The sequence below is a fragment of the Pseudomonas sp. LPB4.O genome, assembly GCF_038383825.1.
GTDB classification, from domain to species: domain Bacteria; phylum Pseudomonadota; class Gammaproteobacteria; order Pseudomonadales; family Pseudomonadaceae; genus Aquipseudomonas; species Aquipseudomonas putida.
On sequence record NZ_CP151298.1, the window covers coordinates 2973006 to 3030676 of the forward strand.

Genomic DNA, 57671 nt, shown 5'->3' on the forward strand with positions numbered 1-57671 from the left:
CAGCCGCTAATGCACTTGATAGTTGTTCTTTAAAAACTGGCTATTCACGGCTGAAGCGTATGTTTCAGTCGATGCGAGAGGGGCAAATTTTTGCGAGTTATCTTCACAATTCTCCACCTGCCAGATCTGTATTCACTCGACATGCCCCGATTGCTGTTACAGGAAACACAACCTGCCCTACTCTTTCCTCGATGCGACCTACAAGTCCAAGTACCTGTGGTGGAACACCCTGGCCCAGGTCGAGCGTTATCAGGACTGCTCGGGCAAGAGCACGTACTACCGCTATGACGAACGCCAGCACCTGGTCGCGGTAACGGACGCGCTGAACCAGACCACCACGCTGGAACGCAAGCCCGATGGCGAAGTGCAGCGCATCAGCCACCCGGACGGCACCACCGAAACCTTCACCTACAACGTCTACGGCCAGGTACTCAGCCACACCGACGGCAAGGGCCAGACCACTCGCCTGATGCGCACGGCCCGCGGCCTGCCGAGCAGCCGCCAGGATGCCAAGGGCCAGCGGGTTCGCTACGAGTACGACAAGGCCATTCACCTGACCGCACTGGTCAACGAAAACAATGCCACGTACAGCTTTGCCTACGACGTGTCGGACCGGCTGAGTGAAGAAGTGCGGGTGGATAACCTGACCCGGCGTTTCAGCTACAACGTCGGTGGCCATCTCACGCGACTGGATGAGATTGGCTATGGCGAAAATGCCGAGCGGCCAGAGCGCCATACGCTGTTCGAGCGTGATGCCATTGGCCGTTTGGTTGCCAAGATCAACCGTGATGCGAGCCAGACATTCGCCTACGACGACGGCGACCGGCTGCTGAGCATCGCGCGGCAACCGACCGGGATCGGCAAGCAGCTTGGGATCACGGAAGAAAAGCTTGAATACACCTACGATCTGCTCGGCCGGCTGACGAAGGAAATCACCCCCGCCGGAACGCTTGGCTATGAGTACGACCCACTCAGCAACCTGACCACGCTGACCCTCCCGGACGGGCGCAAGGTCAATCACCTGTACTACGGCAGCGGCCACCTGCACCAGCTGAACCTGCACCGCGAGGTGTACCGCACGCAGGGCAAGCTCACCAGCTGCTTCGGTTATGACGCCATGGGGCGCAAGGCATGGCAGTTTGCGTCGACCTTGCCGGCCGACAAGCTCTCGCAAGTGCACAACGCCGGTGTGAATACGTCGCTGCTGGTCGAGCACGCCTACAACCCGATTCATCGGCGTTACCAGTACGACCCGGCCGGTGAACTGGTGCGCACCCTCGACAAGCTGCGTGGCGAGATCAAGTACGAATATGAAGCCAACGGCCAGTTGCGCAGTCGCGATACCGGCTCGCTGATCGGCAGCGAGGAGTTCCGCTACGACGCGGCGGCGAACCGCCTGGACTTCAATGCGCGGCAATTCGACAAGGTCAAGGACAACCGGATCAAACAGTGGCGGGACCAGGAGTACCGCTACGACCCGTGGGGCAACCTGATCGAGAAGCGCTCGGGGCACAGCAAGCTGCAGAGCTTTAGGTATGACTGCGAGAACCGGCTGGTGCGGGCGGAGACGTTGGTCAATGGCAAGCTGGAAAGCCGAGGCGAGTACCGGTACGACAGCCTTGGGCGGCGGGTGGCCAAGCGGGCTGAGATCAACGGTGAGGTCGAACAGAAGCGCTTCCTCTGGCAGGGGCTGAGGATGCTGCGTGAGGAGACGCCCGGGCAGAACATCTTGTACCTGTATGAGCCGGGTAGCTATGCGCCATTGGCGCGGGTTGATCAGGTTGAAGGAGAAGGGCAGAAGGTTTACTACTTCCATACGGATCAGATTGGGACGCCGTTGGAGTTGACCGATAGCGATGGCAAGATCGTCTGGCAGGCGACATATCGTTCCTGGGGAGCGTTAGAGCAACTGGTTATCGATGAGGTCGAGCAGAACCTTCGGTTCCAGGGCCAGTATTTGGATGAAGAATCGACTTTGCACTACAATACGTTCCGTTATTATGATTCTACAGGTGGTAGGTATATTTCTCAGGATCCAATTGGAATCGACGGAGGATTCAATCTCTACTTCTATGCTCCCAATCCTTTTGCTTGGGTCGACCCTTTAGGATGGGTGGCAGAAACTGCACCTGGCTATTTTGTTTACGCACTGTATGATAAAGGGGCTAAAGATCCTTACTACATTGGAATCACCGATAACGTAACCAGGCGCCGTGGTGAGCATGTTGCTAGTGGCAGACTGAACGGTGGAAAAATGAAGGTCCTTGATCGTAATGTCACCTACGGGCAGGCGCGAGGTTACGAACAAGCCTACATCGAGCATCATGGCACCAAAACTGGTGTTGTAGGTGAGGCTATCTCTGACACCAATAGAGGTAATAAGATTAATTCGTACGACCATGAGAGTAGAACGAGATCCGCAGCTCGCCAGCAGTATTTTGAAAATAGCTTCAATGAAAAAACATCAAATCTCGGCGGAAAAAAATCAATGTCGAGCTCCATAGCCTGCTGAGGAGTTTTAACGATGGGGTGGTGGAATGCACCGAACCAAACCGAATTGATTATTGGCGATATGCCCTTGGATTGGATTGGGAATATGTTGGAGGAGCTGCAGGAAATATATCTCGAATCTTTGGGGCGGCGGCCGACGATTGATGAGGTGCGGTATATGATTGAGTTATCTCTCAAAGTTAATGGTCCCGGCTTGTTTCATGAGCTGCAAACCCGTTCAGCTAATCATGAGGATGTTCTAGTGCGCAAAAATAAAACTACTAAGTACTCTGCAGGTGATGTTGTTGCTTTCAAGATTGATGAGAAATTATATGGATTTGCGAGACTGATAAAGAAGGTTGAATTAGGTTATGTGTCTGAAATTTATTCTGAAACTGCTGCTTCGCCCAGTGAGGGTCTATCTGTCATAAATAAAATAAAAAAATTCCCGGTTATATTAGATACTTTTTCGTTATTGGAAATGGGGGAAGGGGAGTGGTGTGTGGTTGGTAATGCGAAAGGGGAAAATGATGAGAAGGTGGACGGGCTGATATTTGTTTTCGGCACTGCTCCATACGACTTGAAAAGCATAAATGTTCATGAGAATGAGCAAAAAATATCGGAAAACGATTCTATAGGGTTGCCTCCATACGAGCAGATGGGAGATGAAGACGTCAAGGATCTCTTTGAAGACGATTGATATTTGAAAAGGGGTTTTGAAGCGTGCGTAGTGGTTTTAGTGTTTTTTGCTTGCTTGGCATATTCGGGTGAGTATAGGGCGCATGAATTTTAAGTTATAGTTTCTGTTGTGTTGATGCATCTGGCCCCTATTTTTAGCTGCGGGAATAGTGATTTATTGGCAGGGGGCTTTGGTTTCGAGCGAACGATCTTTAACATCATTGAAGCAGAAGCGGGTGCCGACATTGTTTCATTCGCTTTTTAAAGGGATGCTTCGCATCTCGGGTGAAATCAACAGCCGCTAGTGTTTCCACAACGTCTACGGCCAGGTACTCAGCCACACCGACGGCAAGGGCCAGACCACCCGCCTGATGCGCACGGCCCGCGGCCTGCCGAGCAGCCGCCACGATGCCAAGGGCCAGCGGGTTCGCTACGAGTACGACAAGGCCATTCGCCTGACCGCACTGGTCAACGAAAACAACGCCACGTACAGCTTTGCCTACGACGTGTCGGACCGGCTTAGCGAAGAAGTACGGGTGGATAACCTGACCCGGCGTTTCAGCTACAACGTCGGTGGCCATCTCACGCGACTGGAGGAGATTGGCTATGGCGAGAATGCCGAGCGGCCAGAGCGTCATACGCTGTTCGAGCGTGATGCCATTGGTCGCCTGATCGCCAAACTGAATAGCGACGCACAACAGCGATTCACCTATGACGACGGTGACCGGTTGCTGAGCATCGAGCGGCAACCGACCGGGATCGGCAAGCAGCTTGGGATCACGGAAGAAAAGCTTGAGTACGCCTACGATCTGCTCGGTCGGCTGACCAAAGAAATCAGCCCTGACGGCACGCTCGGCTACGAGTACGACCCACTCAGCAACCTGACCACGCTGACCCTGCCGGATGGGCGCAAGGTCAATCACCTGTATTACGGCAGCGGCCACCTGCACCAGTTGAACCTGGACGGGCTGGTGATCAGTGACATGGAGCGCGATGACCTGCACCGCGAGGTGTACCGCACCCAAGGCAAGCTCACCAGTTGCTTCGGTTATGACGCCATGGGGCGCAAGGCCTGGCAGTTTGCGTCAACCTTGTCGGCCGACAAGCTTTCGCAGGTGCACAACACTGGCGTGAATACGTCGCTGCTGGTGGAGCACGCCTACAACCCGATCCACCGGCGTTACCAGTACGACCCAGCCGGTGAACTGGTGCGCACCCTCGACAAGCTGCGTGGCGAGATCAAGTACGAATATGAAGCCAACGGCCAGTTGCGCAGTCGCGATACCGGCTCGCTGATCGGCAGCGAGGAGTTCCGCTACGACGCGGCGGCGAACCGTCTGGACTTCAATGCGCGGCAATTCGACAAGGTCAAGGACAACCGGATCAAACAGTGGCGGGACCAGGAGTACCGCTACGACCCGTGGGGCAACCTGATCGAGAAGCGCTCGGGGCACAGCAAGCTGCAGAGCTTTAGCTATGACTGCGAGAACCGGCTGGTGCGGGCGGAGACGTTGGTCAATGGCAAGCTGGAAAGCCGAGGCGAGTACCGGTACGACAGCCTTGGGCGGCGGGTGGCCAAGCGGGCTGAGATCAACGGTGAGGTCGAACAGAAGCGCTTCCTCTGGCAGGGGCTGAGGATGCTGCGTGAGGAGACGCCTGGGCAGAGCATCTTGTACCTGTACGAGCCGGGTAGCTATGCGCCGTTAGCGCGGGTCGATCAGGTGGAAGGGGAGGAGCAGAAGGTTTACTACTTCCATACGGATCAGATTGGGACGCCGTTGGAGCTGACGGACAGCGAGGGCAAGATTGTTTGGCAGGCGACGTATCGCTCGTGGGGGGCGGTAGAGCAACTGCTTGTTAGTAAGGTTGAGCAGAATCTACGCTTCCAAGGGCAATACTTTGATCGCGAAACAGGGCTGCATTATAGTCTATTCAGATATTATGATCCTGAGACAGGGCGATTTATTACGCAGGATCCGATAAGCCTTCAAGGCGGGTATAATCTTTATGAGTATGCACCAAATGCGTTGACCTGGATTGATCCATTAGGCTTGTGCAAAAGCGCCGCAAGTGGTGAGAAGGGACGATCAAAGGCGATGCACGACTTAGAGCGTAACGGCTTTAAGATCGTTGCCGAAGAAGTTACCATGAAGGTTAATGGAAGTAGGGTTAGAGCGGATTTCGTTGCTAGAGATGCTCAGGGGAATTTGCATGTGTTCGAAGTAAAGCATGGCGCAGGTTCGCTTACTAAAAACCAAAAAGCCGCAGGTGTATTTGACATGAACAATCCTGCAAATACTACGCAACACCTTGGGGGTGGGACTATTAAGCCATCCAACGGTACTGCGGCTAAGCTGAAAGTTGATACTAAAAGTGCGCGCGGCAAATTGCTTGGTGGTAAAGGAGCCGTGCATGATGCGATATTTAACGTCCTTAAATATGGGTGAATTATGGGTTCAGAGAATCGGTTGTATTTTGAAGCTGCTTTGCTTAAAGAGCTAAAGGTCGTTGCCTCAAGGTTTGATGGCGTGATGGCCGTAAAGAATAAATTAAAATTTAAGTATAATAAAAGAAATGTGGCTGAACTTTTCTTGGACCACCTCGCGCGCGTAGATTCTTATGTGCTTGCCGGGATAGTTTCTGGGGGGGAGCTTTTTGAGTGTGCGTCAAAATTCAGCCCTCCTTACAAAAGTAATTTATTTAATGATGGCTGTTTTTCTTTCATTTCGTCAGGTGAGCACAGTAAGCGGTTTAGTGGCGGGGGGGATGGGGCTATAAAAACACCCCCTCCTGCTCTGGCGGATGAGGTTTGTAGTCATATTCGGATTGTTCTGGAGGAGTTTTATGTTCCCAAAATGCTAGCTGCTATCGTGCCAACTGATAGGACTATAAGTGATGTTGTTATGTCTCCAGATGAATATTCTTATCCTGCTGTATTGATACATTGTGCTGCTAAGTTGGGGGGCGTGGCTGGGAATGATGTTAAAATAAAAGAAGCGATGACCTCAAAGAAAATTGTAAAGGACAAGGCCTACGATATTCCGCTGCTCGACGGACTCCTGTAATGCTTTTGTAGCGGATGTTTTGAAGTGTGCTGGTTACGTATTCAGCCGCTAATGCACTTGATAGTTGTTCTTTAAAAACTGGCTATTCACGGCTGAAGCGTATGTTTCAGTCGATGCGAGAGGGGCAAATTTTTGCGAGTTATCTTCACAATTCTCCACCTGCCAGATCTGTATTCACTCGACATGCCCCGATTGCTGTTACAGGAAACACAACCTGCCCTACTCTTTCCTCGATGCGACCTACAAGTCCAAGTACCTGTGGTGGAACACCCTGGCCCAGGTCGAGCGTTATCAGGACTGCTCGGGCAAGAGCACGTACTACCGCTATGACGAACGCCAGCACCTGGTCGCGGTAACGGACGCGCTGAACCAGACCACCACGCTGGAACGCAAGCCCGATGGCGAAGTGCAGCGCATCAGCCACCCGGACGGCACCACCGAAACCTTCACCTACAACGTCTACGGCCAGGTACTCAGCCACACCGACGGCAAGGGCCAGACCACTCGCCTGATGCGCACGGCCCGCGGCCTGCCGAGCAGCCGCCAGGATGCCAAGGGCCAGCGGGTTCGCTACGAGTACGACAAGGCCATTCACCTGACCGCACTGGTCAACGAAAACAATGCCACGTACAGCTTTGCCTACGACGTGTCGGACCGGCTGAGTGAAGAAGTGCGGGTGGATAACCTGACCCGGCGTTTCAGCTACAACGTCGGTGGCCATCTCACGCGACTGGATGAGATTGGCTATGGCGAAAATGCCGAGCGGCCAGAGCGCCATACGCTGTTCGAGCGTGATGCCATTGGCCGTTTGGTTGCCAAGATCAACCGTGATGCGAGCCAGACATTCGCCTACGACGACGGCGACCGGCTGCTGAGCATCGCGCGGCAACCGACCGGGATCGGCAAGCAGCTTGGGATCACGGAAGAAAAGCTTGAATACACCTACGATCTGCTCGGCCGGCTGACGAAGGAAATCACCCCCGCCGGAACGCTTGGCTATGAGTACGACCCACTCAGCAACCTGACCACGCTGACCCTCCCGGACGGGCGCAAGGTCAATCACCTGTACTACGGCAGCGGCCACCTGCACCAGCTGAACCTGCACCGCGAGGTGTACCGCACGCAGGGCAAGCTCACCAGCTGCTTCGGTTATGACGCCATGGGGCGCAAGGCATGGCAGTTTGCGTCGACCTTGCCGGCCGACAAGCTCTCGCAAGTGCACAACGCCGGTGTGAATACGTCGCTGCTGGTCGAGCACGCCTACAACCCGATTCATCGGCGTTACCAGTACGACCCGGCCGGTGAACTGGTGCGCACCCTCGACAAGCTGCGTGGCGAGATCAAGTACGAATATGAAGCCAACGGCCAGTTGCGCAGTCGCGATACCGGCTCGCTGATCGGCAGCGAGGAGTTCCGCTACGACGCGGCGGCGAACCGCCTGGACTTCAATGCGCGGCAATTCGACAAGGTCAAGGACAACCGGATCAAACAGTGGCGGGACCAGGAGTACCGCTACGACCCGTGGGGCAACCTGATCGAGAAGCGCTCGGGGCACAGCAAGCTGCAGAGCTTTAGGTATGACTGCGAGAACCGGCTGGTGCGGGCGGAGACGTTGGTCAATGGCAAGCTGGAAAGCCGAGGCGAGTACCGGTACGACAGCCTTGGGCGGCGGGTGGCCAAGCGGGCTGAGATCAACGGTGAGGTCGAACAGAAGCGCTTCCTCTGGCAGGGGCTGAGGATGCTGCGTGAGGAGACGCCCGGGCAGAACATCTTGTACCTGTATGAGCCGGGTAGCTATGCGCCATTGGCGCGGGTTGATCAGGTTGAAGGAGAAGGGCAGAAGGTTTACTACTTCCATACGGATCAGATTGGGACGCCGTTGGAGTTGACCGATAGCGATGGCAAGATCGTCTGGCAGGCGACATATCGTTCCTGGGGAGCGTTAGAGCAACTGGTTATCGATGAGGTCGAGCAGAACCTTCGGTTCCAGGGCCAGTATTTGGATGAAGAATCGACTTTGCACTACAATACGTTCCGTTATTATGATTCTACAGGTGGTAGGTATATTTCTCAGGATCCAATTGGAATCGACGGAGGATTCAATCTCTACTTCTATGCTCCCAATCCTTTTGCTTGGGTCGACCCTTTAGGATGGGTGGCAGAAACTGCACCTGGCTATTTTGTTTACGCACTGTATGATAAAGGGGCTAAAGATCCTTACTACATTGGAATCACCGATAACGTAACCAGGCGCCGTGGTGAGCATGTTGCTAGTGGCAGACTGAACGGTGGAAAAATGAAGGTCCTTGATCGTAATGTCACCTACGGGCAGGCGCGAGGTTACGAACAAGCCTACATCGAGCATCATGGCACCAAAACTGGTGTTGTAGGTGAGGCTATCTCTGACACCAATAGAGGTAATAAGATTAATTCGTACGACCATGAGAGTAGAACGAGATCCGCAGCTCGCCAGCAGTATTTTGAAAATAGCTTCAATGAAAAAACATCAAATCTCGGCGGAAAAAAATCAATGTCGAGCTCCATAGCCTGCTGAGGAGTTTTAACGATGGGGTGGTGGAATGCACCGAACCAAACCGAATTGATTATTGGCGATATGCCCTTGGATTGGATTGGGAATATGTTGGAGGAGCTGCAGGAAATATATCTCGAATCTTTGGGGCGGCGGCCGACGATTGATGAGGTGCGGTATATGATTGAGTTATCTCTCAAAGTTAATGGTCCCGGCTTGTTTCATGAGCTGCAAACCCGTTCAGCTAATCATGAGGATGTTCTAGTGCGCAAAAATAAAACTACTAAGTACTCTGCAGGTGATGTTGTTGCTTTCAAGATTGATGAGAAATTATATGGATTTGCGAGACTGATAAAGAAGGTTGAATTAGGTTATGTGTCTGAAATTTATTCTGAAACTGCTGCTTCGCCCAGTGAGGGTCTATCTGTCATAAATAAAATAAAAAAATTCCCGGTTATATTAGATACTTTTTCGTTATTGGAAATGGGGGAAGGGGAGTGGTGTGTGGTTGGTAATGCGAAAGGGGAAAATGATGAGAAGGTGGACGGGCTGATATTTGTTTTCGGCACTGCTCCATACGACTTGAAAAGCATAAATGTTCATGAGAATGAGCAAAAAATATCGGAAAACGATTCTATAGGGTTGCCTCCATACGAGCAGATGGGAGATGAAGACGTCAAGGATCTCTTTGAAGACGATTGATATTTGAAAAGGGGTTTTGAAGCGTGCGTAGTGGTTTTAGTGTTTTTTGCTTGCTTGGCATATTCGGGTGAGTATAGGGCGCATGAATTTTAAGTTATAGTTTCTGTTGTGTTGATGCATCTGGCCCCTATTTTTAGCTGCGGGAATAGTGATTTATTGGCAGGGGGCTTTGGTTTCGAGCGAACGATCTTTAACATCATTGAAGCAGAAGCGGGTGCCGACATTGTTTCATTCGCTTTTTAAAGGGATGCTTCGCATCTCGGGTGAAATCAACAGCCGCTAGTGTTTCCACAACGTCTACGGCCAGGTACTCAGCCACACCGACGGCAAGGGCCAGACCACCCGCCTGATGCGCACGGCCCGCGGCCTGCCGAGCAGCCGCCACGATGCCAAGGGCCAGCGGGTTCGCTACGAGTACGACAAGGCCATTCGCCTGACCGCACTGGTCAACGAAAACAACGCCACGTACAGCTTTGCCTACGACGTGTCGGACCGGCTTAGCGAAGAAGTACGGGTGGATAACCTGACCCGGCGTTTCAGCTACAACGTCGGTGGCCATCTCACGCGACTGGAGGAGATTGGCTATGGCGAGAATGCCGAGCGGCCAGAGCGTCATACGCTGTTCGAGCGTGATGCCATTGGTCGCCTGATCGCCAAACTGAATAGCGACGCACAACAGCGATTCACCTATGACGACGGTGACCGGTTGCTGAGCATCGAGCGGCAACCGACCGGGATCGGCAAGCAGCTTGGGATCACGGAAGAAAAGCTTGAGTACGCCTACGATCTGCTCGGTCGGCTGACCAAAGAAATCAGCCCTGACGGCACGCTCGGCTACGAGTACGACCCACTCAGCAACCTGACCACGCTGACCCTGCCGGATGGGCGCAAGGTCAATCACCTGTATTACGGCAGCGGCCACCTGCACCAGTTGAACCTGGACGGGCTGGTGATCAGTGACATGGAGCGCGATGACCTGCACCGCGAGGTGTACCGCACCCAAGGCAAGCTCACCAGTTGCTTCGGTTATGACGCCATGGGGCGCAAGGCCTGGCAGTTTGCGTCAACCTTGTCGGCCGACAAGCTTTCGCAGGTGCACAACACTGGCGTGAATACGTCGCTGCTGGTGGAGCACGCCTACAACCCGATCCACCGGCGTTACCAGTACGACCCAGCCGGTGAACTGGTGCGCACCCTCGACAAGCTGCGTGGCGAGATCAAGTACGAATATGAAGCCAACGGCCAGTTGCGCAGTCGCGATACCGGCTCGCTGATCGGCAGCGAGGAGTTCCGCTACGACGCGGCGGCGAACCGTCTGGACTTCAATGCGCGGCAATTCGACAAGGTCAAGGACAACCGGATCAAACAGTGGCGGGACCAGGAGTACCGCTACGACCCGTGGGGCAACCTGATCGAGAAGCGCTCGGGGCACAGCAAGCTGCAGAGCTTTAGCTATGACTGCGAGAACCGGCTGGTGCGGGCGGAGACGTTGGTCAATGGCAAGCTGGAAAGCCGAGGCGAGTACCGGTACGACAGCCTTGGGCGGCGGGTGGCCAAGCGGGCTGAGATCAACGGTGAGGTCGAACAGAAGCGCTTCCTCTGGCAGGGGCTGAGGATGCTGCGTGAGGAGACGCCTGGGCAGAGCATCTTGTACCTGTACGAGCCGGGTAGCTATGCGCCGTTAGCGCGGGTCGATCAGGTGGAAGGGGAGGAGCAGAAGGTTTACTACTTCCATACGGATCAGATTGGGACGCCGTTGGAGCTGACGGACAGTGACGGGCAGATCGTTTGGCAGGCGACGTATCGTTCTTGGGGGGAGATAGAGCAGCTAACGGTCAATGGAATAGAGCAAAATCTAAGATTCCAGGGGCAGTACTTCGACCGCGAGACTGCGCTGCATTACAACACTTTTCGTTATTATGATCCGGAATTGGGGAGATTTGTAACACAAGATCCTGTTGGTTTGTTTGGTGGTGATAATCTTTATCAGTATGCGAAAAACACTCAGTCCTGGATAGACTCATTAGGGCTAGCGTGTGATAAGTGGGATGTTAGTACCCATCAGGCAAACAAAAATGCAGTTAAAGGGAAGAATCTAGGCCTAGACTCACATAATGTTGGGCAGAAAAATTTGATGAAAGACTTGTTGAGGGCTACGATCATGCTACAGGGCCTGCTATGCTGGTACCCCGAGTAGGACATACAGTTTCTAAAGAAGGTGTAGGAATTGTGTCTAGAAGTAGTATAAATCCCAGGACAGGACTCCCTTTTACTAGCGCTCGTGATGTGGTTGCGCGCGACATTAGAGAACTTAGGCGTGTTTACCCCGAAGTGCCGAATGAAAAGCTACAGGAGCTAATCGCTCTGAATAAATCTATGTATCCAGAAATGCGGAAGTAAAGGGAGAGATTTATGGGTGATAATAAATTTGTTGATGCTATTTATTCCGAATTGTTTGAGAAAAACTTCCCTCAATATAAAAATTCTCTTACTAAACCCGTCAACGGAGATAAGGACTCATATGCTCGTGCGCGTAATGCTCTAGCATCGCTAGATGATACTCAAAAACATGATATCATTAACTTTTTTAAAATTGTTATCGCAGACAGCGCTTCTGTAGTGCTTGGGACGTTGGATGGTGTCCATTTTCCGGATGATCTTGAGGGCGATTTTGTTGTACAATTAGATGGTGCAGATATTCAGGGTGACTTGCAGGATATATTTATCGAAAAATCTCAGCAAGATGGTATTTACGGTTGATTTTTTGAGGCATTTTTAGTCTGGCTTCGGTTTTTGTTTTTATGTGACATTGTTGAAGAGTAAATATTAAAAAGCTATTGAAAATAGTTGGGGTGCCAGCTTCAACTATTTTTCCGTTAGCCGATACTGTCGAGCGACTGGAATGAAGCTGCCTTAGTTAATATAATTATTTTTGTCATTGTTAAAAGTCACGTTCGTTAAACGTGTATAGGTGATTGTGCGGGCCTGTATCCAAGGTGGCTCATTACCTCCTGCAAACCCTCGACAATCTAGAGAAGTGCCGGACACCAACACCGAAGTGCCGCTACAACGCATCGAAAACGCCCTCGGCCACTTCCTGCACTTCACCCGCACGCCCGACGGCACGCTGACCGACATCAGCGCCACCGGCGGCACTCGCGTGCACCTTGGTACTTCCGCTGTTTAGGAGGTGTATGCTTGATATCAATGCGTTGGCACTGCCAATTGAAACAGCCGAAAGAGACTCCTTGTTGGACGTTCTATATAAGGCTTGGAGAGCTTGTAGGGATCAGGAGTACCGCTACGATCCGTGGGGCAACCTGATCGAGAAGCGCTCGGAGCACAGCAAGCTGCAGAGCTTTAGCTATGACTGCGAGAACCGGCTGGTGCGGGCGGAGACGGTGGTCGATGGCAAGCTGGAAAGCCGAGGCGAGTACCGGTACGACGGCCTTGGGCGGCGGGTGGCCAAGCAGGCTGAGATCAACGGTGCCCATATTGACTCGGCCGGGTACAGCAGCCGTGGCGTAGGCAAAGTACTTACGGGGCCAAATTAGGCGGCGCATTGGCGTTCGGCCCCCAGGCTTACCTAGATGCGACGGAGGCAAAATGCATCTCGGAGTTCTTCCAGAAGTCAGCTTACACCCAGCCGACCAATGCATTGGCCTTTGGTGTCGGTGTATTGGTCGGCGGGCTGACAGGGCCGGCTGTAGTCGTGATTGCCTTGTCTTTGGGTGCGGGTTTGGCAGTTCAGTTTGTCATGAGTGACGATTTTTCGGGGATGGGCACTACCCTGGGTAATTTCTTGAAGGGGAAGGATTAAATGTTTACCACAGAACGTTTTTTTAAAAAAATCTGGTCGGTGTGGCTGCTGGTAGTGATATTGGCCCTGATGATGACCGGAGTGGCGCCGCCATTCATGGCGGTGCCGGCGATCCTGATCATTATCGTTATGACGCTGTGGTGCATCAACTGTGCTTACCGCAGTGAGCACTTTGTAAGTTTCGCGAATTTGCGCATGTTCTTCAATATGTCAGTTGCACCAATGTTCGCATCGCTGCTGACACTGGGTGTTACCTACAAAAAAATGAAGTTGGGAGCGGCGACTTCTTTGATGTTAGGGCTCGCGCCCGTCGTGCTGGTGTTGTTGGCCTATGCAATGGCTTATTACTGGCGCAGTAAAAGTGATATTCTCCATTTTAAAGGGCAGCGCGTGGAATCCATCGAGCCGCCTCAGAAAGTTCAGTGGTGGCAGGCGGGTTTGGCGGCGGGCTTGAGCAGCGTGATCTATCCGCTGATGAAAAGCCATGACGTGCCGGCCACCGGGTTGATCTACTTCTTTGCGCTAATGTCCGTGTTCATGGTATTTTACAATCGTGACAAGATCAGTGCACTCAGAGACCTGAAAGTGCGCGAAGCGAAGGAAAACCGTCAATACACATTCATGGATATAGAAACTATTCAGAGCATGCGTGCTGCCTCGTGGTTGGGCAGGCTTTTCGCCGTACGGGCGCGCTGATGTTCACCGTTACAAGGAGTAAATTATGCTAACTGACGTTCTTTCCATGCTCGCGCCGCAAAACAGGCGATTGTTCAAGCTGAATATCCTGACACAAACAGCCAACGATGAGTTTTTGCTTGAGCACTTTTCCGGCACTGAAGAGCTTTCCAAACTCTATGAATGCGATCTGGCCTTGCTCAGCCAACAGAGCGATATAAAGCTCAAGTCACTGATTGGCAGCCAGGCCACGGTAGAAATCGAGTTATCCAACGGCTCTTTCCGCCACATTAACGGCTATGTTCAGCGGTTTAGCACCCAAGGCAGCGACGGCGGCTATGTGCGCTATGCAGCCGTGCTAGCCTGAACAGCGATGACGGCCTGCCGCTCACCATCATCGATGCGACCTACAAGTCCAAGTACATGTGGTGGAATAATCCTGTGCCGGACGGTCCGTACCATGGTAGTAGAGCTAGAAGGCTGTTCCATTATAGTTTAATTAAAGATTTGCATAGCAATCAAAGCAAAGCTAGAGCGCTTAGCGCGATCGATTCATATTGCAGCAAATACATGAAGCCAGGAGTATGCTAAATGGATTATTATGATGTTGAGCGGTATGAAAAAATTCATGTTTGGGTAGGTACAAATTTCTCTTCGGAGGATGACTATCTAAAGTATTTTGAGTTGGACTATTCTGTGGATTTGGATGATCCCGCATACAAGGTTTGTGGGTTTTGCAGAGATATTGGTGTGAGATGGTATGACGAGGACTTCATAGGAATTATACCAAGAAAAGCGGAGGAGGTGAGTTTAGATGAAATCTTGATTGAGTCTGCGGTTGACGCCCGTTATATTGAGGATTTAAAGGCAGAGTGCTTGAGGCTTGGTATCTCTAAGGCTAATGCAATTTTTTGGTACTCCGATGGTGGTACGGTTGTTTCCAAATCTTTAAAGTCAAATTATAATGGCTTGAAATATGCTGGTTTATATGAGGGTGAATGATAAGCTCGGCGTAGACCTGAGGAGCCTGGATTGGTTATGTGTCAGAATTTTAGTGTCCGGATCTGATTTTTGATGCGCGGTTATGTATCGTTTATGATTTAAAACTCCTGTTTAGGTGTTAGGATGCTAAGGGTTTGATCTTTACTAGCTCATGGGCTAGTTGCTCTGTCGCGACATAAGTAGAGCCAATATTTTTCTTGTGGTGCATGTTGTCGGTCGCATCTAATACGCGCACGAGCAGTTGTACCTGGTCTGCCCCGAGAGTGGCCATTACATCCTGCTAACCTTCGATACGTTGGCCTGGATTGATCTATTAGGCTTGTGCAAAAGCGCGGAACTTGATGGAAATCGTCATCCAACAGCCGAATACATAGGGAAGTATCGATCGTCCGTGGGTAATGTTTCCGGCCATCATGTCTGAGAGTTATTTGTGGCATGTTGATGGGGTTAGTGTGAATGGCCGATCACCACTAACAGGAAATTGAAGCCATGCAAACTCACCAACAAGCCCCAGTACACACAGGCAATGATGCCCTGCTGCGGGCATACACGCCCATGGTTACCACGCGGTTCGGGGCAGGCCTCTGTTGGCCTTTGCCGGCGAGGCTGTTGCGCAAGCGCCGCACTGTTATCTGCTGGGTAATGGCAAACGTGGCTATCGCACCGTGCAAATGCGCTTTCTCAGCCCCGATGCATTCAGCCCGTTTGGTCGGGGAGGCCTCAATGCATACGCCTATTGCACGGGTGATCCCATCAACCATGTCGACCGCGATGGCCATTCGCCCACACGTGCAGTCGGGCAGGCCACCGGACTCGTAAGGGGAACGGTGGGGATGCTCTCGTCGCTGAACAAGGCATCCAAAGCAATAGTCAAACGTTCGATTGCCAAGGCTGAAGGGCGGCCAATACCGAAGGAGTTTGATGACGCGAGCCGAACCAACAATGCGATGATATTTATTGGTGGGTTGGCCGGTACCGTGATCAAGGCACCCGGGGCAGCGCTCGCTCTTTCAGCGTCCTTTGAGTCAATAGGGGCTGAACTGGTCGCTGGGGCCGGGATAGGGGCTGCGTCCTTTGCGGGTGTGGGTAAAATCAGGCAGCTGTTGACCGACATGAGGTCGACCTATCTTCAAGCCAGGTTGAATAGACTGCCCTTCGGTAAGTTGGCAATTGAGTCCATCAAGGAAGCTACGGGGTGGAACCGAATACGCGGCCAGGAGTCGGCCATCCTCGAGCCGTTGCCAGAAAAAGTATTATTGGTTCGCCTGCCTGCCGGCAGGGGATGAACAGTCTGGCAAACGGTGCCAGTTCTCCTCGATGCTTTCGGTTCCACGGTGTGAAACCAGATTCGATTGTGCTTCATCTCTCCTCGCGCTTATCTGTCAGCCAAGCACGACCTGCCTTACCCGTCGTGACCTCAAGGCGAACAACAAGAACGGGAAACCACCCGCGCGAGGAGACTCTACATGTCCCGACATCAGCACATCCTGGCCTGGCTGAACGATGTGGCCAGCGACCTGCAGGCGATCCGTCACGATATCCACGCCCACCCGGAACTGGGTTTTGAAGAGAGCCGCACCTCGGCGCTTGTCGCCCGGCTGCTCGAGGCGTGGGGCTATGAAGTGCACACCGGCATCGGCAAAACCGGTGTGGTCGGTGTGCTGCGCAATGGCAGTAGCCCACGCCGCCTGGGCCTGCGCGCCGACATGGACGCGCTGCCCATCCACGAAGCAACGGGCGCTGTATACAGCAGCCAGCACCAGGGCTGCATGCACGCCTGCGGCCATGACGGGCACACCACCATGCTGCTGGGCGCTGCGCGCTACCTGGCGGCAACCCGGCAGTTCGACGGCACGCTGATGCTGATCTTCCAGCCGGCCGAGGAGGGCCAGGGCGGTGCCGAGGCGATGCTGGCCGACGGCCTGCTGGAACGTTTCCCCTGCGATGCGCTGTTCGGCATGCACAACATGCCCGGGCTGCCGGCCGGGCATCTTGGTTTTCGCGAGGGGCCGATGATGGCCTCGCAAGACCTGCTCACGGTGACCCTCGACGGGGTGGGCGGCCATGGCTCGATGCCGCACCTGACCGTAGACCCGCTGGTGGCGGCGGCCAGTGTGGTGATGGCGCTGCAAACCGTGGTGGCGCGCAACATCGATGCGCAGGAGGCTGCGGTGGTCACCGTCGGCGCGTTGCAGGCCGGCGAAGCGGCCAACGTGATTCCGCAACAGGCGCTGCTACGGCTTAGCCTGCGCGCATTGAACGCCGAGGTGCGGGCGCAGACCCTGGAGCGGGTGCGCGCGATCATCGTCAGCCAGGCCGAAAGCTTTGGTTGCCGTGCCAGCATCGAGCACCGCCCGGCCTACCCGGTGCTGGTCAACCATGCCGCAGAAAACGCCTTCGCCACGCAGGTGGGGGTGGAGTTGCTGGGTGCCGAGGCGGTGGATGGCAACACCCGCAAGCTGATGGGCAGCGAGGACTTTGCCTGGATGCTGCAGCGCTGCCCAGGCGCCTACCTGTTCATCGGCAATGGTGTATCGCGGCCGATGGTGCATAACCCGGCCTATGACTTCAACGACGACATCCTGCTGACCGGTGCCGCCTACTGGGGCGCGCTGGCAGAGCGCTGGCTCGCGCCCGCCTGACCTTTCCTTTTTGACGACTGCCGCTGGAACCCGGGCGCGACCGCGCCTGGGCGATCACCCAATCCTTGTGTGGAGTGTTCCCTATGCAGACTTCGAGCACCGGCGTGTCGCGTACCCGGCAGGTGGTCGCCGCCGTTATCGGCAACGCCCTGGAGTGGTACGACTTTATCGTGTACGGCTTTCTGGCCAGCATCATCGCCCGGCAGTTTTTCCCGTCCGACGACGAGTACGCTTCGCTGCTGATGGCCCTGGCCACCTTTGGCGTCGGCTTTTTCATGCGCCCGGTGGGTGGCGTGTTGCTGGGCATGTACTCCGATCGCAAGGGCCGCAAGGCGGCGATGCAGATGATCATCCGCCTGATGACCGTGTCGATCGCCATGATCGCCTTTGCCCCCGACTACCTGGCCATCGGCATGGCCGCGCCGCTGCTGATCGTGGTGGCGCGCATGCTGCAAGGGTTTGCCACCGGTGGCGAGTACGCCAGCGCCACGGCGTTTCTGGTGGAGAGCGCGCCTGCACACCGCAAGGGCCTGTATGGCTCGTGGCAATTGGTAGGGCAGTGCCTGGCGGTGTTTTCCGGGGCGGCGATGGTGGCACTGGTTACCCACCTGTGCTCGCCTGAGGCACTGGACAGCTGGGGCTGGCGCATCCCGTTTGTGCTGGGGCTGCTGATCGGCCCGGTGGGGCTGTGGATTCGCAAGCATATGGAAGAGCCCGAGGAGTTCGTCGAGGCGCGCCGCCAGGCCAAGGGCCAGTCGCCCACCCTGTGGCAGGTATTGCGTGAACATCGGCGCAGCCTGCTGGTGTCGATGGGGCTGGCCTGTGGCGCGACGGTGTCGTTCTACGTGGTGCTGGTGAACATGCCGACCTTCGCCCACAAGAGCCTCGGGCTGCCGCTGGACCAGGTGCTGCTGGTGCAGATGCTGGCCGTGGGGCTGATGACCGTGGTCATTCCTCTGGCAGGGGCGCTGTCTGACCGGGTGGGGCGGCGCCCGGTGCTGATGGCTTTCACCCTGGCCTTTTTCGTGATGGTGTACCCACTGTATGTGTGGGTGGCCGCTGCGCCTTCGCTGGAGCGCCTGCTGGTGATGCAACTACTGCTGTGCACGGCCATCGGCGGCTTCTTTGGCCCGGCCCCGACCGCCCTGGCCGAGCAGTTCCCGGTCGAGGTGCGCTCCACGGGTGTCTCGGTGGCCTATAACGTAGCGGTGATGGTGTTTGGCGGCTTTGCCCCGTTGATCGTCACCTGGCTTACCAAGGTGCTCGCTACCCCGGTGGCACCGTCGTTCTACGTGCTGTTCGCCTGCCTGCTGACGCTGCTGGGTACCTATTGCCTGAAAGAAGCACCCCTGGCGGGCAAGCCTGCCACTTTCAACCTTGGAGTAAAACCGTGAAGCCGTTAGCCATCGACCCCATCGTTGCCCTCGATGCCCAAGCTTTGTCCCAGGCCATCCATGCCCGGCAGGTATCGTGCCGGGAAGTGATGCAGGCCTACCTGGCGCATATCGAACGCTGCAACCCGCAGGTCAACGCACTGGTGTCGCTGCGCCCGGCCGAGGCGGTGCTGGCCGAGGCCGATGAGCGTGACCGTGAGCTGAAGCGGGGCCATTCCCGCGGCTGGATGCACGGCATGCCACAGGCGATCAAGGACCTGGCTGCCACTGCCGGGTTGCGCACCACCCTGGGCTCGCCGTTGTTCGCCGAACAGGTACCCGAGCATGACGCCATCAGCGTGGCGCGGGTGCGGGCGAGCGGGGCGTTGATCGTTGGCAAAAGCAACGTGCCGGAGTTCGGCCTCGGTTCGCAAACCTACAACACCCTGTTCGGTACCACCACCAATGCCTACGACCCGCATCGGGTGGCCGGCGGCAGCAGTGGCGGGGCTGCAGCGGCGCTGGCCATGCGCCTGCTGCCGGTGGCCGACGGCAGCGACATGATGGGCTCGCTGCGCAACCCGGCGGCGTTCAACAATGTGTTCGGCCTGCGCCCGTCGCAGGGCCGTGTGCCACATGGTCCTGCGCCCGAACTGTTCGTGCAGCAGCTGGCTACCGAAGGGCCGATGGGGCGCAGCGTGGTGGATGTGGCGCGGCTGTTGTCGACCCAGGCAGGCGTTGACGCGCGGGCGCCGCTATCGCTGAGCGAGGGCCGCCGCGATTTCGCCGCAGGGCTGCAGCGCGATTTTCGGGGTGTGCGGGTTGGCTGGCTGGGTGACTACAACGGCTACCTGCCGATGGATGACGGGGTGTTGGGCCTGTGTGAAGCAGCGTTGGCCGATTTCGCCGAACTGGGCTGCCGGGTCGAGGCTTGCCAACCGGCATTCGACCCGGCGCGTTTGTGGCAATGCTGGCTCACCCACCGCCACTTCCTGGTGCACGGCAACCTTGGCGCGGCCTATGCCGACCCAGCCAGGCGCGCCTTGCTCAAGCCCGAAGCACAGTGGGAGGTAGAGGGCGCCTTGCAACTGAGCGCGGCTTCGCTGTACCAGGCCTCGCTGGACCGCAGCGACTGGTACCGCGCCTTGGCCAACCTGTTCGAACGTTACGACTACCTGCTGTTGCCGTCTGCCCAGGTGTTCCCTTTCGATGCAAAACTGGCGTGGCCGACGGCCGTCGGGGGCCGGGCGATGGACACCTACCATCGCTGGATGGAGGTGGTGATCGGGCCGACCCTGGCCGGCTTGCCGAGCATCAGCGTGCCGGTCGGCTTCAACAGCGACGGTTTGCCCATGGGCCTGCAAATCATAGGCCCGGCCCAGGCCGATCAGGCGGTGTTGCAACTGGCATACGCCCATGAGCAGCTGACCCGGTGGGTTGAGCGGCGCCCGCCACCGTGCCTGCAGGCCTGATGAAAGCACTGGGCAGGCGCGGTTCTTGCTGGCTATGCTGACCATCCAGCTACAGGGAGGTCATACCCATGGGCATTACGGCAGACAGTGGCGGCGTGCGTTCGGTGGAGCGCGCACTGGCCATTGTCGACCTGCTGGGCGAGCACCAGGCGCTGGGCCTGGAAGAACTGCATTACCTTACCGGCCTGCCCAAGGCCACGGCCTCGCGCATGCTGGCCACCTTGCAGGAGCAGGGCTGGGTCTACCGTGGCCTCAGCGACCGGCGTTATCGCCTGTGCGCGCGGCGGCTGTTCGGTGACCGGCAGATGCGCTTCAAGCGGCGCCTGGTGGAAAGTGCTGCACCGATGCTGCTGGACCTGAGCGAGCGCACCGGGCTGGTGGTGGACCTGTCGTGTTTCGACGGCGAGCGGCTGGAGGTGATGGAAAGCGCCATCCCTCAGGTATTGCGCAAGCGGTACCCGCATACCTGCCAGATCGTCGGGCACCATGCCAGCCTGTTTCACTCGGCAATGGGGCGGGCGTGCCTGGGTGAACTGGCGGTGGATGAAGTGCAGCGCCTGGCGGCCCATGAGCGGCTGCGCGATGACACGGTGCTGCGCAACATCGAAGAAGACGCGCACAAGGGCTTTGGCCAGCGGACCGAAGGGTACTGGGAGTACCCGGTGCGTTTGCCGTTCCTGATCCGCGCCATTGCGCTGCCGGTACATGCCGAAGGGCGCCTGGCCGGGAGCATTGCCTTGCACTGGCCGCTGGATCAGGCACCGGTGGAGCGAGTAATGAATTTGCACCTGAGCAGCCTGGCGACCACGGTAGACGATGTGCAGCGGGCCTTGGCGGTCTAGTGCTGACCTGTGCCGGCCTCTTCGCAGCACAAGGCTGCTCCTACATGAGCACGCGATACGTGTAGGAGCAGCCTTGTGCTGCGAAGAGGCCAGTGCAGGCCACAGTAAAAGCCGGCAGATGTTACTGGCCCTCGCGAAACCCGCTAGGGCTCATCCCCGCATGCTTGCGAAAGAACCGGCTGAAATACCCCACATCGGCAAACCCCAGCTCATGGGCGATCTCTTTCACACTCAGGCTCGAATGCCCAAGCATGCGCTTGGCCTCCAGCACCAGCCGGGCATTGATCACGTTCATGGGCGTCATGCCCAGGTGCTCCTGGCACAACCGCCCAAGCGTAGCCAGGGTCATGCCCAGCTCGGCGGCGTAGTCCGCCAGTGGCCAGTGCGCGCGGTAATGCATGTCCACCAATTCACGCAATGCGGTCAGCTGCTGACTGCGCCTTGACACTGGGCGCTGCCCACCGTGGGGCAGGTGCGGTTCATGGCGCAGCACCTGGATCAGCAGCGTCAGCAACAGCGCCATGCTGCTGGCCACATGCTCACGGGCGCGGTTGTGGTACTCCTCGCGCAAGGCCATGCACAGCGGCAGCAACGGGTCTTCGTCGGCTGCCCACGACGGCAGGGCGATCACCTGTGGTTTGCGCACCTGCACCAGCAGGTTGGGTGCCAGCACCTGGGCGATACTTTCCAGCGGGTGCTGGGCGGCGGTGATCACGTGGCCCTCGACCTGGCCGGCCCAATGGAATCCATGCACCACTTGCGCCGGCACATACACCACGCAGGGGGCCTGCACCTGAAGCCGGTCACTGTCGAACAGCACTTCACCGCCGCCGCTTTGCAGGTACAGCAGCTGCAGCAAGCCTTCATGACGGTGCGCGGCAATTTCCCAGTTGTGTGCGCCAGACCGCTGGGAGATCTGCTCCACATGCAGGGCTTCGTGCCACACCGGTTGTGCGGTTTCACCGTACAGGGCGTAGTTGGGGATCTTGTTCATGTTGTTGTAATTGTTCTGTTCGGTACCTGGCTACTGTGCCACAGCTGCCTGCAGGCTTCAGGCGGCAGGGCGAAAATTGTCGGGAATGTGGGGCTGGTTGCAGGTTTTGTCCATTCTGCCGGTGTGCCTGCCGGCCCTAGGCTGTGGCCCAGATGAAGCGACACTCTGGAGAGCAGCATGCACAACAACAAGATCCCCTCTCAATGGCTGGGCCTGGATTCGGCCGTCTGCGTGGTCACCGGTGCCGCCGGTGGTATTGGCGCGGCGCTGGCCGGCGCCCTGGTCGGGCAGCACGCCCATGTGGTCCTGCTGGACCGTGACCTGGACAAATGCCGTGAACTCGCTGCCACCTTGGGCGAACACAGTGTCGGTGAGGTCAGCGCCCTGGGCTGCGACATCGCCGACCCGGCCAGCGTAGAGCAGGCCGCCGCCCAGGTTCAGGCGCTGCATGGGCGCTGCGATGTACTGGTCAACAATGCCAGCGTGCTGCGCCCCGGTGCGCTGGATGGGCTAGGCCTGGAGCAATGGAACCAGGTGCTGGCAGTCAACCTCACGGGCTACCTGTTGTGTGCCCAGGCCTTCGGCCGTTCGATGCTGGCCCGCGGCCAGGGCCGTATCGTGCACGTGGCCTCGATCGCCGCCCATTACCCGCAACCCAACAGCGGTGCCTACAGTGCGGCCAAGGCCGGGGTCAGCATGCTGTCGCGCCAGATTGCCGTGGAATGGGGGCCGCGCGGTGTGCGCAGCAATGCCGTTTGCCCGGGGTTGATCCGCACACCCTTGTCCGCAGCGTTTTATGCCGACCCGCAGATCGAACGCCAGCGCTGCGCCATGACGGCCAACCAGCGCATTGGTGAACCGCAGGATATCGCCGAAGCCGTGCTGTTCCTGGCCAGCCAGCGCGCCGACTACATCAACGGTGCAGAGCTGACCGTGGATGGCGGCCTCGAAAGCATGCCCATGGCACTGATCCCGCGCCCAGGCTTTGAGGGGGCACGCGCATGACCACACGTAACTGCGATGTGCTGGTTGTCGGGGCGGGTGCTGGTGGCCTGGCGACCGCCATTACTGCAAAGAAACATGGCCTTGACGTGATCGTCATCGAAAAAGACGACTGCTTTGGCGGTACCACGGCGTTTTCCGGCGGTGTGTTGTGGGTGCCCGGCAACAGTCACAGCGCCAACGACAGCCCCGAGGCGGCCATTACTTACCTGCGCAACGAAACCGGTGCCTGCTTTGACGCGGCCGGGGTCGAGGCGTTCTTGCGCTACGGGCCGCAGATGGTGGACTTTTTCGAGCGGGAAACCGCCGTGAAGTTCGTGCCCACGCTGTACCCCGACTATCACCCACAAGTCGAAGGGGGCGTCGATGTGGGCCGCTCGATACTGGCCGCACCTTACGACATCCGCGGCTTGGGGCCGGACATGGCACGCCTGCGCCCGCCGCTGAAAACCATCACCTTCATCGGCATGATGTTCAATTCATCGAATGCCGACCTCAAGCACTTCTTCAACGTTACCCGATCGTTGACTTCGTTCGTGTATGTGGCCAGGCGCCTGCTCACCCACCTGAAGGAGCTTGCCCTGTATCGCCGCGGTACCCAGGTTACCAGCGGCAATGCCTTGGCAGCGCGGCTGGTACGCTCGGCATTGGACCTGGGCATCCCGATCCTCACCGGCACCCCGGCGCGGCAGCTGCTGCGCGACGGTGGGCGGGTGGTGGGGGCACTGGCCGGGCAAGGCAACAGCGAACTGCGCATTCAGGCACGGCGCGGGGTGGTGCTGGCCTGTGGCGGGTTCTCCCATGACCTGCAACGGTTGCGCCAGGCCTACCCGCATGTGCGCCGTGGTGGTGAGCATTTTTCACCGGTGCCAGCGGGTAATACCGGCGATGGCGCTCGCATGGCCGAGGCGTTGGGGGCAAAGGTTGATATCCGCCTGCAAGCGCCGGCGGCCTGGATGCCCGTGTCGAAGGTGCCGGTAGGTGCCGGGCTATACATCGCCTTTCCGCATCTGCTGGACCGCTACAAGCCGGGTGTGATCGGGGTGTTGCGTTCGGGCCAGCGTTTCACCAACGAGTCCAACTCCTACCACGACGTGGGTGCAGCACTGATCGAAGCCTGTGCCGGCCAGGCAGAAACCGCCATGTGGCTGGTGTGCGACCGCCGCACCCTGGCCAAGTACGGCCTGGGTTTCGCTAAGCCTGCCCCGATGCCGACTGGGCCCCTGTTGCGTAACGGCTACCTGCTCAAGGGCAAGACCCTGGCTGAGCTGGCAGACAACGCCGGTATCGATGCGCAAGGGCTGGAGCGGACAGTGCGCGATTACAACCTTGGCGCAGTGCAGGGTGAGGACCGCCAGTACGGCCGCGGCAGCACCAGCTTCAACCGCTACCTGGCCGACCCACAGCAACAGCCCAACCCCTGCGTGGCGCCAGTGGGCGAGGGGCCGTACTTTGCCGTGAAGGTCATCATGGGCGATCTGGGCACCTTCGACGGGCTGCGCACCAGCGTGGTCGGTGAAGTGCAGGCCGCCGACGGGCAGGCCATCGAAGGGCTGTATGCGGTGGGTAACGACCGTGCCAGCATCATGGGCGGCAACTACCCCGGTGCCGGCATTACCCTCGGGCCGATCATGACCTTTGGCTACATCACCGGGCGCCACCTGGCTGGTGTGGAGCAGGGGCTGGCGGCGGCGGGCAATGCGCGGGAGGTGGCGTGATGGACAAGGCAGTGGTCGATCACCGCATCTATACCATCCGGCCGCGCTGCATGGCGGCCTTTCTCGAAGCCTTCGACCAGTTGGCGATGCCGATCCTGCTGCGCCACCTCGGCGCACCACTGGCGTTCTACACCAGCAGCATCGGGCCGCTGAACCAGGTGGTGCACCTGTGGGGTTATGACAGCCTGGATGACTTTGAAAAGCGCAGCGCGGCGCGGGATGCCGACCCGGATTTTGCTGCTTATCTGCATGCCACCCGTGACCTGGTGGTGACGCAGGAAACACGGATCATAAGGCCTGTGTATCTGCGCAGCCTCGACAGGCAGTGATGTTGCCTGTGCCGGCGATTGGGCCGCAACGCGGCCCCGAAACACCGTCATAAAAACAACAACAGGTGATACCCATGAACAACACACTCGACGTGCGCCAACTGATCGACCAGCAACCCATCGGCCGCTACCAGAAATGGGTAGTGTTCCTCGGCTTCCTGATCATCGCCCTGGACGGCCTGGACGTGGCCATCATCGGCTTCATTGCCCCGCAGCTGAAAAGCGACTGGGGCCTGAGCGCGCAAAGCCTGGGCCCGGTATTGAGCGCTGCGCTGATCGGCCTGGCCCTTGGCGCCCTGATTGCCGGCCCCCTGGCTGACCGCTACGGGCGCAAGGCGGTATTGCTGTGCAGCGTGCTGCTGTTCGGCATCTGGACCCTGGCCTCGGCCTTTTCCCCAAACCTGGAAACCTTGGTCGCGCTGCGTTTTCTTACCGGCCTGGGCCTGGGTGCTGCAATGCCCAATGCCAGCACCCTGGTCAGCGAATACGCCCCGGCGCGCAGCCGCTCGCTGCTGATCACCCTGGCGTTCTGCGGGTTCTCCCTAGGTGCGGCGATGGGTGGTTTCGTCAGCGCCTGGATGATACCCAACCTGGGCTGGCGCAGCGTGCTGGTGCTGGGCGGGGTGTTGCCGCTGCTTGTCCTGCCGCTGCTGTATTGGCGGCTGCCGGAATCGGTCACCTTTTTGGTCAGCAAAGGTGCAGACCGCCAGCGCATTCTGGCCATTGTCCGCCGCCTGGCCCCTGAACATGTCAATGCCGACAGTACCTTCGTCACGCCCGCCAAACCCCAGGGCACTGGCGGCGCGATTGGCACCATCCTCTCGCCGCGCTACCGCTTTGGTACCTGCATGCTCTGGGCTGGCTACGTGCTGGCGCTGTTCCTGGTTTACCTGTTCAGCGGCTGGCTGCCGACACTGGTGAAGGAGGGCGGTGGTTTTTCGGTGTCTGAAGCCGCCATTGTCACGGCCTGTTTCCAGATTGGCGGCCCGGTAGGGGCGATTTCAGTGGGCTGGGCCATGGACCGCTGTAACCCGCAGCGCGTACTGATGCTGACGTTTCTGTTGAGCGGCGCGGTTATCTTCACGATTGGCCAGGTGGCGGGGGATTTCGCCTGGCTGTGCGCCATTGCCTGCGCCGTGGGCTTTGGGCTGAATGGCGCGAGCGTTGGCATGAATGCACTGGCGGCGGCCTTTTACCCGACGCAAGCGCGGGCGACCGGGGCCAGCTGGATGAGCGGCATCGGGCGCATTGGCGCCGTGCTCAGCGCCTTTGCCGGGGCCCAGATGCTGGCGCTGGGCTGGAGTTTTGAACAAGTGTTCGCTTCGCTGCTGTTGCCTGCTGCGCTGGCGGCATTGGCAGTATGGCTGCAGGGGCGAAATGCTGCGTTACGGGTTAGCGCTCAAGGCTGTACATCCGGCACTCCGCCAGCAACGCCAGCAGGTTCGGCTCCCGCTCCCTAGCCTTCAGAAACACCACGCCAATGTGCTGCTGCAAGCGGTATTGCGGCTTCAAGGCAATCAGCCTGACGCGGTTTTCGTACACCGCCGCAATGCGCCCGGGCAGCAGGGCAAAGCCCACACCCGAGCTGACCATGCTCAGCAGGGTGAAGATGTCATTCACCTGCATGGCTACCTTGGGCTCAAAGCCGGCCTGCTGGAACACCCGCGCGCCATCGCGGTGGGTGGCGAAGCCCTGGGTCAGGGTGATGAAGGTGGAGTCGGCGAGGTCGGCCAGGTCCACCTCGGCCTGTTCGGCGAAGGGCGAGTCGGTGGGGACAGCAAGGAAGATATCGTCGGAGAACAGCGGCAGCTGCTCGCAGGCCGGGTCGCTGACGCTTTCGTCGAGTGACACCAGGACAGCTTCCAGCTCGTGGTTTTTCAGGCGCTGCAGCAAGTCGACGTTGGAGCCCAGGGTTAGGTCGATGTTCAGCTCGCTGCGGCGCAGTTTCAGGCCCATGACCAGTTTGGGCACGGTTTTTACCGTCAGCGAGTAGAGCGCGCCCAGGCGGAAGCGCTCGGCGTAGAACCCTGCGGCTTCGCGGGTTTGGCGCACCATCTGTTCGGCGTCCTGGATCAGCTGCCGGGCTTTCTTTTCCAGCACGTAGGCGCTTTCCAGAGGGATCAGCTGGCGGCCTTCGTGCTTGAACAACGGGCAGCGCAGGGCGCTTTCCAGCGAGTGGATGGCGCGGTGCACGCTGACGGCACTGGTAGACAACTCGACCGCCGCGCGGCCGAGGTTGCAGGTGCGCATGAAGGCAAGAAAGGTTTCCAGCTTTTTGAGGGTCAGTTCTTCGTCGATCAGCATGGGGGCCTGGGTGGGTATGGCTATAGGGTTATGGGGTGTTTGAGATCGAGCGCCGCCCGCGCGGCGCTTCGCAGCACAAGGCTGCTCCTACATCTGTTTCGGGCCAATGATTCCTGTGGTCAAGGCGCGCGGCCCTTTGGTGTTCACCTCGATACCGTGTCGAATAAACAAGGCGGTCGCGCACGTTGGCGCAGGCGTCACTGGCCCGAAACAGATGTAGGAGCAGCCTTGTGCTGCGAAGCGCCGCGCGGGCGGCGCTCGGTCTCAATCACACCCCACACCTCAAGCCATACCCTCGATCAATGCCCACAACGCCGGGTCATTGAAATCATTCACTACCAGCTTGGCGCCCGCCTCCAGCAACCGCTCCGGCGTCTGTGTCGTGGCCACGCCCACGGTATATATCCCCGCCCCACTGGCGGCCGCCACCCCCGGCAATGAATCCTCGAAGGCCAGCGCCTGGGTGGCCTCGGCGCCCAGCCGCTGCAGGCCGGTGAGGTAGGGCAGCGGGTCTGGCTTGGGCCGCGCGAGTTCTTCGGCCACCAGCACATGCTCGAACTGCTGGCCAAGGCCCATGGCGTTCAGCATGTGTTCGGCGTTCAGCCGCGGTGCGTTGGTCACCACGCACATGCCGATGTCATGGGCCTTGGCATGCTCCAGCAGGCGCAACAGGCCTGGCATCGGGTCAAGAGACGGTGACAGGTCGCGAAACAGCGCCTCCTTGCGGTCGGCCAGCGCCCGGCACTGTTCGACGCTCGCACCGCTGAACAGCTCGGCGAACAGCTCGCCGTTGGCGCGGCCGCTGACCTGGGCATCGAACTGCGCCTGGCTCAGTTCGCGGCCGTCATGTTCGCGCAGCAGTTGGCGAAAGGCCTGCAGGTGCAGGGTGTCGGTGTCGGTGAGGGTTCCGTCGAGGTCGAACAGCAGGGCGGTCAGCATGGGATATCCAGATCAAGAAAACACAAGCCAGGGGATCATAACCAAAGCTGACGACGAAGGGGGCTGTTCAGCGTGCTCCGAAAAGAGTACAAATGTGCTCCATGGACAATCTTACCCCCAAACGCCGCGCCATTTTCGAATTCATCCGCGAGCGCATTGCCGATCAAGGGCAGCCACCGAGCCTGGCCGATATCGCCACGCGCTTCGGTTTTGCTTCGCGCAGCGTTGCGCGCAAGCACATCACCGCCTTGTGCCAGGCCGGTTATATCGATGTCACGCCGAACCAGGCGCGGGGCATTCGCCTGGCCGAACCGCTGCGTCGGCCAGAAATCCTCGAAGTGCCGGTGCTGGGCCAGGTGGCGGCGGGTGCACCCATCGGCCCGGACCTCGATATCCACGAACAGCTGCTGATCGACCCCAGCCTGTTCCGCCGCACCCCTGACTACCTGCTTAAAGTGCGTGGCAATTCGATGGTCGACGACGGCATCTTCGATGGTGATCTGGTCGGCATCCTGCAACAGGCCGACGCCCGCGATGGCCAGATCGTGGTTGCGCGCCTGGACGGCGAAGTGACCATCAAACGCCTGCAACGCCAGGGCAGCGGTTACCGGCTGTTGCCACGCAACCCGGCCTATGCACCCATCGATGTGCAGCCTGAACAGGAATTTTTCATCGAAGGCGTGTTCTGCGGCCTGCTGAGGCGTGACTGATGGGCGCAGTGGTCGACCTCGACAGGCTGCTCGATCAGCGCCGTGTCTGGCGCGGGCGGCAGGCCCAGGCGCGGCCACTCGGCTTGCAGCCCACCGGCCATGCGGCCCTTGACGAGCGCCTGCCTGAAGGCGGCTGGCCGGCGGCGGCACTCAGCGAGTTGCTACTGGCCAGCCCCGGTTGCGGCGAACTGCAACTGCTGTGGCCCACACTGGCGCGGCTAAGTACTGAAGGCAGCCGGGTAGTACTGGTGGCACCGCCGTTCATCCCTTACGCACCGGCCTGGCAGGCAGCCGGGGTAGACCTGCGCTGGCTGGTGCAGGTAGATGCCGCCCCTGCCGATGCCTTGTGGGCGGCCGAGCAGTGCCTGCGCTCGGGCAGTTGCGCGGCGGTGCTGTGCTGGCCTGAACGTGCCGATGACCGGGCCCTGCGGCGTTTGCAGGTGGCCGCAGAAACCGGACAGGCGCTCGCATTCGCCTGCCGGCCGTACCAGGCAGCACACAACCCGTCGCCAGCAGCGCTGCGGGTTGCCCTCGACACGCGTCCGGCGCAGTGGCGTGTGCTTAAAAGCCGGGGCGGCATGCCACCGGCGCTGCCCATCGCCTGCCCAGGGCGGGGCTGATGCACCATGCTCTGGGCCTGCATCCTGCTCCCGCAGCTGGCGCTGGACACGGTCCTGCGTGAGCGTGACGACCCCGATACTCCCTTGGTGCTGCTTGGCGGGCCTACCCAGCGCAGGGTATTGCAAGCGGTCAGCCCGGCAGCGGCCGCACTTGGGTTGAGGGCAGGGCAGACCCTGACGGCGGCACGTGCCCTGGCGGAGGGTTTCACCTGCGTCGAAGCCGACCCCAGGCGTATCGAGCATGTGCAGCAATTGCTGGCGGCCTGGGCCTATCGCTTCAGTGCCCAGGTCAGCCTGCATTACCCGCGGGCGTTGCTCCTGGAAGTAGGCTCCAGCCTTCAACTGTTCGGCCCCTGGCCCTTGTTCGAGGCACGTCTGCGCCAGGAGCTGGCAGATTTGGGCCTGCGCCAACGCATCGTCCTGGCCAGCAACCCGGTAGCGGCGCGCATGCTTGCCAATGCTCATGATGGCTTGGCCGTGGGCGATGCCGACGCCACCCGTGCGGCTCTGCTAGGCATGCCCATCACCCGCATCGGCTTGCCGACAGACGCCGCCGAAGCCTTTGCCCGCATGGGCCTGCGCCAGCTGGGCCAGGTACTGTCCTTGCCGCGCGATACATTGGCCAGGCGCTTTCCAGCCCAGGTGCAGTTGCACCTCGACCAGTTGCTTGGCCTGCGTAAACCGGGGCTGGACTTCTACCAGCCACCGGACCGCTTCGAAACCCGACTGGAGCTGAACTTCGACGTCGAGTCGCACCAGGCGTTGCTGTTCCCGCTGCGGCGGATGCTTAACGACCTTGCCGCATTCCTTGGCGGGCGCGACTGTGGCGTGCAGCGCTTTTGCCTGCACCTGGAACATGCCGTAGGGCCGGACACCCTGCTCAAGGTGGGCCTGCTGGCGGCCGAACGCGATGCCGCCATGCTGTTCGAACTGGCCCGTGGGCGCCTGGAGCCGTTGCGCATCCCCGCCCCCGTGCGCAACCTGCGGCTGGTTGCCGAGGACCTGCCACCCTTTGTCCCGCAACACCAGGCGTTATTCGACCCACGTGCGCAGCAGGCGCAACCCTGGGAACAATTGCGCGAGCGGCTGCGCGCCCGCCTGGGGGATGAGGCCGTGAAGGGGCTGAGCGCGGCTGCCGATCACCGCCCCGAATGCGCCTGGCAGCTGACCGAGCAAGGCGCCCAAGGCAGCATGCCGGTTGCCCCAGGCACTCGCCCGGGCTGGCTACTGCCAGCCCCGATGGCGCTGGACGCCGCCAGCTACCAGGTACAGGGCCAGGCCGAACGCATCGAGTCGGGCTGGTGGGATGGCGGCGACGTGCGCCGCGACTACTACCGCATCGAAACCCGTGATGGCCTGCGCGGCTGGGCCTACCGCGACCTGGGTCAGGCCGGCCCGCTGTGGCTGCAGGGGTGGTTCGCATGAGCACGCCGGGTTATGCCGAGCTGCATTGCCTGTCCAACTTCAGCTTCCAGCGCGGGGCGTCGAGCGCTGACGAGCTGTTCCGGCGCGCGGGTGAACAGGGCTACCAGGCCCTGGCGATCACTGACGAATGCACCCTGGCTGGCATCGTTCGGGCCTGGCAGGCTGCCAAGGCGCATCAGCTGCGGCTGATCGTGGGTAGCGAGGTACTTCTGCAGGGCGGCCCCAAGCTGGTGCTGCTGGTAGAGAACCTGGCCGGTTACCAGAGTTTGTGCGCGCTGATCACGCGGGCTCGCCGGCGGGCGCAAAAGGGCGAGTACCAGCTGTTTCGCGACGACCTGCAACAACACCATCAAGGCCTGCTGGCGCTGTGGGTGGCCGATGACTGCGCCGACACTGCCACGGGTGAGTGGTTACGCAGCGTGTTCGGCGAACGGCTGTGGCTGGCCGTGCACCTGCATCGAGGCAGTGACGATGCCCTGCGCCTGCAAGGCTTGCGAGGCCTGGCGGCTGAAGTGGGTATCCGCGCCGTGGCCTGTGGCGATGTGCACATGCATGTGCGCGGCCGCCGTGCCTTGCAGGACTGCATGACCGCCATCCGCCAGCATTGCCGGGTGGACGAGGCTGGGCGCTTTCTGTTTGCCAATGGCGAGCGGCACCTGCGCAGCCAGGCACAGTTGGGCGAACTCTATCCTGCCGACCTGCTGGCCGAGACCTTGGCCATTGCCGAGCGCTGCCAATTTGACCTGAGCGAATTGAAATACCACTACCCGCGCGAACTGGTGCCCCAGGGCCATACCCCGGCAAGCTGGTTGCGTGAACTGTGCGAGCAAGGCTTGCCGCTACGCTGGCCAGGCGGGCCGAGTGACAAGGTGCGTGATGTGCTGGCCACGGAGTTGGCGCTGATCGAGGAACTTGGTTACGAAAGTTACTTCCTGACCGTGCACGACATCGTCGCCTTCGCCCGCAGCCAAGGCATCTTGTGTCAGGGCCGCGGTTCGGCCGCCAACTCGGTGGTGTGTTTCGTGCTGGGCATTACCGAGCTCGACCCCATGCAGCATCGGCTGCTGTTCGAGCGCTTCCTTTCGCGTGAACGCAACGAGCCGCCTGATATCGACGTGGACTTCGAGCACGACCGGCGCGAAGAAGTGATCCAGTATGTGTTTCGCCGTTATGGTCGACACCGTGCGGCGCTGACGGCGGTGGTCAACACCTACCATGCCGCGGGTGCGGTGCGCGATGTAGCGCGGGTATTGGGTTTGCCGGCAGACCAGGTGGATGCCCTGGCCAAGTGCTGTGGTCGCTGGAGCGACCGCATTCCCGATGACCAGCGCCTGGCCGAGGCCGGCTTTGAGGCCGGCAGCTTTTCACTGCGGCGGGTGCTGGTGCTGGCTGGCGAGCTGATCGGCTTCCCCCGGCACCTGTCGCAGCACCCGGGCGGCTTTGTCATCTCCCAGCAGCCACTCGACCAGTTGGTGCCGGTGGAAAATGCCGCGATGGCGGAGCGCACGGTGATCCAGTGGGACAAGGACGACCTGGACATGGTCGGCCTGCTAAAGGTCGACGTGCTGGCGCTGGGCATGCTCAGTGCCTTGCGCCGCTGCTTCGACCTGCTGCAGCGCCATCGCGGCCAACAACTGACCCTGGCCACCATCCCCGGCGAAGACCCGGCCACCTACGCGATGATCAGCCGCGCCGAGACCATGGGGGTATTCCAGATCGAGTCGCGGGCGCAGATGGCCATGCTGCCCCGGCTGCGGCCCAACACGTTCTATGACCTGGTCATCGAGGTGGCGATTGTCCGCCCCGGGCCGATCCAGGGTGACATGGTGCACCCGTACCTGCGCCGGCGCCTGAAGCAGGAACCGGTAACCTACCCATCGCCGCAGCTCAAGGAGGTCTTCGAGCGTACCTTGGGCGTGCCGCTGTTCCAGGAGCAGGTGATGGAGCTGGCCATGGTTGCCGCCGATTACACGCCGGGCGAGGCCGACCAGCTACGTCGCAACATGGCGGCCTGGAAGCGCCATGGTGGCCTGGAACCGCACCGTGAGCGGCTGGTGCAAGGCATGCTGCGCAATGGTTACGACCTGGCGTTTGCTGAGCGCATCTTCGAGCAGATCAAGGGTTTTGGCAGCTATGGCTTCCCGGAATCGCACGCAGCCAGCTTTGCCTTGCTGTGTTATGCCAGCAGCTGGCTGAAGTGCCATGAACCGGCAATCTTTACCTGCGCGCTGGTCAACAGCTGGCCCATGGGCTTCTACAGCCCTGACCAGTTGTTGCAAGAGGCCCGGCGCCAGGGTATCGAGGTGCGCCCGGTTGATGTCTGCCACAGCGAGTGGGACTGCACCCTTGAGCCTGATGCTGAAGGCACATTGGCTATTCGCATGGGCTTGCGCCTGGTGCGCGGTTTGGCCGAGGCCGATGCCAGGCACCTGGAGCAGGCGAGGGCGCAACGGCCATGGCGCGATGTCGAAGACCTGTGCCTGCGTGCAGGGCTCGATTCAAGGGCCCGAGCCCGCCTGGCCGATGGCGGGGCGCTGCGTGCCCTGGCCAGTGACCGGCACCAGGCACGCTGGCAGGTGGCGGCGGTTCAGCCGCAGCTGCCCCTGTTTGCCGAGGTGCAACCGGTGCCTGAAACGCCAGTGGAATTGCCTGTGCCTACCGTAGGTGAAGACCTGATGGCCGATTACCAGGCCCTGGGTACCACGCTGGGGCCGCATCCGCTGGCACTGTTGCGCTCACGCCTGAGGGCGCTGGGGTGTCGCAGCTCCAGCGAATTGCAGGGTGTGGAGCATGGCGACAACATTGCCGTGGCCGGGTTGGTGGTGGGGCGGCAAAGGCCCCAGACCGCCAGCGGAGTGACCTTCGTCACCCTGGAAGACGAGCACGGGATGGTCAATGTGGTGGTGTGGCGGGACATTGCCGAACGGCAGCGGCGGGCGTTGGTGGGGTCGCAGCTGCTCAAGGTCAGTGGGCGGCTGGAGCAGGAGAACGGCGTGCGGCACCTGATTGCACGGCGGCTGGAAGATGTGAGCCCGTTGCTGCAAGGGCTGGATGTGCGCAGCCGGGATTTCCACTGAGTTGCGCATCAACACGGCCCCCTGTAGGAGCGGCCTTGCGCCGCGAAAGGGCCGCAAGGCGGCCCCAGCAATGGATGCGGCGAAGCTGAAATCCTGGGGCCGCTGTGCGGCCCTTTCGCGGCGCAAGGCCGCTCCTACAAGTACCGCGTGAGTAGTTAGACGATCGCCAACCGCTGCTTGCGCGTCGGTGCCGGGAACGCCCGGTCGATTGCCCGAAGGTCCTCGCTGTTCAAGGTCAGCGCACCTGCGGCTGCATTCAGCCGAACATGCTCGGGCGCCACGGCCTTGGGGATGGCGATCACTTCGTCACTACGGGTCACCCAGGCCAGGCTGACCTGGGCCGGCGTGGCGCCATGGCGCTCGGCAATTTCTGCCAGCACAGGATGCTGCAGCAAGCGCCCGGCCTGGGCCAGCGGGCAGTAGGCCATGGTCGGCAGCGCACGCTTTTCGCACCAAGGCAGCAAGTCGAATTCGATGCCACGCTGCGCCGGGTTGTACAGCACCTGGTTGGTGGCGCATTCAGGGTTGTGCAGTTCGCGCAGGTCGTCGACGTCGAAGTTGGACACGCCCCAGCGCCTGATCTTGCCTTGCTCGCGCAAACGCTCGAAGGCTTCGACGGTTTCTTCCAACGGGTGCTGGCCACGCCAATGCAGCAGGTACAGGTCGATGCAGTCGGTACCCAGGCGGGCGAGGCTGCGCTCGCAGGCGGCCGCCATGCCGCGTCGGCTGGCATTGTGCGGGTACACCTTGCTGACCAGGAACACCTGGTCGCGGCGCCCGGCAATGGCCTGGCCAACCACTTCTTCCGCGCCGCCTTCGGCATACATCTCGGCGGTGTCGATCAGGGTCAGGCCCAACTCGATACCCTGTTGCAGGGCCGCCACTTCGGCAGCCTTGCGGCCGGGGTCCTCACCCATGTACCAAGTGCCCTGGCCAATGGCCGGAACGCTCGAACCTGCCAGTTTCACGTAACGCATGTCACCTCCGGGATCCGTGTATTGGAAAGCAGAACCTCAAGCAGCGCTTGCGCTGCGGTGGAAAGCTTGTGTTCACTGAGGGCAATCACGCCGATGCGCCGCTCGACGGTGGGCTCCACCAAGGTAATGCAGCGGGCGCCGAGCTCCTGCATCTGGTTGATGCACAGCGCCGGTACGGCACTGACCCCCAGGCCGCTGGCGACCATGCGGCCAATGGTTGCCAACTGGTGGCTCTCGAATGCCACGGCCAGTTTGCCGTGGTGGGCGGCCACATTCTGCTCCATCAGCAGGCGCACCGCCGAAGGGCGTTGCAGGGCCACGAAGTCTTCGGCCATCAGCTGTGCCCAGCTGACCTGGGGCAGCAACGCCAGGGGCGAGTCGGCCGGTACCACTGCGACGAAGCGGTCCAGGTACAACGGGTGAAAATCCAGCCCGTCGATGTTGTCCGGCTCGAAGCCGATGCCCAGTTCGACGCGGCGATGGCGTACCAGTTCCAGCACCTGTTCGTTGATCACGTCATGCACCGTGACGTTGACCTTGGGGTAGCACTGGCGAAATACCTTGAGCGAGTGGGGCAGGAGGTTGCCGGCAAAGGCTGGCATGGCCGCCACCGATACCCGGCCCAGTTGCAGGGTGAAACGTTGGCGCAGCATCTCTTCAGTGTCGTCCCAGTCTGCCAGCAGGCGCCGTGCCAGCGGCAGCAACACTTCGCCCTCGGCGGTCAGGCTGACGCTGCGCGTGGTGCGGCTGAGCAGGGCGCCGCCGAGGTTTTCTTCCAGGGCCTTGATGGTCAGGCTCAGGGCGGGCTGCGATATATGCAGGTGCTCACCGGCCTGGGCGAAGCTCTGGTACTTGGCCACGGCGACAAAGGCACGCAGTTGCTTGACGTTCATGACAGGCCTATTGTTTGTTTTGTAAAAGTTATCAATCGATGACGAAAACAAAATTAACAAATCAGTCGCGTGCGGTGAAGATGTCTGCACACGCTCACCGACAGCCTCGTCGGTTCTACAACTACAAAAGGCGGATCAGCATGGCCGGACTGGACAAGCGCGTTGCAACCTACGAACAGGCCCTCGAAGGCCTGACCGACAACATGACAGTGCTGGCCGGTGGTTTCGGCCTGTGCGGCATCCCGGAAAACCTCATCAGCGAAATCAAGCGACGTGGCGTCAAGGGCTTGACCGTAGTCTCGAACAACTGCGGCGTCGACGGCTTCGGCCTCGGCGTGTTGCTTGAAGACCGGCAGATTCGCAAGATGATCGCCTCCTATGTGGGAGAAAACGCCGAATTCGAACGCCAACTGCTCAGCGGTGAGCTGGACGTGGAGCTGACCCCGCAGGGCACCCTGGCCGAGAAGATGCGCGCCGGCGGTGCCGGAATCCCGGCGTTCTTCACCGCCACCGGTTACGGCACCCCGGTTGCCGAGGGCAAGGAAGTGCGCGAGTTCAAGGGCCGCAAGTACATCCTTGAAGAATCCATTACCGGTGACTTCGCCATCGTCAAGGGCTGGAAGGCCGACCACTACGGCAACGTGGTCTACCGCAACACCGCGCAAAACTTCAACCCGCTGGCTGCCACCGCCGGCAAGATCACCGTGGTCGAAGTGGAAGAGATCGTCGAACCCGGCGTGCTGTTGCCGAGCGAAATCCACACCCCGGGCATCTACGTGGACCGTGTCATCGTCGGCACCTTCGAGAAGCGTATCGAAAAGCGCACCGTCAAGGCCTGAGCGCCATCCACCAGAACAACAAAGAGACCCTGACCATGGCACTGACCCGCGAACAGATGGCGCAACGCGTCGCACGTGAACTGAAAGACGGCTACTACGTCAACCTGGGCATCGGCATTCCGACCCTGGTGGCCAACTACGTACCCGCAGATATGGATGTGATGCTGCAATCGGAAAACGGCCTGCTCGGCATGGGCGAGTTTCCGACCGAAAGTACCCTCGATGCCGACATGATCAACGCCGGCAAGCAAACCGTCACCGCCCGCCGCGGCGCCTCGATTTTCGATTCGGCACAATCGTTCGCCATGATCCGTGGTGGCCACGTCGACCTGACCGTGCTGGGTGCCTTTGAAGTGGACGTACAAGGCAACATCGCCTCGTGGATGATCCCCGGCAAGCTGGTCAAAGGCATGGGTGGTGCCATGGACCTTGTGGCTGGCGCCGAGAACATCATCGTCACCATGACCCACGCTTCCAAGGACGGGGAGTCCAAGTTGCTGGCGCAATGCAGCCTGCCGCTGACCGGCGCCGGCTGCATCCGCAAGGTGCTGACCGACCTGGCCTACCTGGAAATCGAAGACGGCGCGTTCATCCTGCGCGAAACCGCGCCGGGGGTAAGCGTTGAAGAGATCATCGCGAAAACCGCCGGCAAGCTGATCGTGCCGGATGATGTGAAGGAAATGACCTTCTGATTCAACGGGCTTCATACATTCCCCTGTAGGAGCAGCCTTGTGCTGCGAAGGGGCCAGTGCAGGCATTCACATAATGTTTGTCTGTACTGGCCTCTTAGCAGCACAAGGCTGCTCCTACAGGGGTTTTGTGTTTTTGCTGATTTATCCGATAAAACCAATAAAAGGAATTCAACTGTGGCCGCTGAAATCCAAGACAGCCGTTCCGCGCGCTTTGCCTTGCGCTGTTCCAACTGGGCCGAACGCTGGTTCCCCGACTCCTGGGTGTTCGCCGCACTGGCGGTGCTGCTGGTGTGCATCGGTGCCCTGGCCATGGGGGCCAAGCCGACCGACACCGCAAAGGCCTTTGGTGACGGGTTCTGGAGCCTGATCCCGTTCACCATGCAGATGGCCTTCGTGGTCATTGGCGGTTATGTGGTGGCCAGCTCGCCGCCCGCCGCGCGGCTGATCGATCGCCTGGCGCGCATCCCCGGCAATGGTCGCTCGGCAGTGTGCTGGGTAGCACTGATCTCGATGCTGGCTTCCTTGCTCAACTGGGGGCTGTCGCTGGTATTCGGTGGCCTGCTGGTACGCGCGCTGGCGCGGCGCACCGATCTCAAGATGGACTACCGCGCCGCCGGCGCGGCCGCCTACCTGGGCCTGGGCGCAGTGTGGGCACTGGGCTTGTCATCGTCGGCGGCGCAACTGCAGGCCAACCCGGCCAGCCTGCCACCTTCGATCCTGTCGATTACCGGCGTGATCCCGTTCACTGAAACCATCTTCCTCTGGCAGTCCGGCGTCATGTTGGCGGCGCTGGTGGTGGTCTCGCTGTTCATCGCCTATGCCACCGCCCCAGGCCCGAACAGTGCACGTAGCGCCGAAGACTGCGGCGTCGACCCCAGCTTCACCGCGCCACCTGCACCGCAGCGCACTCGCCCGGGTGAGTGGCTGGAGCACAGCCCGATCCTGATCCTGCTGCTGGTGGCCCTGGCCGCTGGCTGGCTTTATCAGGAGTTCGCCACCAAGCCTGCGATTACCGCGATCTCCGGGCTGAATACCTACAACCTGCTGTTCATCATGCTCGGTGCCTTGCTGCACTGGCGCCCGCGCAGCTTTCTTGACGCAGTGGCGCGCGCCGTACCGACCACCACGGGAGTACTGATCCAGTTCCCGCTGTACGGTTCCATCGCGGCCATTCTCACCCAGGTGAAGGGTGTCGATGAACAGACCCTGGCCCACCATATTTCGCTGTTCTTCACCCAGATTGCCACCCATGACACCTATGCCGTGCTGATGGGGGTGTATTCGGCGGTGCTGGGCTTCTTCATCCCATCGGGCGGTGGCAAGTGGATCATCGAGGCGCCGTACGTGATGCTGGTGGCCAACGACCTGCAGTACCACCTGGGCTGGGCGGTGCAGATCTACAACGCTGCCGAAGCCTTGCCGAACCTGATCAACCCGTTCTACATGCTGCCGCTGCTGGGCGTGCTGGGGCTCAAGGCGCGCGACCTGATCGGCTTCTCGTTCGTGCAGTTGCTGGTGCACGTGCCGTTGGTGCTGGTGTTGCTGTGGGCGCTGGGTACGACGCTGCAATACGTACCGCCTGTGATGCCATAGGGCAGGCACTCTGTGGGAGCGGGCTTGCCCGCGAACACCGGCACAGCCGGTGCCAAGCACTGCGTCGTATTCTTCGCGGGCTTGCCCGCTCCCACAGGGTGAGGTGGTGCCTGCCGAGGCAGGGCGACAATCTGCAGGCTTGGCGTCAGCTTTCAGATGCGTATCATGGCTGCCTCAGCCTGGGAAACCCGCGTCACATGTCTATCCGATTGAAACTGCTGCGTAAGAAACTGGGAATGACCCTGGAAATGCTGGCCGAGAAGACCGGCATGACCAAAAGCTACCTGTCCAAGGTCGAGCGCGGCCTTAATACACCCTCGATTGCCGCCGCGCTAAAGCTCGCACGGGCATTGAACGTCAATGTCGAAGAGCTGTTCGCTGAAGAGCAGGCCGGCCAGAGCCGCTACAGCCTGGTGCGCCATGGCGAACGTCAGGCGCTGGTAGGCGATGGGCAAGGGCCGGGCTATGCTGCCCTCACCAGCCAGGTCGGGCAGCGCAGCCTGCTGCCGTTTCTGATCCAGCCGCCGAACGAGTTCAGCGACCCCACGTTCAAGGAACACCTGGGCGAGGAGTTTCTGTTTGTGCACGCAGGCCAGGTGGAGGTGGATTTCATGAACGAACGGGTGCTGCTGGAGCAGGGCGATGCCTTGCATTTCAACGCCCAGACACCGCACCGGCTACGCTCGGTAGGTGCCCAGCCGGCGCAATTGCTGGTCGTGGTTCACCACGCAGACGAATAAAACCACGGGGGGCAGGGGAACGCCCCCACGTATTCTCATCCGTGAAACGCAGCCTCCCTTGCAGCGGCATTTCTTTGCATAATTTGCATGTCGGTATTTTGACGAATAACCCCATCTCCCATTGAATTTTATTATGGTGTCGGATCATTGACGTAGTGTCATTGTGCCCATAAGCTCAAGTCAACAGCGAAACAACTCCCGCCACACCGAGCAAATAACTAATTGATTTTCCTGTTTTTTTGGAGGGGCGTATGCGCACGACTCTGATTATCAAATCGATGTTCTTGCTGGTGTTGCTGAGTGGCGCTGCGCGTGCGGCAGATTCATATGTAAACCAAAACAGTATCATTCCTGTTTCAACCGCCGGCTGGTTGTTAGCCTTCGCAGTTGTTGGCTTTGTGCTGGTGGCAAACAGAAGAAAAATCTGAGGCTGACCGCCTTTTTCCAGAGTGGGCAGAGGTTGTTGCAAGCCTGGGGCCTGGCTTGTGAATTTCCCAACCGTTGCTATATTCCCAGTAGCCCTTGAAAGGCCTTGGTTTGCAGAGCAAGGCAGCCTACCTGTAAAGCGTCAAGGTTGGGGCCTCCAGGAAGGACGAGGCCATCGCGGCGGGCTTAAGCCGCGAAGCAGAGCGAGAGTTGGTGTGCTGTTCTCATTCAGTGCTCTTTTTCGGGCCATTTGGCCGGAGGGACCCTCATGATGCGTTCATTGATTGCCGCATTCTGCGTGCTGACCGTGTGGTCCAGTGCTGGCAACGCTGATCAGAGCGGTGCGGCTTACCTGCTCAGCCCCGGTGATGTGGTGATGGTTTCGGTGTGGCAGGAAGACAGCCTGCGTCAAGAAGCCACCGTACTACCCGATGGCAGTATTACCTTCCCCTTGGCCGGGCGCATCAATGTTGCCGGGCTGGATGTAACGGCAGTTGAGAAGCAAGTGGCTGCCAAACTCGAAAAATTCCTCCCCGACCCGAACGTCAGCGTTGTCGTCAAGAGCATCGCCGGCAACCTGGTCTATGTCCAAGGCAAAGTGATCAAGCCAGGCCCCGTGCAGATGGCAGGCCCTACCGCAGTGCTTCAGGCGCTGAGCATGTCGGGCGGCCTGGACAAGTTTGCTGACGAAAGCGATATCAAGGTGGTCCGCGGCACCGGTGCTTCCCAAAAGATCCTGCCCGTGCGATATAAGGACCTGGTGTCTGGGCGGGATATGTCCACCAACATCCAACTTCAGGCTGGCGATACGCTGGTCGTTCCTTGATCTTGCCTTTAATAAGAACATTTAATGCCTCTTCTTAGAACAACTAGCATTGCAACGGCAATCTTGGTCTTGCCGTTCACGGACGCGGTCCTGGCGGCAAATTGGCAGTCTACGGTGGTGGTACCGACATCCGTCGAATATGACAGCAACCCTTTGTTGCTGACATCGGGGGAAAAGGGTGTAACGCGCACGATCATCGCGCCGGACTACACCCTGATCGGTACCTTCGGCCAGGACGAATTGAGGCTGGGGCTGGGCATGCATGTGTTGCGCTCGTCCGACACGGATGTGGTCGATGACCGTGAAGACCCTGATATCAGCCTGGGCTGGCAGCGCACCACCGAGCGTGGGCGTTTCGGCCTGGTGGCGCGCTACAACGAAAGTTCGACACTGTCGGGCACGGTGCTGGATACCGGGGTGATCACCACCGACGGTACCCAAAAGCTCTACACCCTGACCGGCAACTGGAGCCAGGCGGTTACCGAGCGCAGTACCTTGAGCAACGAAACCACCTTTAACCGTGCCCGTTATGACATCAGTACGCTGACGGGGTACGACGAACTGGCAAACGTGTTTACCTGGACCTATGCCTGGAGCGAGCGGGCCGATGTGTATACCCGCTTCGGTGCCCGACGCTATGAGCCCGAGCAGGACCTTACCGCGACCGCGTCCAACAGCTATACCCCGGCAGTCGGCATCAAGTACCAGCTTGCCGAAGGCCTGAGCGCCGATGCCCACATTGGCGTCAACCAGGTGTCTGGCGACGACGGCGGTCGACGCGGGGAGGGTGGGGTGGCGTTGCTCTACACCGGCACGCGTGCCATTGCCAGCCTGACCGCCGAGCGGAGCACGGTGGCCAGTGCTGAAGGCGGCTTCGCCGAGCTGGACCAGGTGCGTGGCGTGTGGAGTTACGCCGTCACCGAACTGGACCGGGTGGGCGCTGACGCTGCCTGGCAAGACAGCAAAGGGCAGAGCCCTAATACATTGCAGACGTACAGCGTCTGGGCCAGCCGCCAGTTTTCACCGTACTGGGACCTGCGTCTGTCGCTGATGTACAAGGAGCGGCAACAGGACCAGGCGCCCGATGCAACCGCTACGATCGTTGGTTTGACGTTGACGTACAGGTACCCCGACATCTGAACTTCAGGCAGGTGGCCCCATGAAGTCTGACTACGAACTCTCCATCAGAGATTACATCGCCATTATCAAGGACAGGGCCCTGGTGTTAGGGGTGAGTGCCGTAGTCATTCTTGCCGCGACCGTGGCGGTCGCGTTGATGGTGCCGCCGCTCTACCAGTCGACCGGCACCATCCTTGTGGAGTCACAGCAGATTTCGCCCGAGCTGGTGTCGACCAACACTACCAGCTTTGCCGATGAGCGCATCGAGGTGATTCGCCAGCGGGTGATGACCCGCGAGAACCTGCTGCGCATTATCGACAAGTACAACCTGTTCGCCGACAAGCGCTTGAGCGAGTCCGACAAGATCGACCAGATGCGCAATGCCATCGTGGTCGAAACCCTCACCACGTTCGTGCGCGGGCGAGGCGAGGCGACGGTTGCGTTCAATGTGTCCTTCGAACACAAGCAGGCGGAAGTCGCCAAGGAAGTGGCCGACGAACTGGTTACCCTTTTTCTTAACGAAAACCTCAAGCAGCGCACCGAGCGGGCCAACGAAACCACCGAGTTTCTTACCCAGGAGGCCAACAAGCTGGGTGCCGAACTGGCCAGCCTGGAGAACCAGCTGGCCGACTTCAAACAGGCCCACGCCAATGCCTTGCCAGAGCACCAGACCCTGCGTATGAACATGCTCTCGCGCTCGGAGCTGGAGTTCCGCGAAGTCGATCGTGACTACAAGGCCGCCCAGGAAGAACTGCGCTACTTGGAGCTGGAGTTGTCTGCGGCCAATGCCGGCCTGGCCACCAAGACTACCGAAGGCAGCAAGCCAGCCAGTGCCGACCAGCCTCAGGACCTGCCAAGCCTGAAGGCCGAGTACGCCCGGTTGCTGACCCGCTACAAGGATGCCCACCCGGATGTGGTGGCGGTCAAGCGCAAGATCCAGGCGCTCGAAGCCAGCGGCGGGCGCACGGCCACCACGTCCACAGTCAGCCTCGACGTGGCGCGCGTTCGCGCCAAGATGAGCGCGGCCCAGGAACGTATCAGCTCGCTGGCCAATCAGAAGCGCGAGCTGACCAGAAAGATGGAGGGCTACGAGGCCGAGATCCTCGAGGCGCCGCAAGTCGAGCGTGGCCTGGTGACCTTGATGCGTGACCACGATAACGCGCGCAAGAAGTATGAAGAAATCCGCGCCAAGGAAATGGGCGCGAAAATTACCGAAAGCCTGGAGCAGGAGAACAAGGCCGAGCGCTTTGTACTGCTGGAGCCACCGCTGATGCCTGAAAAACCGATCAAGCCTAATCGCAAGAAGATCGCTGCGTTGGGCCTGGTGCTGGCACCGGCAGGCGGCGGCGCCCTGGTGATGCTGCTGGAAATACTCAACCAGCGCGTGCGCGGCGTCGGCGCTCTTGAAAACCTGCTGGGCAAACGGGTGCTGGTGGCAATCCCCTACATCGATACCCGGGCCGACGTGGCCAGGCGCAAACGGTGGCGTAACTGGCTGATCCTGGCGGCACTGGCGTTGGCGGCTATCATGGTAGTGCTGGTGCACGTCTTCTACATGCCACTGGATGTGCTGTTGTTCAAAGTCATATCTCGGTTTGCATAGGGAAAGCAGTGATGGACAGGACCAAGCCGTCTGTTGGCAATAATCTTCACCAGGTTACCCCGGGAACCCCCCAGGCATTGTCACCCGCTCCCGGCACCGCGCTGGCGGAAGTGCCTGGCCAGTTCGATTATGTGAACACCAAAGTGGTGCCGCTGCGGGCGGACCATCTGGAGCGCCACCGCATCGTGGCGTACAACAAGAACTCCAACATGAACGGGCCCATCGACCTGCTGCGCACGCAGGTGCTCAGGGCCATGGAGGAGAACGGCTGGCGTACCCTGGCGATCACCTCGCCAACGCCTGAGGCGGGCAAGACGGTGCTGGCGATCAATCTGGCCATGAGTATTGCTCACCACACGACCAAGACTGCGTTGCTGGTGGACTTTGACCTGCGCCGGCCCAAAGTCGGCAGTACCCTTGGCCTGCCCATGGAGCAGGCGCTGAACGAGTACCTGACGGACAAGGCCGAATTGCAGGAATGCCTGGTCAACCCGACGTTGCCGCGCTTTGTGGTGTTGCCGACACGTGTGCCGGTGCCGATGTCGACCGAGATGCTGTCGTCGCCCAAGGTGAACAACCTGATCAGTGATTTACGCAACCGCTACGACTCGCGCATCTGCATTTTCGATTTGCCGCCACTGCTCAGCTCTGACGATGCGATCACCGTGATACCCAAGTTCGATTGTGTACTGCTGGTGGTGGCCAACGGAATGAACAACAAGAAGGAAATCGAGGACTGCCTGCACCACCTGGCCACGGTGAACCTGGTCGGGACGGTGCTGAACAAGGCTGACGAGCAGCCGCGAACTTATTATTAAGGTTCGAGATTTTGGGGCTGCTTTGCAGCCCCCAAAGATCTCAGCCCTGATGCAGGCTCCAGGGATACTGCAACTCCCACTGCCACGCATGCCGCACAATCTGCTCCAGCGAAGCAAACTCCGGCCGCCAGCCCAGCACCTGCAGCGCCTTGCTTGCATCTGCCACCAGCCGTGGCGGGTCGCCAGCGCGGCGCGGGGCGTCAAGGGTAGTGATCTGCCGCCCGGTCACTGCCCGGGCTGTATCGATCACTTGCTGCACCGAAAAGCCTAGGCCATTGCCCAGGTTGAACGCGGTGCGCTCGCCACCTGCCAGTAAATAATCCACCGCCAACGCATGCGCCGTCGCCAGATCGGCCACATGCACGTAGTCGCGGATACAGGTGCCATCCGGCGTATCGTAATCCCGGCCAAACACCGTCACCGCCTCGCGGCGGCCTGAAGCGGCCTGCAGGATCAGCGGGATCAGGTGGGTTTCCGGTTCGTGGCGTTCACCCAGCTGGCCATCGGGGTCGGCACCGGCGGCATTGAAGTAACGCAGGCATACAGACTTCAAGCCATAAGCCCGGTCAAAGTCCTCGAGAATCTGCTCGACCATCCATTTGCTCAGCCCATAAGGGTTGATCGGCCCTTTGGCATGCGCTTCATCGATTGGCACGTACTGCGGGTTACCGTAAACGGCGGCACTGGAAGAAAACACCAAATGCTTGATGCCGGCATTCACCATGGCCTGCAATAAGGCGAGGGTGGCGGCGACGTTGTTCTGGTAGTACTTGCCGGGTGCGCTGACCGACTCGCCCACCTGGATGAACGAGGCAAAGTGGAACACTGCATCGAAGTGGCAGACGCCGAACAGCACATCCAGGGCAGCTTCGTCGGCAATGTCGAGCTTGGCCCACTGGATGCCGGGGCCAGGCGAAACCAGGTCCGCCACCACCACCTCATGGCCGGCACCGAGCAGGTGCTTGACCATGTGTGAGCCAATGTAGCCTGCACCACCCACTACCAGAAATTTCATCCGCACCTCCTGGAATCTGCTGTTTACAGACGCAGTGAACCGTCCCTGAAACGTGCAGGTGGGATGATCAGCTACAGGTGACCTGAGCGTAGATGGCCCTATGCCCTATTTCAAGAATAGCCAGTTGGACATGTAGTTGCCGTCGAACGTAATGCTGTACTGCCCATCCTTGTAGGCCACCGGCAATGCCTTCAATTGTGCCTGTGCATCGCGGGCGAACAGTTTCAGACCGGCGGGTGCCTTGATTGTCAAAGTGCCTTCAAGCGGTTCCACGTTGAACGGCGTCTTGTCATCGGCCTTGGGCATGGCACGTGTGCCCAGCGACAGCAGCAGCTCACGCGACTGGCCCAAGGGTTTGCCGTCCAGGCTCTGTACCGCGACGCTGGCGTAAGGCGTTTTCGTCTGTACCTGTACGGCACCCAGGCTGATCGAGCGACCACCCAGCCAGCCGGTGGCGGCCTGGGTCAGCGGCGTGTCGATGGTGTAGATGCCTTGTTGCCAGTTGCGCTTGAGCTCGCCGGTGTCGGTCACCGCCTGCGTGGCATCGGCGGCCAGCAGCGATTGCCCCGGGTCCTGCAACACTTGTGCGCCAGACGGGATGGCAGCGGGTTTCAGCCAGGGCAGTTCCGGTGTCGGCGGCAGGGCGATCTGCAACTGGCCCTTTTCCATGGCTGTGCGCAGCAGTACCGAATTGCGCGGGGTGATCTCCTGGTTGTAGAGGGTGGCGGGCGTCGGCGCGAACACGTAGCGGGTCGTTGCCGGCTTGACGTCCGCCCGGCGATAGAGCAGGGCGGCCGCGGGCAGGGTGGCGATCATCGCCGGGTCGTTGTACGCGTGCCAGTTGTCCGCCGTGCGCCAGCCCGGGTTGAACCCTTGCTGGCTGTAGGCGTACTGCATCATGGCGTCCCAGCCTTGGTGGCTGGCGGTGCCGGCTACATACAGCGGCAACGAGTGGCGGTCGGGCAGCGGGAACGGCTCGGCGTTCCACTCGGTGACGGTGAGCGGTTTACCGACCACCTGGGCGGCGGCGATCCAGTCGATCATGCCGTCGCTGGTCAACGGGTTTTTCTCCAGCTGGCCAATGGCGCCGTAGCTGTGGGCATCGACTACATCGCCTGCGGTCAGCGCCGGCAGTGCGCTCAGGCCGTTGCCGCCCCAGGTGCTGGTCGTGGCAATCGGCACTTTGACGCCCAGGCCACGCAGGTGGGTGATCATGTCGGCGTCAAAGCGTTGCTCCAGGTCGTTGAGGAACAGCTTCGACGGGCCATGCTCCCAGGCACGCCAGGTAAGGTCGGCGGGCAGGTCATGCTGCCTGGCGAAGGCTTTGGCTGCCGCCATGTAGCGCTCGCTATGGCGCGGTACGTCCTTGTCCGGCATCAGGGCGTTACCGTAGTGCTGGGTGAGGTCGTTTTCGTTGGTGATCAGCACGGCGGCGATGGCCGGGTCGTCCTTGTAGGCCAGGCCGGTGTATTGGTTCACATGGGTCAGGTACTGCTCGGCGAAGCGTTGCATCGCCTTCTGGATACTGTCGTTCATGTAGGCGTAACCCTTAAGGTCTGCGCGGCCCTCCTTTTCGGGCAGTTCATCGAAGTCTTCAATGTTGTCGTTGGCGGTCAACGCACGTTGCACGTGCATGTCCAGCCAGATGTAGATGCCTTCGTCCTTGAGTGCCTTGATCCACAGGTCGAGCTTGCGCAGCGATTCGGCGCTGAGCTGCTGGGTATCGCGCACCAGGGTGCCGTCGCCAAACACGTTCGGGCTGACCCACGGCGAATCGTGGTGGTGCAGGCGCACCAGGTTGAAGCCCAGTGCCGACAGGCGCTTGGCCTGTTGGCGGATTTCCTCGTCTGGGCTCTTGAACAGCGAATAGGCAGACAGGTTGGTGCCCCAGAAGCGCACCGGAGTGTCGTCTGCAAACATCAGCTGTTCGCCGACCGCCTTGACGAAACCGCGCTTGCCGGCGGGCTTTTCCGCGGCGTTGAGGAACGACAGGTCCACCGGCGAGGTGCGCCAGTCCAGCTGGTCATCGGGCCAGCTGGCGGGGTCGGCGAGGCCGAAACGCTCAGTGGGGGTGGGGCCCAGCTCGATGTCGCCGGTAACGTTGAGCACCGCCTTCAGCTGCTGTCGGCCGGGGTTGATCGGGTCTTTGTAGAGGAACGCACGCAGCTCGGACGAATTGCCGCGCTCGAAATAGACCTTGGTCAGTGGCGGATCGAAGCGCATCTCGACGCGTCGGCCCTGGTCCGCCTTGCCCCATGACCAGCCGCGATTGTCGGGCAGCAGTTGCGGGGCGCCCATGTCGCCGGCGATTTGCGCCGGGTCGAACTGGAACACCATGCCGCCGCCCATCACCCCGGCCTGGCGGCTGTGGGCGGTAAGGTCGAAGGCCCAGCTCAAGGTTTGTGCCTGTTCCTTGCGGATATCCGCCTTCAAGTCGAAGTCCAGTTCCTTGTTCTTGCCCAGCAGCGTGTACTGGTAGGGGCCATTGACCTTGAAATCGGTGTAAAAGCCGGTCCAGCTCCAGTTGGCCGCCCAGAAGTCGAACTTGGCTTTCATCACCGGCCCGCCGCCGTATGTCACAGTAGGCAGGCCATTCTGCTCATCGACACTGACCTGCCACTGCGAAGCCCAGCCGGCCAACGGCAGCAAAGCCAGGCCAGCAATGGCCGAAGCCTGCAGAAGGTGACGCAGGGTAAGCACGTTCATGGACATTACCTGGGTTGAAGGCCGGTTTCGGCCAGCTCGGTAGCCGGGCTGTCGTCCAGCCGGCGGACCATCTGGATGTACGCCACGCCAAGCCCCGCGATTGACCAGTACACCACCGGGATGAAGGTGATGCTGCTGACGGTGAAGATGATCACCAGAATGCCGATGAGCGTTGCCAGCAGCACTCGCCCCAGCTGTCGTCGTTCGTCATCCTTGTCGGGGAAAGTGAGCATGGCCCTGCGGATACCCCTCAACACCACAGCAAAGAACGCAACGAACAGGCCGAGCCCGACCAGCCCCACCCGCAGCGCCAGGTTGATGTAGGTGTTTACGATGTCGATGATGCCTTCGCCCTGGATCATCGACTGCATTTCCGGGGTGTTGCGGAAGTCGAACGAGCCGAACAGCGGGTTGCGCTGGATGACGATCCAGGAGTTGTCCATCAGCCGCTCGCGGTAGGTGATGTTCTCTTTTTCGATGTTGCCGATGTACGGCAAAAGGTCCAGCACCTTGTCACCGCCCGGTACGACGGTAAGCAAGGGCAGCGCCAGCATGCCAGCCGCGCCTAGCAGCGCCAGGCGCCTGATCGCGCCTTTGCCCATGGCAATGAACACCACCACGATGACCACGACGCCAATCCACGGTCCACGTGACAACGGCGCGAACAGCCCGGCGGCCAGCAGCAGGGCGCCCATGGCTCTGTGCAGCGGGCGTTGCACATACCCCTGGACGAACAGGAACAGACCGATGGCCACACTCATCACATAACCCAGGGCAATCGCCTGGCCAGTGGTGACGCTGGCCCGCAGCGCGCCGCCGCGGCTGAGGTAGCCGGACATGCTCCACGGCACGCCCATTGCGTCGATCAGGGCGCTGTACAGCAACCAGTGACGCACATACTCGGCCACGGCGATCAACGCCATGACGAAGGCGGTGAGCACGAAGGCCAGCAAGGTATCCTTGAAATCGCTGATATGGCGCAGGCCACGGCTGGCCACGTAGTACGGCAGGAATACGTCGACATACAGGTACAGCGCCTGACGCAGGGTGTCGGTGAGGGTGGTTTCGCGCAGATACAAAACGCTCATCAGCAGCAGCCCGGCCGCCAGCAGCCTGTCGGCCCAGGTACGGCCGAAGCGCAACGTGTCCGCTTGCCGGCGCAGCTGCAGCGCGGCCGGCAGCAGCACGCACAGGGTGAGCAGGCGGATATGGTTGAGGTCGACGAGGTAGTTGACCACGCCAAACCCGGGCACCTGCACCGATGCCGGCGGAATCAGGAACAGCAGCATGTAGAACAGCGCCATAGGGTTGTGCTCGCGGCGCCCTGCAAGCAACAGGATGACCGCGCCTGCACCCAGGTACAGCCAAAAGCTGTGCGAGGCAAAGGCCAGCACCGTCAGCAGGAACCAGAGATTGCGCCGGCGCTTGTAGTCGCTGAGCGGAATAAGGTCGGTGGCGGGTCGCCGCGCCATCAGGAAGACCACGCTCGCCAAAAAAAGGATGACGATCAACGCACGAAAATGTTCAGGCATCGGCTATGTACACCTTTCCCTCGGTGGGCAACGGCTAGCATCGTGGCTAATTGAAACTATAGTGACTTTTAGCCAATCAGTCAGAGATTGAAGTCATGCCGTCGATTGATGTGTCAGCCGCTGCGAGCCTGCGCAACCGGGCCTTGAGGGCCGGGTCGTGGAACCTGGTCTCGCAGGTGGCTTCTCAGGTGATGCGCCTGGGCGGCAATCTGATCATGGCCCGCTTGCTGCTGCCGGAAATGTTCGGGGTGATGGTCATCGCCACCACCGTTTCGGTACTCCTGCATCTGCTTTCCGATGTCGGCCTGCGCCAGAACATCATCCAGAGTCACCGGGGTGACGACCCGGATTTCCTCAACACCGCCTGGACCGTGCAGATCATTCGCGGCTTCCTGCTGTTTGCCCTCACCCTGCTGCTGGCGGTGGGCGCCTGGTTGGCCCAACTGGCGGAAATATGGCCTGCGGACTCTACCTATGCTGCCCCGGTGCTACCGATGGTGCTGGCGGTAACTGGCCTGTCGGCAGCCATCTGGGGGTTCCAGTCCACCAAGATAGATGTGGCTGTAAGAACTTTCCAACAAAAGCGCGTGGTGCTGGTCGACCTGGCCTCGCAGGTGGCCGGCCTGGTGGTGATGCTGGTGCTGGGCTTGCTGACCCATTCGATCTGGGCCCTGGTGATCTCTGGCCTGGTTTCGGCGGTAGCCTGGACCGTACTGGGGCATACCGCCCTGGAAGGGCCGAACAACCACCTGCGCTGGGACCGTACGGCGCTGACCGAGTTGATCGTGTTTGGCCGCTGGATCCTGTTGTCGTCGATGGTTGGCGTGCTGGCCATGTACGGTGACCGCATCTGGTTTGGCGCCAGCATGTCGGCGGCGCAACTGGGGGTGTATTCGATTGCCGTGCTGATTCTTGGCGCGGTGCAGACCGCGCTGATGAAAATTGTCGGTGCCGTGGCGCTTCCTGCCTTCAGTGAAGCTGCAAGGGCCGACGACAAGGAACGCCTGACAGCGCTGTATCACCGCTTCCGCCTGCTGGTCGACCTGCTGGTGCTGTTCATCTGCGGTGGTTTCCTGACCGCCAGCCCTCTGCTGATTGGCTGGATGTACGATGATCGCTACCGTGAAGCTGGCCCTATGCTGGCAATTCTTTCGCTGTCGTTCATCATAATGCGCTATACATTGGCTCATCAGGTGTGGATTGCCTTAGGCCTTACCAAGTATCAGGCCATGGACAACATCATCCGCCTGGTCTCGCTATGGGGTCTGCTGCCGCTATTGCTGGCGATTGGTGGTGTGGAGTGGGCGATCTGGGGGGTTGCCCTGCATGCCGTGCCAACCCTGGTGCTGGTTGTGTATGTGAACTGCAAACTGGGCATGTTCAGCCTGAAACGTGAGCTGGTAGTGCTGCCGATGCTGCTGGTCGGGGCTCTGTGCGGGGCGCTGCTGACGGCCTTTTTCGACTGGTTGTAAAGCGGCGTGCTGGGTGTAACTTTCATGGGTACAGGTCACGGGATCATGGGCAAGCTCACTTTTTGTACTGCGCAGTTGGGCCGTAGAGGCTTTCTCCAGAGTTGTGTCTTGCTCGGTGTGGGTGGGGCGGTGTTCGGCGTCTCGGCGTCCGTGGCTGGCAAACCTGTCGAACCGCCCGGGTTCGTGATAATCAACGGTTGGGTATTGCCGTCCCGTTACTTGCGGAACCAGCCAGCATGATCAAGGACTTTCAGCAGCACAAAACGCTGCGCGACAACTACGATTTCTGCATCATCGGTGCCGGCCCGGCGGGTATTACCCTGGGCTTGCGCCTGGCCGCCGCCGGATGGAACGTATTACTCGCCGAAGGCGGTGGACGCGAGTATGCGCCGCACTCGCAAGGCTTGTACGCCTGCGCATCCACGGGCCTGGAGCTGTATGCCGAGGAGACCCGCCTGCGTTACCTGGGGGGCACGTCCAACCACTGGGCCGGCCGTTGCCGGCCTTTCACCCCATCGGATTTTACCGTCGCCCCGCCAGGTGACTTGCCTGGTTGGCCGATTCCCTATTCGGAGATCGAAGGCTACCTGCCGGCGGCCATGGACATCGTCGACCTGCCAGCCGGCTCGGATTTTCGTGCTATGAATACCGGCCTGGATGGCGGTGACTTCGAGGCAGACCGCTTTTTGCTCAGCACCCCGACACGTTTTGCGCAAAAGTACGCCACGGCACTGGAGCAGACCAAAGGCCTGGACGTGTTCATCAACTGCAACTGCGTGGACCTGGAGTTCGACAAAGGCTCCGGCCACCTGGCTGCGGTGGTTCTATCCGACTATGAACGCAATCGTCAGCGCCTGGTGGCAAGGCACTTCATTCTGGCTACGGGGGCCATCGAGAATGCCCGGCAGTTGCTTAATAGCCAGACCCTGGTGGCAGCAGGCGTAGTGAGCAAGGAAGGGCTGGTCGGCGGATGCTTCATGGAGCATCTGAACATCGACCTGGGCACGTTCATCCTCAAGTCCGGGCAGGACCCGGAGCCGCGCCAGTATTACACCACCGATGCCTTCGTCGACGAGTACAAGGCCGGTAAAGGCAATGTCACCGCCGTCTTGCTGGCCGATGTGCAGACCTATGGCCGCACCGCCGAGGTCAAGCATTTTCTCGAGAACCTGGCTTGCGACATGGGGGTTGCCAGCAAGATCGCCTTCGTCGCGAAGTTCAGCTGCCCCGGTGACGGCGTGATCAGCACCATGATCGAGCAGTTCCCCAACCTGCACAGCCGCATTTCGCTGCTGGACGAACAGGACGCACTGGGGGTGGCCAAGGTCAATGTCAACTGGGCGCTGAGCGCCGACGACCGGCACACCATCAAGTGCATTGGCAGCGAACTGGCCAAGCAGTTCGCTGAAATGGACCTGGGCTTCGTCAAGCTGAACGACTTTGTCTACGACACTTCGATACCGCTGAAGATGGCGCCGCACGCCCACCACATGGGGACCACACGCATGGCCGCCTCGCCACAGTTCGGCGTTGTCGATGCCAATTGCAAGGTGTTCGGTACCGAGAACCTGTATGTCGCCGGCAGCAGTATCTTCGCCAAGGGCGGTGCCTCCAACCCGACCATGCCGTTGTTGCAGTTTGCCGTGCGGCTGGCCGACCACCTCGATACCAGGATGAGAGCGGCTAGCGGCGCCGCTGCATGATGCAGGTTGTACATGGGTTGAGCGCTGCGGTCAGCACCTAGAAGAACGAGACCGGAACGCCTCAGGACACTCCAGATTGTTCAGATCGCGAGGCCAGGCAGCATGAAGGGATGGATACGCAAGGCAGTGGCGCACTACGCCCATGCAACCGGGCGAGGGGGCAAGTTCTACAGGAGGTTCTGCAACCCTTCTGGTCTTGAATGGGGTGCCTACCTCGCCCGATGGGGGAACTTTCACTCTGTCGGCAGCAACTTCTTCGTCAATACAGGCTGCAAGTTTCTCGACCCTTCGCTGGTTCGCATCGGTAACAGCGTGGGCTTGTCCGACTGCACGCTGATCGGTCATGACGGGGTGGTATTGCTGATCGAACATCGCTTTGGCAAGCACCTGGATTCGGTCGGTTTCATCGATATCAAGGACAACTGCTTCATCGGCCATGGCGCGATCATCATGCCCCGCGTGACCATCGGCCCGGAATCGATCGTGGCCGCAGGCGCGGTGGTGACCAAGGACGTGCCACCAGGCACCGTGTTTGGCGGCAACCCGGCGCAGTTCATCTGCACCACCGAACAGTTGATCAAACGGGTCGAGGCGCGTTGCGAAAGTTACCCGTGGATCGAACTGGTAAAACAGCGCAACGGCGCTTACGACCCGGAAGTTGAACCGCTGTTGATGGCGCAAAGGCGCCAATACTTCTTCGGGGACGGCAACAATGGCTAGCAAACCTGTGGATGTCATGGTGGTCAACTTCAATACCGCCGGGCTGCTACAGCCGATGTTCGATGCGCTGCGCCGGGCCGACAGCGAGCGGTTGGCCAGTTACCTGGTAGTAGACAACGCATCGCGCGACGACTCGGTGCAGCGCATGGCCCAGGTGTGCCCCGAGGCACTGCTGCTGAGCAACAAGCAGAACGTGGGCTTCGGCCGGGCCAATAACCAGTTGCTGGCGCACCTGAAGGGCAAGTACGCCTTGCTGCTCAATACCGATGCTTTCGTGGCCGCCGACTCCCTGCAAAAAACCCTCGACTACATGGACGCCCACCCGGAGTGTGGCGTGCTGGGGGTGCGCCTGGAAGGCCGCGACGGCGATCTGCAGCCCAGTTGTCGCTACTTCCCAACGCCGCTCAACGTCTTTGTCGGGCGTATCGGGCTGGGGCGGTTCTTCCCGGGGCTGAAGATGGTCGATGAAATGACCTGGGACCACGCCTCGGTGCGCGAGTGCGACTGGTTACCGGGTTGCTTCTATCTGGTGCGCCGCGAAGTGCTGGACAAGGTGGGCCTGTTCGACCCGCGTTATTTTCTTTATTACGAGGAGGTGGACCACTGCAAGCGGGTGAAGGAAGCCGGCTGGAAAGTCGTGTTCTACCCGCATACCACGGTGGTGCACATCGGGGGCGAAAGCTCCAAGTCGGTGGCAGAGCTGGAGGCGGCCAGCCGGCAGATCTCGTCCTACCAGATCGAAAGCGAGCTGTTGTATTTCCGCAAGCATCACGGGGTGGCGGGCCTTGCCCTGCATATGGTGCTGGTCACCCTGGGTGACCTGGTGCTGGCACTCAAGGCGCTGTTGAAGCGACGCGGCTGGGGCGCGATTCAGGCCTGCTGGCGTCATTGCCGGGCGACCTGGTCACTGTTGTTCAAGACCCGGTACGCCAGCCAACCGACAAGGTAGGTAAAGCCATGTTCGAGAATATTCGTGCCGACCTGCGCGCCCATGGCGGGGATTGGGGGGCGCAGGGCTTCTGGGTACTGCTGGTGTATCGCTTCGGCCGCTGGCGCTACACCGTGCGCCCGGCACTGCTGCGCAAACTCTTCTCGCTGGTCTACAAGGTGCTGTTCAAGTTGGTGCAGATCCTCACCGGTATCGAACTGCCGTGCGAAGTGGTGATCGGCCGCAACTTCGTCATCGACCATTTTGGTGGCATCGTCGTCAGTGGCTATGCCCGGTTTGGCGATGACTGCCGCATCCGCAACGGTGTGGTGGTGGGCTTGAAGAACGTCAATGAGCCGATTGCCCCGGTGTTCGGCAACAACGTCGATATCGGCACCGGGGCCAAGGTGCTGGGCAGCATCCGCATTGGCAACAACGTGATCATCGGCGCCAATGCCGTGGTGCTGGTGGATGTGCCGGACAATTGCCTGGCAGTAGGGGTGCCAGCCACCATCAAGGCCAGGCAGCCAGCCGCCACGGCCGCCGCCGAGTGAGGCCCATGGCGGCAGTAACCGGTGTGGTGGTCATTGGCCGCAACGAGGGCCCGCGCCTGGAGCGCTGCCTGCGTTCGCTGGTAAACGGTGCGGGCAAGGTCATGTATGTCGACTCGGGCTCCACCGACGGCTCGCTGCAACTGGCCCGCAGCCTCGGGGTGGAGGTGTTGGCGCTGGACATGGCCATCCCGTTTACCGCCGCGCGCGCGCGTAACGAAGGCTTCAGCGCCTTGCAGCGGCTGCTGCCTTCGATGCAGCTGGTGCAGTTTGTCGATGGCGATTGCGAGGTGGATGCCCACTGGCTGGCCACCGCGCAGGTGTTTCTCGACCAGCACCCCGAGGTGGCGGTGGTGTGTGGTCGCCGACGGGAGCGCTTCCCGGAGCGGTCGGTGTACAACCTGCTCTGCGACCTGGAATGGGACACCCCCATCGGTGAAGCCAAGGCGTGCGGTGGCGATGCGCTGATGCGGGCAGACGCTTTTGCCGCCGTCGGTGGCTTTCGCGCCGAGCTGATTGCCGGTGAGGAGCCTGAACTGTGCGTGCGCTTGCGGGCCAAGGGCTGGAAAGTCTGGCGCCTGGCCGCCGAAATGACCCTGCACGACGCTGGCATGACCCGGTTCAGCCAGTGGTGGCGGCGCAGCCTGCGTGCCGGCCACGCCTATGCCGAAGGGGCCTACCTGCATGGCCAGCCGCCCGAGCAGCACTGGTTGCGCGAGTCACGTCGGGCCTGGCTATGGGGCCTGGGCATACCCTTGGTGATCGTGCTGGCCTGCCTGCTGCTGGGTGGCTGGGGCTTGCTGTTGCTATTGATTTACCCGTTGCAGGCCGTGCGCCTGGCTCGCCGCGGTGGCAAGTCGGCGCGCGAAAACTGGCTGCAGGCGGTATTCCTGGTGTTGGGCAAATTCCCGGAAATGCTCGGCCAGCTGAAGTTCTTGCGCCACCGCTTCGCGGCCGGCAAATCAGCGTTGATCGAGTACAAATGAGAGATGACCATGATGCTCGGCACCCTCGTGAAAAGCGTGTTTACCTTGCAACCGGGCTACTCGTTGCGGGCGTTGAACAACAAGTACAAGTTGATGCTGCAGATTGCCAGGCAGTGGCCTGAGTTGAATGGTTTCATGCAGCGCATCACGGCGGCACTCGGCGAGCAAGGCGTGCGGCGGCTGGGTGTGGACTGCATCGGTGTGGTGCAGTGGCCTTACCTCAGCAAATGCTGGGAAGCCCCGCAGCGCCTGGCAGTGGTCGCTTCGCACTTTGAAGTGCTGGCCGGCGAGTTTCCGGCGCTGTTGCTGCTGGGGCGGGACGAAAGCCTGACGCTGTGCGATCTGGCCAGCCATTCGCCGGGCTGTCGCCTGGTGCTGGACCGGCCGATCTGGTTCAAACGCGAAGGCGAGTTGGTGCTGAACCTGTTCCAGGGCGACCTGCGCGTGGCTTCACTGGCGTTTACCCTGTGCCGCAGCCAGGGTGAGCTGTGCCTGTTCATCGGGGCCGTGCAGGGCATCCACAAAGGCATCGACAGCGAAACCTCATTGGCTATCTACCGCGACCTGACCAAGGACTTCGAAGGCCTGCGCCCGCGCAGCCTGGTGCTCGAAGCGATGAAGTGCCTGGCCCGGGCGCTGGGTGTCACGCACCTGTATGCGGTCAGCGATGACTGCCGGCACCATCGGCATGCGTATTTTGGCAGCGACAAGGGCCAGGACCTCGCCGCCAACTATGACGTCATCTGGCATGAACACGGTGCCAGTGCATCGAATTTTGCGGATTTCTTCAGCCTTCCGCTTGCCCAGGCGCAGCGGGCAGAAGCCGACATTCCAGCGAAGAAACGGGCGATGTACCGCCGCCGCCAAGCGATGCTCGACGATGTTTTCGCGCGCTTGCAGGCCGCATTGCCAAGCAGCAGTCACAACCTTGGACTACAAGGAAAACAGGGGGATGCATTTGCTGTGAGTGCATCGGCAGTGGACCGACCGCCCGTAGTCGACAGCCTTAAGTGAAGGTTGGCAGGGGAGGTGGGTCATCAAGCGGGTTTGGATCTGGATTCGTATGCGCATCGCTTACTTCATCAATCAGTACCCGAAGGTCAGCCACAGTTTCATCCGCCGC

At 60.1% G+C, this 57671-nt stretch carries 47 protein-coding genes and 5 pseudogenes (1 of these 52 only partly in view); 44 read left to right on the top strand and 8 right to left on the bottom strand.

Going from position 1 to position 57671, the window contains the following annotated elements; all coding sequences use genetic code 11:
• Positions 1–172: 172 nt before the first annotated feature.
• The 19 genes and pseudogenes from MRBLPB4O_RS13260 to MRBLPB4O_RS13350 all read left to right on the top strand — a co-directional run.
• A pseudogene (locus MRBLPB4O_RS13260) lies at positions 173–2110 on the top strand (RHS repeat-associated core domain-containing protein); the annotation flags it as partial.
• 414 nt (positions 2111–2524) lie between these two features.
• Positions 2525–3190: a cytoplasmic protein gene (locus MRBLPB4O_RS13265; protein ID WP_341798793.1), complete on the top strand. Its 666-nt coding sequence runs from the start codon at positions 2525–2527 to the stop codon at positions 3188–3190.
• 289 nt (positions 3191–3479) lie between these two features.
• Positions 3480–5615: pseudogene (locus MRBLPB4O_RS13270) on the top strand (RHS repeat-associated core domain-containing protein); the annotation flags it as partial.
• 3 nt (positions 5616–5618) lie between these two features.
• Positions 5619–6233, top strand: coding sequence for a hypothetical protein (locus MRBLPB4O_RS13275; RefSeq protein WP_341798792.1), 615 nt, complete (start codon positions 5619–5621; stop codon positions 6231–6233).
• Positions 6234–6447: 214 nt separating this feature from the next.
• Positions 6448–8385: pseudogene (locus tag MRBLPB4O_RS13280) on the top strand (RHS repeat-associated core domain-containing protein); the annotation flags it as partial.
• Between the two features lie 414 nt (positions 8386–8799).
• Positions 8800–9465 carry a cytoplasmic protein gene (locus MRBLPB4O_RS13285; RefSeq protein WP_341798793.1) on the top strand — a complete coding sequence of 222 codons (666 nt, stop codon included), beginning with the start codon at positions 8800–8802 and terminating at the stop codon, positions 9463–9465.
• Between the two features lie 346 nt (positions 9466–9811).
• Positions 9812–11865: pseudogene (locus MRBLPB4O_RS13290) on the top strand (RHS repeat-associated core domain-containing protein).
• 12 nt (positions 11866–11877) lie between these two features.
• On the top strand, positions 11878–12225 hold the full coding sequence (locus tag MRBLPB4O_RS13295; RefSeq protein ID WP_341798794.1) for a hypothetical protein: 348 nt from the start codon (positions 11878–11880) through the stop codon (positions 12223–12225).
• 277 nt (positions 12226–12502) lie between these two features.
• Positions 12503–12652, top strand: a complete 150-nt coding sequence (locus MRBLPB4O_RS13300; RefSeq protein WP_341798795.1) for a hypothetical protein — start codon at positions 12503–12505, stop codon at positions 12650–12652.
• Between the two features lie 97 nt (positions 12653–12749).
• Positions 12750–12992, top strand: a pseudogene (locus MRBLPB4O_RS13305) (hypothetical protein); the annotation flags it as partial.
• A gap of 35 nt (positions 12993–13027) precedes the next feature.
• Positions 13028–13285 carry a hypothetical protein gene (locus MRBLPB4O_RS13310; protein WP_341798796.1) on the top strand — a complete coding sequence of 86 codons (258 nt, stop codon included), beginning with the start codon at positions 13028–13030 and terminating at the stop codon, positions 13283–13285.
• Complete coding sequence (locus tag MRBLPB4O_RS13315; protein WP_341798797.1) at positions 13286–13981, top strand: hypothetical protein; 696 nt, start codon at positions 13286–13288, stop codon at positions 13979–13981.
• A gap of 25 nt (positions 13982–14006) precedes the next feature.
• On the top strand, positions 14007–14327 hold the full coding sequence (locus MRBLPB4O_RS13320) for a contractile injection system protein, VgrG/Pvc8 family (protein ID WP_341798798.1): 321 nt from the start codon (positions 14007–14009) through the stop codon (positions 14325–14327).
• Positions 14328–14551: 224 nt separating this feature from the next.
• Complete coding sequence (locus MRBLPB4O_RS13325) at positions 14552–14962, top strand: immunity 22 family protein (RefSeq protein WP_341798799.1); 411 nt, start codon at positions 14552–14554, stop codon at positions 14960–14962.
• Positions 14963–15549: 587 nt separating this feature from the next.
• Positions 15550–16248, top strand: coding sequence for an RHS repeat-associated core domain-containing protein (locus MRBLPB4O_RS13330; protein ID WP_341798800.1), 699 nt, complete (start codon positions 15550–15552; stop codon positions 16246–16248).
• A gap of 180 nt (positions 16249–16428) precedes the next feature.
• A complete protein-coding gene (locus MRBLPB4O_RS13335) occupies positions 16429–17604 on the top strand; it encodes a M20 aminoacylase family protein (RefSeq protein WP_341798801.1) in 1176 nt (391 codons plus the stop codon).
• Positions 17605–17687: 83 nt separating this feature from the next.
• Complete coding sequence (locus MRBLPB4O_RS13340) at positions 17688–18998, top strand: citrate-proton symporter (protein WP_341798802.1); 1311 nt, start codon at positions 17688–17690, stop codon at positions 18996–18998.
• Positions 18995–20449: an amidase gene (locus MRBLPB4O_RS13345; protein ID WP_341798803.1), complete on the top strand. Its 1455-nt coding sequence runs from the start codon at positions 18995–18997 to the stop codon at positions 20447–20449. The genes MRBLPB4O_RS13340 and MRBLPB4O_RS13345 overlap by 4 nt, the downstream gene beginning before the upstream one ends.
• Positions 20450–20517: 68 nt before the next feature.
• A complete protein-coding gene (locus tag MRBLPB4O_RS13350; protein ID WP_341798804.1) occupies positions 20518–21291 on the top strand; it encodes an IclR family transcriptional regulator in 774 nt (257 codons plus the stop codon).
• Positions 21292–21412: 121 nt separating this feature from the next.
• On the opposite strand, the gene MRBLPB4O_RS13355 is transcribed toward MRBLPB4O_RS13350, so the two are convergent.
• Positions 21413–22285, bottom strand: a complete 873-nt coding sequence (locus MRBLPB4O_RS13355; protein WP_341798805.1) for a helix-turn-helix domain-containing protein — start codon at positions 22283–22285, stop codon at positions 21413–21415.
• A gap of 177 nt (positions 22286–22462) precedes the next feature.
• Between MRBLPB4O_RS13355 and MRBLPB4O_RS13360 the strand changes: the two genes are divergently transcribed.
• The 4 genes from MRBLPB4O_RS13360 (at position 22463) to MRBLPB4O_RS13375 (ending at position 26794) form a co-directional block, all read left to right on the top strand.
• A complete protein-coding gene (locus MRBLPB4O_RS13360; protein WP_197862847.1) occupies positions 22463–23290 on the top strand; it encodes an SDR family oxidoreductase in 828 nt (275 codons plus the stop codon).
• Positions 23287–25005, top strand: coding sequence for an FAD-dependent oxidoreductase (locus MRBLPB4O_RS13365; RefSeq protein WP_341798806.1), 1719 nt, complete (start codon positions 23287–23289; stop codon positions 25003–25005). Before MRBLPB4O_RS13360 ends, MRBLPB4O_RS13365 begins: the two co-directional genes overlap by 4 nt.
• Positions 25005–25334, top strand: a complete 330-nt coding sequence (locus MRBLPB4O_RS13370) for an NIPSNAP family protein (RefSeq protein WP_016499557.1) — start codon at positions 25005–25007, stop codon at positions 25332–25334. Before MRBLPB4O_RS13365 ends, MRBLPB4O_RS13370 begins: the two co-directional genes overlap by 1 nt.
• A gap of 74 nt (positions 25335–25408) precedes the next feature.
• A complete protein-coding gene (locus MRBLPB4O_RS13375) occupies positions 25409–26794 on the top strand; it encodes an aromatic acid/H+ symport family MFS transporter (protein WP_341798807.1) in 1386 nt (461 codons plus the stop codon).
• On the opposite strand, the gene MRBLPB4O_RS13380 is transcribed toward MRBLPB4O_RS13375, so the two are convergent.
• Both MRBLPB4O_RS13380 and MRBLPB4O_RS13385 read right to left on the bottom strand, forming a co-directional pair.
• Positions 26727–27638 (bottom strand): LysR substrate-binding domain-containing protein, encoded by a 912-nt coding sequence (locus MRBLPB4O_RS13380; RefSeq protein WP_341798808.1) that lies wholly within the window; start codon positions 27636–27638, stop codon positions 26727–26729. The genes MRBLPB4O_RS13375 and MRBLPB4O_RS13380 overlap by 68 nt on opposite strands.
• Positions 27639–27920: 282 nt before the next feature.
• Positions 27921–28577: an HAD family phosphatase gene (locus tag MRBLPB4O_RS13385; RefSeq protein ID WP_341798809.1), complete on the bottom strand. Its 657-nt coding sequence runs from the start codon at positions 28575–28577 to the stop codon at positions 27921–27923.
• Between the two features lie 92 nt (positions 28578–28669).
• Between MRBLPB4O_RS13385 and lexA the strand changes: the two genes are divergently transcribed.
• Genes lexA through MRBLPB4O_RS13405 form a run of 4 tightly spaced genes read left to right on the top strand, consistent with a single transcriptional unit; the run spans position 28670 to position 34409 of the window.
• The gene (gene lexA, locus MRBLPB4O_RS13390) at positions 28670–29287 is read left to right on the top strand and encodes a transcriptional repressor LexA (RefSeq protein WP_341798810.1); all 618 of its coding nucleotides are present in this window, start codon (positions 28670–28672) and stop codon (positions 29285–29287) included.
• Positions 29287–29907, top strand: coding sequence for a translesion DNA synthesis-associated protein ImuA (imuA, locus tag MRBLPB4O_RS13395; RefSeq protein ID WP_341798811.1), 621 nt, complete (start codon positions 29287–29289; stop codon positions 29905–29907). Before lexA ends, imuA begins: the two co-directional genes overlap by 1 nt.
• A 6-nt stretch (positions 29908–29913) precedes the next feature.
• Entirely contained in the window at positions 29914–31332 is a 1419-nt protein-coding gene (locus tag MRBLPB4O_RS13400; protein ID WP_341798812.1) for a DNA polymerase Y family protein, read from the top strand.
• Positions 31329–34409, top strand: a complete 3081-nt coding sequence (locus MRBLPB4O_RS13405) for an error-prone DNA polymerase (protein WP_341798813.1) — start codon at positions 31329–31331, stop codon at positions 34407–34409. Before MRBLPB4O_RS13400 ends, MRBLPB4O_RS13405 begins: the two co-directional genes overlap by 4 nt.
• Positions 34410–34564: 155 nt before the next feature.
• On the opposite strand, the gene MRBLPB4O_RS13410 is transcribed toward MRBLPB4O_RS13405, so the two are convergent.
• Together MRBLPB4O_RS13410 and MRBLPB4O_RS13415 are read right to left on the bottom strand one after the other, a co-directional pair.
• Positions 34565–35386, bottom strand: coding sequence for an aldo/keto reductase (locus MRBLPB4O_RS13410; protein ID WP_341798814.1), 822 nt, complete (start codon positions 35384–35386; stop codon positions 34565–34567).
• A complete protein-coding gene (locus MRBLPB4O_RS13415; protein WP_341798815.1) occupies positions 35374–36279 on the bottom strand; it encodes a LysR family transcriptional regulator in 906 nt (301 codons plus the stop codon). Before MRBLPB4O_RS13415 ends, MRBLPB4O_RS13410 begins: the two co-directional genes overlap by 13 nt.
• A gap of 140 nt (positions 36280–36419) precedes the next feature.
• Between MRBLPB4O_RS13415 and MRBLPB4O_RS13420 the strand changes: the two genes are divergently transcribed.
• The 9 genes from MRBLPB4O_RS13420 to MRBLPB4O_RS13460 all read left to right on the top strand — a co-directional run bounded on the left by MRBLPB4O_RS13420 (position 36420) and on the right by MRBLPB4O_RS13460 (position 44935).
• Positions 36420–37118, top strand: coding sequence for a CoA transferase subunit A (locus tag MRBLPB4O_RS13420; RefSeq protein WP_016499567.1), 699 nt, complete (start codon positions 36420–36422; stop codon positions 37116–37118).
• Positions 37119–37153: 35 nt separating this feature from the next.
• Positions 37154–37810: a CoA transferase subunit B gene (locus MRBLPB4O_RS13425; RefSeq protein WP_016499568.1), complete on the top strand. Its 657-nt coding sequence runs from the start codon at positions 37154–37156 to the stop codon at positions 37808–37810.
• Positions 37811–37984: 174 nt separating this feature from the next.
• Positions 37985–39403, top strand: coding sequence for a TIGR00366 family protein (locus MRBLPB4O_RS13430; RefSeq protein WP_016499569.1), 1419 nt, complete (start codon positions 37985–37987; stop codon positions 39401–39403).
• Between the two features lie 197 nt (positions 39404–39600).
• Positions 39601–40143 carry an XRE family transcriptional regulator gene (locus MRBLPB4O_RS13435; protein WP_016499570.1) on the top strand — a complete coding sequence of 181 codons (543 nt, stop codon included), beginning with the start codon at positions 39601–39603 and terminating at the stop codon, positions 40141–40143.
• Positions 40144–40394: 251 nt separating this feature from the next.
• Complete coding sequence (locus MRBLPB4O_RS13440) at positions 40395–40571, top strand: hypothetical protein (RefSeq protein ID WP_016487266.1); 177 nt, start codon at positions 40395–40397, stop codon at positions 40569–40571.
• A gap of 266 nt (positions 40572–40837) precedes the next feature.
• On the top strand, positions 40838–41395 hold the full coding sequence (locus tag MRBLPB4O_RS13445) for a polysaccharide biosynthesis/export family protein (protein WP_016499571.1): 558 nt from the start codon (positions 40838–40840) through the stop codon (positions 41393–41395).
• A 24-nt stretch (positions 41396–41419) separates the two neighbouring features.
• Complete coding sequence (locus MRBLPB4O_RS13450; RefSeq protein ID WP_341798816.1) at positions 41420–42535, top strand: hypothetical protein; 1116 nt, start codon at positions 41420–41422, stop codon at positions 42533–42535.
• Positions 42536–42554: 19 nt separating this feature from the next.
• Positions 42555–44117: a lipopolysaccharide biosynthesis protein gene (locus tag MRBLPB4O_RS13455; protein WP_341798817.1), complete on the top strand. Its 1563-nt coding sequence runs from the start codon at positions 42555–42557 to the stop codon at positions 44115–44117.
• Positions 44118–44128: 11 nt separating this feature from the next.
• Positions 44129–44935, top strand: a complete 807-nt coding sequence (locus MRBLPB4O_RS13460; RefSeq protein WP_016499574.1) for a CpsD/CapB family tyrosine-protein kinase — start codon at positions 44129–44131, stop codon at positions 44933–44935.
• Between the two features lie 40 nt (positions 44936–44975).
• On the opposite strand, the gene galE is transcribed toward MRBLPB4O_RS13460, so the two are convergent.
• From galE to MRBLPB4O_RS13475, 3 genes are all read right to left on the bottom strand, one after another.
• On the bottom strand, positions 44976–45950 hold the full coding sequence (galE, locus tag MRBLPB4O_RS13465) for a UDP-glucose 4-epimerase GalE (protein WP_341798818.1): 975 nt from the start codon (positions 45948–45950) through the stop codon (positions 44976–44978).
• A gap of 105 nt (positions 45951–46055) precedes the next feature.
• Positions 46056–48656 (bottom strand): cellulase family glycosylhydrolase, encoded by a 2601-nt coding sequence (locus MRBLPB4O_RS13470; RefSeq protein WP_341798819.1) that lies wholly within the window; start codon positions 48654–48656, stop codon positions 46056–46058.
• Positions 48657–48661: 5 nt separating this feature from the next.
• Positions 48662–50188, bottom strand: coding sequence for an O-antigen ligase family protein (locus tag MRBLPB4O_RS13475; RefSeq protein WP_049277527.1), 1527 nt, complete (start codon positions 50186–50188; stop codon positions 48662–48664).
• Positions 50189–50283: 95 nt separating this feature from the next.
• Here MRBLPB4O_RS13475 and MRBLPB4O_RS13480 point away from each other — a divergent pair, with 95 nt between their 5' ends.
• The 8 genes from MRBLPB4O_RS13480 to MRBLPB4O_RS13515 form a co-directional block, all read left to right on the top strand.
• Positions 50284–51660 carry an oligosaccharide flippase family protein gene (locus MRBLPB4O_RS13480; protein WP_341798820.1) on the top strand — a complete coding sequence of 459 codons (1377 nt, stop codon included), beginning with the start codon at positions 50284–50286 and terminating at the stop codon, positions 51658–51660.
• A 236-nt stretch (positions 51661–51896) separates the two neighbouring features.
• A complete protein-coding gene (locus MRBLPB4O_RS13485) occupies positions 51897–53363 on the top strand; it encodes a GMC family oxidoreductase (protein WP_341798821.1) in 1467 nt (488 codons plus the stop codon).
• Positions 53364–53465: 102 nt separating this feature from the next.
• Positions 53466–54083 (top strand): acyltransferase, encoded by a 618-nt coding sequence (locus MRBLPB4O_RS13490; RefSeq protein ID WP_016487256.1) that lies wholly within the window; start codon positions 53466–53468, stop codon positions 54081–54083.
• Positions 54076–55032 carry a glycosyltransferase family 2 protein gene (locus MRBLPB4O_RS13495; protein ID WP_341798822.1) on the top strand — a complete coding sequence of 319 codons (957 nt, stop codon included), beginning with the start codon at positions 54076–54078 and terminating at the stop codon, positions 55030–55032. The genes MRBLPB4O_RS13490 and MRBLPB4O_RS13495 overlap by 8 nt, the downstream gene beginning before the upstream one ends.
• An 8-nt stretch (positions 55033–55040) precedes the next feature.
• Positions 55041–55565, top strand: coding sequence for a serine acetyltransferase (locus MRBLPB4O_RS13500; RefSeq protein ID WP_341798823.1), 525 nt, complete (start codon positions 55041–55043; stop codon positions 55563–55565).
• Positions 55566–55570: 5 nt separating this feature from the next.
• Positions 55571–56548: a glycosyltransferase gene (locus MRBLPB4O_RS13505; RefSeq protein WP_341798824.1), complete on the top strand. Its 978-nt coding sequence runs from the start codon at positions 55571–55573 to the stop codon at positions 56546–56548.
• Positions 56549–56557: 9 nt separating this feature from the next.
• Positions 56558–57562 (top strand): VirK/YbjX family protein, encoded by a 1005-nt coding sequence (locus tag MRBLPB4O_RS13510; RefSeq protein WP_341798825.1) that lies wholly within the window; start codon positions 56558–56560, stop codon positions 57560–57562.
• 49 nt (positions 57563–57611) lie between these two features.
• On the top strand, positions 57612–57671 hold the 5' end (the start) of the coding sequence (locus MRBLPB4O_RS13515) for a glycosyltransferase (protein ID WP_341798826.1). It continues 1143 nt past the right edge of the window; only the first 60 of its 1203 coding nucleotides appear in the window; its start codon is at positions 57612–57614; its stop codon lies off the right edge, out of view.

Coding starts and splice junctions, on each gene's coding strand:
- MRBLPB4O_RS13275 (WP_341798792.1), top strand. CDS start 5,619: ATGGGTTCAGAGAATCGGTTGTATTTTGAAGCTGCTTTGCTTAAAGAG.
- MRBLPB4O_RS13295 (WP_341798794.1), top strand. CDS start 11,878: ATGGGTGATAATAAATTTGTTGATGCTATTTATTCCGAATTGTTTGAG.
- MRBLPB4O_RS13495 (WP_341798822.1), top strand. CDS start 54,076: ATGGCTAGCAAACCTGTGGATGTCATGGTGGTCAACTTCAATACCGCC.
- MRBLPB4O_RS13425 (WP_016499568.1), top strand. CDS start 37,154: ATGGCACTGACCCGCGAACAGATGGCGCAACGCGTCGCACGTGAACTG.
- MRBLPB4O_RS13440 (WP_016487266.1), top strand. CDS start 40,395: ATGCGCACGACTCTGATTATCAAATCGATGTTCTTGCTGGTGTTGCTG.
- MRBLPB4O_RS13375 (WP_341798807.1), top strand. CDS start 25,409: ATGAACAACACACTCGACGTGCGCCAACTGATCGACCAGCAACCCATC.
- MRBLPB4O_RS13485 (WP_341798821.1), top strand. CDS start 51,897: ATGATCAAGGACTTTCAGCAGCACAAAACGCTGCGCGACAACTACGAT.
- MRBLPB4O_RS13365 (WP_341798806.1), top strand. CDS start 23,287: ATGACCACACGTAACTGCGATGTGCTGGTTGTCGGGGCGGGTGCTGGT.
- MRBLPB4O_RS13325 (WP_341798799.1), top strand. CDS start 14,552: ATGGATTATTATGATGTTGAGCGGTATGAAAAAATTCATGTTTGGGTA.
- MRBLPB4O_RS13335 (WP_341798801.1), top strand. CDS start 16,429: ATGTCCCGACATCAGCACATCCTGGCCTGGCTGAACGATGTGGCCAGC.
- MRBLPB4O_RS13350 (WP_341798804.1), top strand. CDS start 20,518: ATGGGCATTACGGCAGACAGTGGCGGCGTGCGTTCGGTGGAGCGCGCA.
- MRBLPB4O_RS13460 (WP_016499574.1), top strand. CDS start 44,129: ATGGACAGGACCAAGCCGTCTGTTGGCAATAATCTTCACCAGGTTACC.
- MRBLPB4O_RS13500 (WP_341798823.1), top strand. CDS start 55,041: ATGTTCGAGAATATTCGTGCCGACCTGCGCGCCCATGGCGGGGATTGG.
- MRBLPB4O_RS13410 (WP_341798814.1), bottom strand. CDS start 35,386: ATGCGTTACGTGAAACTGGCAGGTTCGAGCGTTCCGGCCATTGGCCAG.
- MRBLPB4O_RS13380 (WP_341798808.1), bottom strand. CDS start 27,638: ATGCTGATCGACGAAGAACTGACCCTCAAAAAGCTGGAAACCTTTCTT.
- MRBLPB4O_RS13490 (WP_016487256.1), top strand. CDS start 53,466: ATGAAGGGATGGATACGCAAGGCAGTGGCGCACTACGCCCATGCAACC.
- MRBLPB4O_RS13315 (WP_341798797.1), top strand. CDS start 13,286: ATGTTTACCACAGAACGTTTTTTTAAAAAAATCTGGTCGGTGTGGCTG.
- MRBLPB4O_RS13470 (WP_341798819.1), bottom strand. CDS start 48,656: ATGAACGTGCTTACCCTGCGTCACCTTCTGCAGGCTTCGGCCATTGCT.
- MRBLPB4O_RS13320 (WP_341798798.1), top strand. CDS start 14,007: ATGCTAACTGACGTTCTTTCCATGCTCGCGCCGCAAAACAGGCGATTG.
- lexA (WP_341798810.1), top strand. CDS start 28,670: ATGTGCTCCATGGACAATCTTACCCCCAAACGCCGCGCCATTTTCGAA.
- MRBLPB4O_RS13475 (WP_049277527.1), bottom strand. CDS start 50,188: ATGCCTGAACATTTTCGTGCGTTGATCGTCATCCTTTTTTTGGCGAGC.
- MRBLPB4O_RS13415 (WP_341798815.1), bottom strand. CDS start 36,279: ATGAACGTCAAGCAACTGCGTGCCTTTGTCGCCGTGGCCAAGTACCAG.
- MRBLPB4O_RS13450 (WP_341798816.1), top strand. CDS start 41,420: ATGCCTCTTCTTAGAACAACTAGCATTGCAACGGCAATCTTGGTCTTG.
- MRBLPB4O_RS13370 (WP_016499557.1), top strand. CDS start 25,005: ATGGACAAGGCAGTGGTCGATCACCGCATCTATACCATCCGGCCGCGC.
- MRBLPB4O_RS13420 (WP_016499567.1), top strand. CDS start 36,420: ATGGCCGGACTGGACAAGCGCGTTGCAACCTACGAACAGGCCCTCGAA.
- MRBLPB4O_RS13510 (WP_341798825.1), top strand. CDS start 56,558: ATGATGCTCGGCACCCTCGTGAAAAGCGTGTTTACCTTGCAACCGGGC.
- MRBLPB4O_RS13445 (WP_016499571.1), top strand. CDS start 40,838: ATGATGCGTTCATTGATTGCCGCATTCTGCGTGCTGACCGTGTGGTCC.
- MRBLPB4O_RS13360 (WP_197862847.1), top strand. CDS start 22,463: ATGCACAACAACAAGATCCCCTCTCAATGGCTGGGCCTGGATTCGGCC.
- MRBLPB4O_RS13435 (WP_016499570.1), top strand. CDS start 39,601: ATGTCTATCCGATTGAAACTGCTGCGTAAGAAACTGGGAATGACCCTG.
- MRBLPB4O_RS13505 (WP_341798824.1), top strand. CDS start 55,571: ATGGCGGCAGTAACCGGTGTGGTGGTCATTGGCCGCAACGAGGGCCCG.
- MRBLPB4O_RS13385 (WP_341798809.1), bottom strand. CDS start 28,577: ATGCTGACCGCCCTGCTGTTCGACCTCGACGGAACCCTCACCGACACC.
- MRBLPB4O_RS13400 (WP_341798812.1), top strand. CDS start 29,914: ATGCTCTGGGCCTGCATCCTGCTCCCGCAGCTGGCGCTGGACACGGTC.
- MRBLPB4O_RS13455 (WP_341798817.1), top strand. CDS start 42,555: ATGAAGTCTGACTACGAACTCTCCATCAGAGATTACATCGCCATTATC.
- MRBLPB4O_RS13405 (WP_341798813.1), top strand. CDS start 31,329: ATGAGCACGCCGGGTTATGCCGAGCTGCATTGCCTGTCCAACTTCAGC.
- MRBLPB4O_RS13285 (WP_341798793.1), top strand. CDS start 8,800: ATGGGGTGGTGGAATGCACCGAACCAAACCGAATTGATTATTGGCGAT.
- imuA (WP_341798811.1), top strand. CDS start 29,287: ATGGGCGCAGTGGTCGACCTCGACAGGCTGCTCGATCAGCGCCGTGTC.
- galE (WP_341798818.1), bottom strand. CDS start 45,950: ATGAAATTTCTGGTAGTGGGTGGTGCAGGCTACATTGGCTCACACATG.
- MRBLPB4O_RS13340 (WP_341798802.1), top strand. CDS start 17,688: ATGCAGACTTCGAGCACCGGCGTGTCGCGTACCCGGCAGGTGGTCGCC.
- MRBLPB4O_RS13480 (WP_341798820.1), top strand. CDS start 50,284: ATGCCGTCGATTGATGTGTCAGCCGCTGCGAGCCTGCGCAACCGGGCC.
- MRBLPB4O_RS13265 (WP_341798793.1), top strand. CDS start 2,525: ATGGGGTGGTGGAATGCACCGAACCAAACCGAATTGATTATTGGCGAT.
- MRBLPB4O_RS13355 (WP_341798805.1), bottom strand. CDS start 22,285: ATGAACAAGATCCCCAACTACGCCCTGTACGGTGAAACCGCACAACCG.